Source organism: Pandoraea commovens, from assembly GCF_024704525.1.
Classification (GTDB): Bacteria; Pseudomonadota; Gammaproteobacteria; order Burkholderiales; family Burkholderiaceae; genus Pandoraea; species Pandoraea commovens.
The window spans coordinates 4,598,649-4,656,319 of the sequence record NZ_CP102780.1 but is presented as its reverse complement, the minus strand read 5'-3'; the positions used below and the strand labels follow the sequence as shown (position 1 = coordinate 4,656,319).

42 protein-coding genes, 1 pseudogene and 1 riboswitch (2 of these 44 cut by a window edge) are annotated in these 57,671 nt (G+C 62.6%); of the genes and pseudogenes, 21 read left to right on the top strand and 22 right to left on the bottom strand.

Annotated features, from left to right (window positions below):
* Positions 1–228: the 5' portion of a polyphosphate kinase 2 gene (ppk2, locus tag NTU39_RS20890; RefSeq protein WP_257958467.1), read on the bottom strand. It extends 693 nt beyond the left edge of the window; only the first 228 of its 921 coding nucleotides appear in the window; it begins with the start codon at positions 226–228; the stop codon falls past the left edge of the window.
* On the opposite strand from ppk2, the gene NTU39_RS20885 reads away from it, so the two are divergent.
* Together NTU39_RS20885 and NTU39_RS20880 are read left to right on the top strand one after the other, a co-directional pair.
* The gene (locus NTU39_RS20885) at positions 227–373 is read left to right on the top strand and encodes a hypothetical protein (RefSeq protein WP_174984635.1); all 147 of its coding nucleotides are present in this window, start codon (positions 227–229) and stop codon (positions 371–373) included. The genes ppk2 and NTU39_RS20885 overlap by 2 nt on opposite strands.
* A gap of 173 nt (positions 374–546) precedes the next feature.
* Complete coding sequence (locus NTU39_RS20880) at positions 547–1,563, top strand: transporter (protein ID WP_150664335.1); 1,017 nt, start codon at positions 547–549, stop codon at positions 1,561–1,563.
* A 60-nt stretch (positions 1,564–1,623) separates the two neighbouring features.
* On the opposite strand, the gene NTU39_RS20875 is transcribed toward NTU39_RS20880, so the two are convergent.
* The 3 genes from NTU39_RS20875 to leuC form a co-directional block, all read right to left on the bottom strand.
* On the bottom strand, positions 1,624–2,946 hold the full coding sequence (locus NTU39_RS20875) for a 2-hydroxycarboxylate transporter family protein (protein ID WP_257958466.1): 1,323 nt from the start codon (positions 2,944–2,946) through the stop codon (positions 1,624–1,626).
* Positions 2,947–3,026: 80 nt separating this feature from the next.
* The gene (leuD, locus tag NTU39_RS20870; protein ID WP_150664333.1) at positions 3,027–3,665 is read right to left on the bottom strand and encodes a 3-isopropylmalate dehydratase small subunit; all 639 of its coding nucleotides are present in this window, start codon (positions 3,663–3,665) and stop codon (positions 3,027–3,029) included.
* Positions 3,658–5,070 carry a 3-isopropylmalate dehydratase large subunit gene (gene leuC, locus NTU39_RS20865; protein WP_150664332.1) on the bottom strand — a complete coding sequence of 471 codons (1,413 nt, stop codon included), beginning with the start codon at positions 5,068–5,070 and terminating at the stop codon, positions 3,658–3,660. Before leuC ends, leuD begins: the two co-directional genes overlap by 8 nt.
* Positions 5,071–5,194: 124 nt before the next feature.
* On the opposite strand from leuC, the gene NTU39_RS20860 reads away from it, so the two are divergent.
* Both NTU39_RS20860 and NTU39_RS20855 read left to right on the top strand, forming a co-directional pair.
* Positions 5,195–6,112, top strand: a complete 918-nt coding sequence (locus tag NTU39_RS20860; protein WP_257958465.1) for a LysR family transcriptional regulator — start codon at positions 5,195–5,197, stop codon at positions 6,110–6,112.
* A gap of 465 nt (positions 6,113–6,577) precedes the next feature.
* Positions 6,578–8,770, top strand: coding sequence for a putative bifunctional diguanylate cyclase/phosphodiesterase (locus tag NTU39_RS20855; protein WP_150664330.1), 2,193 nt, complete (start codon positions 6,578–6,580; stop codon positions 8,768–8,770).
* Positions 8,771–8,859: 89 nt separating this feature from the next.
* Here NTU39_RS20855 and NTU39_RS20850 read toward each other — a convergent pair whose 3' ends face one another.
* Together NTU39_RS20850 and NTU39_RS20845 are read right to left on the bottom strand one after the other, a co-directional pair.
* The gene (locus tag NTU39_RS20850) at positions 8,860–9,276 is read right to left on the bottom strand and encodes a VOC family protein (RefSeq protein WP_039400783.1); all 417 of its coding nucleotides are present in this window, start codon (positions 9,274–9,276) and stop codon (positions 8,860–8,862) included.
* On the bottom strand, positions 9,273–9,749 hold the full coding sequence (locus NTU39_RS20845) for a helix-turn-helix transcriptional regulator (RefSeq protein WP_246184554.1): 477 nt from the start codon (positions 9,747–9,749) through the stop codon (positions 9,273–9,275). The genes NTU39_RS20850 and NTU39_RS20845 overlap by 4 nt, the downstream gene beginning before the upstream one ends.
* A 203-nt stretch (positions 9,750–9,952) precedes the next feature.
* Here NTU39_RS20845 and NTU39_RS20840 point away from each other — a divergent pair, with 203 nt between their 5' ends.
* Together NTU39_RS20840 and NTU39_RS20835 are read left to right on the top strand one after the other, a co-directional pair.
* On the top strand, positions 9,953–10,360 hold the full coding sequence (locus NTU39_RS20840) for a helix-turn-helix domain-containing protein (RefSeq protein WP_246184553.1): 408 nt from the start codon (positions 9,953–9,955) through the stop codon (positions 10,358–10,360).
* A 59-nt stretch (positions 10,361–10,419) separates the two neighbouring features.
* On the top strand, positions 10,420–11,748 hold the full coding sequence (locus NTU39_RS20835) for a type II toxin-antitoxin system HipA family toxin (protein WP_257958464.1): 1,329 nt from the start codon (positions 10,420–10,422) through the stop codon (positions 11,746–11,748).
* Positions 11,749–11,766: 18 nt separating this feature from the next.
* On the opposite strand, the gene NTU39_RS20830 is transcribed toward NTU39_RS20835, so the two are convergent.
* Entirely contained in the window at positions 11,767–13,086 is a 1,320-nt protein-coding gene (locus NTU39_RS20830; RefSeq protein WP_257958463.1) for an autotransporter strand-loop-strand O-heptosyltransferase, read from the bottom strand.
* A 124-nt stretch (positions 13,087–13,210) separates the two neighbouring features.
* On the bottom strand, positions 13,211–14,173 hold the full coding sequence (locus NTU39_RS20825; protein WP_150664578.1) for a LysR family transcriptional regulator: 963 nt from the start codon (positions 14,171–14,173) through the stop codon (positions 13,211–13,213).
* A 216-nt stretch (positions 14,174–14,389) separates the two neighbouring features.
* Between NTU39_RS20825 and NTU39_RS20820 the strand changes: the two genes are divergently transcribed.
* The gene (locus NTU39_RS20820; RefSeq protein ID WP_150664326.1) at positions 14,390–16,678 is read left to right on the top strand and encodes an NADP-dependent malic enzyme; all 2,289 of its coding nucleotides are present in this window, start codon (positions 14,390–14,392) and stop codon (positions 16,676–16,678) included.
* A gap of 222 nt (positions 16,679–16,900) precedes the next feature.
* Here the strand turns inward: NTU39_RS20820 and NTU39_RS20815 are convergent.
* From NTU39_RS20815 to NTU39_RS20795, 5 genes and pseudogenes are all read right to left on the bottom strand, one after another.
* Positions 16,901–17,537, bottom strand: a pseudogene (locus tag NTU39_RS20815) (amino acid ABC transporter permease); the annotation flags it as partial.
* 58 nt (positions 17,538–17,595) lie between these two features.
* Complete coding sequence (locus NTU39_RS20810; protein WP_257958462.1) at positions 17,596–18,318, bottom strand: amino acid ABC transporter permease; 723 nt, start codon at positions 18,316–18,318, stop codon at positions 17,596–17,598.
* The gene (locus tag NTU39_RS20805) at positions 18,315–19,160 is read right to left on the bottom strand and encodes an ABC transporter substrate-binding protein (RefSeq protein WP_257958461.1); all 846 of its coding nucleotides are present in this window, start codon (positions 19,158–19,160) and stop codon (positions 18,315–18,317) included. Before NTU39_RS20805 ends, NTU39_RS20810 begins: the two co-directional genes overlap by 4 nt.
* A gap of 162 nt (positions 19,161–19,322) precedes the next feature.
* On the bottom strand, positions 19,323–19,718 hold the full coding sequence (locus tag NTU39_RS20800) for a YXWGXW repeat-containing protein (protein WP_150664322.1): 396 nt from the start codon (positions 19,716–19,718) through the stop codon (positions 19,323–19,325).
* A gap of 177 nt (positions 19,719–19,895) precedes the next feature.
* Positions 19,896–20,297, bottom strand: a complete 402-nt coding sequence (locus NTU39_RS20795; RefSeq protein ID WP_150576296.1) for a tautomerase family protein — start codon at positions 20,295–20,297, stop codon at positions 19,896–19,898.
* Between the two features lie 122 nt (positions 20,298–20,419).
* On the opposite strand from NTU39_RS20795, the gene NTU39_RS20790 reads away from it, so the two are divergent.
* A complete protein-coding gene (locus tag NTU39_RS20790; protein ID WP_150664321.1) occupies positions 20,420–21,343 on the top strand; it encodes a LysR family transcriptional regulator in 924 nt (307 codons plus the stop codon).
* Here NTU39_RS20790 and NTU39_RS20785 read toward each other — a convergent pair.
* Complete coding sequence (locus NTU39_RS20785; RefSeq protein WP_257958460.1) at positions 21,330–22,199, bottom strand: MBL fold metallo-hydrolase; 870 nt, start codon at positions 22,197–22,199, stop codon at positions 21,330–21,332. The genes NTU39_RS20790 and NTU39_RS20785 overlap by 14 nt on opposite strands.
* Before the next feature lie 131 nt (positions 22,200–22,330).
* Here NTU39_RS20785 and NTU39_RS20780 point away from each other — a divergent pair, with 131 nt between their 5' ends.
* Genes NTU39_RS20780 through NTU39_RS20770 form a run of 3 tightly spaced genes read left to right on the top strand, consistent with a single transcriptional unit; the run spans position 22,331 to position 23,617 of the window.
* Complete coding sequence (locus NTU39_RS20780) at positions 22,331–22,702, top strand: ArsR/SmtB family transcription factor (protein ID WP_150664319.1); 372 nt, start codon at positions 22,331–22,333, stop codon at positions 22,700–22,702.
* Between the two features lie 22 nt (positions 22,703–22,724).
* Entirely contained in the window at positions 22,725–23,171 is a 447-nt protein-coding gene (locus NTU39_RS20775) for a YeeE/YedE family protein (RefSeq protein WP_257958459.1), read from the top strand.
* Entirely contained in the window at positions 23,168–23,617 is a 450-nt protein-coding gene (locus NTU39_RS20770; protein ID WP_257958458.1) for a DUF6691 family protein, read from the top strand. The genes NTU39_RS20775 and NTU39_RS20770 overlap by 4 nt, the downstream gene beginning before the upstream one ends.
* Before the next feature lie 12 nt (positions 23,618–23,629).
* Here the strand turns inward: NTU39_RS20770 and NTU39_RS20765 are convergent, their stop codons facing one another.
* Positions 23,630–24,964: an MFS transporter gene (locus NTU39_RS20765; RefSeq protein ID WP_257960119.1), complete on the bottom strand. Its 1,335-nt coding sequence runs from the start codon at positions 24,962–24,964 to the stop codon at positions 23,630–23,632.
* Between the two features lie 104 nt (positions 24,965–25,068).
* Positions 25,069–25,707: a GNAT family N-acetyltransferase gene (locus NTU39_RS20760; protein ID WP_150664315.1), complete on the bottom strand. Its 639-nt coding sequence runs from the start codon at positions 25,705–25,707 to the stop codon at positions 25,069–25,071.
* 823 nt (positions 25,708–26,530) lie between these two features.
* Between NTU39_RS20760 and NTU39_RS20755 the strand changes: the two genes are divergently transcribed.
* Positions 26,531–26,824 carry an H-NS histone family protein gene (locus NTU39_RS20755; RefSeq protein ID WP_039400758.1) on the top strand — a complete coding sequence of 98 codons (294 nt, stop codon included), beginning with the start codon at positions 26,531–26,533 and terminating at the stop codon, positions 26,822–26,824.
* A gap of 274 nt (positions 26,825–27,098) precedes the next feature.
* Here NTU39_RS20755 and NTU39_RS20750 read toward each other — a convergent pair whose 3' ends face one another.
* The gene (locus tag NTU39_RS20750; RefSeq protein ID WP_150664314.1) at positions 27,099–28,376 is read right to left on the bottom strand and encodes an ATP-binding protein; all 1,278 of its coding nucleotides are present in this window, start codon (positions 28,374–28,376) and stop codon (positions 27,099–27,101) included.
* Positions 28,373–29,092 carry a response regulator gene (locus tag NTU39_RS20745; protein ID WP_039400753.1) on the bottom strand — a complete coding sequence of 240 codons (720 nt, stop codon included), beginning with the start codon at positions 29,090–29,092 and terminating at the stop codon, positions 28,373–28,375. Before NTU39_RS20745 ends, NTU39_RS20750 begins: the two co-directional genes overlap by 4 nt.
* 627 nt (positions 29,093–29,719) lie before the next feature.
* Between NTU39_RS20745 and NTU39_RS20740 the strand changes: the two genes are divergently transcribed.
* The 5 genes from NTU39_RS20740 to NTU39_RS20720 all read left to right on the top strand — a co-directional run bounded on the left by NTU39_RS20740 (position 29,720) and on the right by NTU39_RS20720 (position 40,251).
* Positions 29,720–31,084, top strand: a complete 1,365-nt coding sequence (locus tag NTU39_RS20740; RefSeq protein WP_257958456.1) for an MdtA/MuxA family multidrug efflux RND transporter periplasmic adaptor subunit — start codon at positions 29,720–29,722, stop codon at positions 31,082–31,084.
* Between the two features lie 35 nt (positions 31,085–31,119).
* Positions 31,120–34,296 (top strand): MdtB/MuxB family multidrug efflux RND transporter permease subunit, encoded by a 3,177-nt coding sequence (locus NTU39_RS20735; protein WP_257958455.1) that lies wholly within the window; start codon positions 31,120–31,122, stop codon positions 34,294–34,296.
* Entirely contained in the window at positions 34,293–37,457 is a 3,165-nt protein-coding gene (locus tag NTU39_RS20730; RefSeq protein WP_150664312.1) for a multidrug efflux RND transporter permease subunit, read from the top strand. Before NTU39_RS20735 ends, NTU39_RS20730 begins: the two co-directional genes overlap by 4 nt.
* Before the next feature lie 223 nt (positions 37,458–37,680).
* Entirely contained in the window at positions 37,681–39,195 is a 1,515-nt protein-coding gene (locus NTU39_RS20725; protein ID WP_150664576.1) for an efflux transporter outer membrane subunit, read from the top strand.
* Between the two features lie 417 nt (positions 39,196–39,612).
* A complete protein-coding gene (locus NTU39_RS20720) occupies positions 39,613–40,251 on the top strand; it encodes a response regulator (RefSeq protein ID WP_150664311.1) in 639 nt (212 codons plus the stop codon).
* Positions 40,252–40,289: 38 nt separating this feature from the next.
* Here the strand turns inward: NTU39_RS20720 and NTU39_RS20715 are convergent, their stop codons facing one another.
* On the bottom strand, positions 40,290–42,512 hold the full coding sequence (locus tag NTU39_RS20715; protein WP_150664310.1) for an FUSC family protein: 2,223 nt from the start codon (positions 42,510–42,512) through the stop codon (positions 40,290–40,292).
* 268 nt (positions 42,513–42,780) lie between these two features.
* Here NTU39_RS20715 and recC point away from each other — a divergent pair, with 268 nt between their 5' ends.
* From recC to recD, 3 genes are read left to right on the top strand one after another with little or no spacing between them, the layout of a single operon-like run.
* The gene (gene recC, locus NTU39_RS20710; RefSeq protein WP_257958454.1) at positions 42,781–46,215 is read left to right on the top strand and encodes an exodeoxyribonuclease V subunit gamma; all 3,435 of its coding nucleotides are present in this window, start codon (positions 42,781–42,783) and stop codon (positions 46,213–46,215) included.
* Complete coding sequence (recB, locus tag NTU39_RS20705) at positions 46,212–50,090, top strand: exodeoxyribonuclease V subunit beta (RefSeq protein WP_257958453.1); 3,879 nt, start codon at positions 46,212–46,214, stop codon at positions 50,088–50,090. The genes recC and recB overlap by 4 nt, the downstream gene beginning before the upstream one ends.
* Complete coding sequence (gene recD, locus NTU39_RS20700; protein ID WP_257958452.1) at positions 50,087–52,279, top strand: exodeoxyribonuclease V subunit alpha; 2,193 nt, start codon at positions 50,087–50,089, stop codon at positions 52,277–52,279. Before recB ends, recD begins: the two co-directional genes overlap by 4 nt.
* On the opposite strand, the gene paeA is transcribed toward recD, so the two are convergent.
* The gene (paeA, locus tag NTU39_RS20695; RefSeq protein WP_257958451.1) at positions 52,227–53,588 is read right to left on the bottom strand and encodes a polyamine export protein PaeA; all 1,362 of its coding nucleotides are present in this window, start codon (positions 53,586–53,588) and stop codon (positions 52,227–52,229) included. The two genes, recD and paeA, sit on opposite strands and share 53 nt — an antisense overlap.
* A gap of 468 nt (positions 53,589–54,056) precedes the next feature.
* Between paeA and NTU39_RS20690 the strand changes: the two genes are divergently transcribed.
* Positions 54,057–55,175, top strand: coding sequence for a hypothetical protein (locus tag NTU39_RS20690; protein ID WP_257958450.1), 1,119 nt, complete (start codon positions 54,057–54,059; stop codon positions 55,173–55,175).
* A gap of 171 nt (positions 55,176–55,346) precedes the next feature.
* On the opposite strand, the gene thiC is transcribed toward NTU39_RS20690, so the two are convergent.
* Both thiC and NTU39_RS20680 read right to left on the bottom strand, forming a co-directional pair.
* Positions 55,347–57,263 carry a phosphomethylpyrimidine synthase ThiC gene (gene thiC, locus NTU39_RS20685; protein ID WP_039400731.1) on the bottom strand — a complete coding sequence of 639 codons (1,917 nt, stop codon included), beginning with the start codon at positions 57,261–57,263 and terminating at the stop codon, positions 55,347–55,349.
* 73 nt (positions 57,264–57,336) lie between these two features.
* Positions 57,337–57,435, bottom strand: a riboswitch (TPP riboswitch).
* Positions 57,436–57,534: 99 nt separating this feature from the next.
* A protein-coding gene (locus NTU39_RS20680) for a hypothetical protein (protein ID WP_257958449.1) crosses the window boundary here: on the bottom strand, positions 57,535–57,671 show its 3' portion. Its footprint extends 1,519 nt past the window's final position; 137 of the gene's 1,656 nt are visible here — the last part of the coding sequence; its start codon lies off the right edge, out of view — the gene reads right to left on this strand; it ends in the stop codon at positions 57,535–57,537.

Sequence of the window (57,671 nt, the reverse complement as noted above, 5' to 3'; positions counted from 1 at the left end):
GCGAATCACCCAGTCCTGCAACTTCACCAACTCGCCCTGAAGGCGGAACAGCTCGCGAAAATAGTGCAGACGGTCGTCGCGCGCCTCGGCGCTCAGATCGTTCAGACCGGGCAGACGAAGATCGTCGATTTCCATCTCGATCTCTTCGTCGTAACTGTCGATCAGGTCATCTTGGAGACGACGCGCAAGCATCGCGTCGTGGTCGGCGTCGGAATCGAATTTAGTCATGGCGACGATCTCTTACGGCCAGCAAACACAAAAGGCACCCCGTACTGCCCGGGTGACGGCGGACGGACAAAATGCGCGCCCGATGATGCGTTTCAGTATGCGACGATTTTATGACACCAGCATGGCGTTGACGAATGCCGTGTGACGTAGTTCCCGCGCACGCCCCGCCCGGCGGTGCCGCCACCGCATTTCTTGGGATTCGCGAGCATGCCTAAATTGTCACAAAAATGAAATATGACATTGTCATGATGGCAAGTCCCACCGTGCTGCGGTGCGGTTCACGTCCTTTCCCCACGCCTCGCCACCGATACCGCGCGCATGTTCGCCGAATTAGCTCACAACGCATATGGCTGTGATCAGGCTGGCCTGATCTACGGCTATCGTTTCACTGACGGCGCGCCCCCGCAACCGGTCGATTCGACCGAGGCGCTGGCGTGGCTGGCGAAAGGCGAGCGCGCCGACGGCTTCCTCTGGCTGCATTTCAACTTCGCGCACGCCGCGTGCGAGAAGTGGCTCAAGCAGCAGATGCACCTGCCCGAAGAGTTCTACGAAAGCCTGAGCGAAGGGTCGCGCTCCACGCGCATCGAACATTCCGATGATTGGCTGCTGGCCGTCATCAATGACGTGATTTTCGCGTTCGACATCGCGCAGTCCGAGATTTCGACGCTGCGTGTGGCGGCCAACGCCCGCCTGCTCGTGACAGGGCGCGTAAAACCGCTGCGCTCCATCGACAAGCTGCGCGCGTCCGTCAAACGTGGCGACGCCTTCCGCTCGCCGCTCGCCTTGCTCGTGCATCTGCTGCGCGATCAGGCGGACGTGCTTGAGCGCATCGTGCGCGAGACGAGCCGCCGTGTGGACACCGTTGAAGACCGCCTGTTGCAGCAGCGCATCGAGAGCAACCGAGCCGACCTCGGGTCGTTGCGCCGGGTGCTTGTGCGCCTGCAACGTCTGCTCGCACCGGAGCCGGCGGCGCTCTTTCGTCTGCTGAGTCGCCCGCCGATATGGGGTCATGCCGACGACGTTCAGGAATTCCGTCAGGCAACCGAAGAATTCGCCGTCGTCCTGAACGACTTGTCGGCGTTGCTGGAGCGCATCAAGTTGCTTCAGGAAGAAATTGCGGCGATGGTCAGCGAGCGCACCGACCGCACCATTTACACGCTGACGGTCGTCACCGTACTCGCGCTGCCCATCAACATCGTGGCGGGCTTTTTCGGGATGAACGTCGGCGGCATTCCGCTCGCCGATCATCCGCATGGCTTCTGGGTGCTCGTGTTTATCGTCGCGACAGGCACTGCGGCCGCTGGCTGGTGGGCGTTCCGGCGGCGGCCGGACTGAGGTCCAGACCGCCGTTGCCCGAGGGGATGGGGGACTTCGGGGACTAACTGCGCTGTCGCATCAATGCCAGAACTTCATCAACAGCGTTGCGATGACCACCATTCCGGCACCGCCGATGCGCGTGGAAATCTGCGCGAACGGCATCAGTCCCATGCGGTTCGACGACGACAGAATCGCCACGTCGCCCGTGCCGCCAAGACCGCTATGGCAGGCCGTGACGATGGCCGACTCGACCGGGAACATCTTCAGCCACATGCCGACGAAGAATCCCGAGACGACCATCGCTATCACCGTCGATGCGCAGATCACGAAATAGGCCGTCGAGAACGCGCCGACGAGTTTGTCCCACGACACGAACAGCGTCCCGAGTCCGACCAGAATCGCGAACGTCAGGTTCGTCGACATAAACTTGTACATCTGATACGCGCCGGTCTCCATGCTTTCCGGAATCAGCCGCGAGACCTTCAACACCGCTGCTGCGACGATCATCAGCACCGGCCCCGGAATGCCCGTCACCGGCGCAAGCAACGCGCCGAGAATGAACAGCGTGCAGGCGAGCAGCAAACCGTGTCCCATCAGACGCAGATCGAGCGCGTGTTCTACGTTCTGCCCTTCGAGCAGCGCGCGATCTTCACCACTGCGCACGAGCATGCCGTTGCCGTTGTAGTGCGGACGTTTTTCGCCGAAGCGCTTGAGTAGCCCCGCAGAGAGAATCGCCACGACGTTGCCGATGAGCGCGGCGGGGACCATCGTCGCAATCAGATGCCCCTGCGTCTCGCCCGTGATCTCCGAATAGCCGATCGACAACGGCAGAATGCCCTCGCCGATACCGCCGCCGAGAATCGGCATCACGATGAAGAAGAACGTGTGACGCGGGCTGAAGCCGAACAGCAATCCTGCGAGGCATCCGGCCGCAATGGCCGCGAGCGTGCCGATCAGCAACGGCACGAACATCTTCAGAAAGCCCTGAATCAGGATCTTCCGATTCATGCCGAGCATGCTGCCAGCCACCAGACACGCGATGTAGAGATATTGCAGATTGGCCGTCTTCATCGTGACGGTGATGGCCTTGAGGATCGCGTCGTCCATCAGCCCATTGCCGAGCAGCGCGGCCGGTACGAACAGACAGAGGATGGCGGGGCCGCCGATGTGCTTGAAGACAGGGATCGCGCCGCCGATCTCACCGAGCAACATGCCCGCAATCATCAGCACCGCGAAGCCGCCGATCATGTCGGCGGGCAGGCGTCCGGTGACAGCCGCAAGACCGGTAATGACGGCAATGGCGACGAACATCGGCAGCGGTGCGCCGCCGATGGTGAATTTCGACATCAGAGAGGGGGTGGCGAGCGGCGTCGCGCTCGCCTGAGCGGCCTGACTTTTCATGGTGTCTCCTGAAAGGATGGAATACCTGTCCGGGTGAGGGCGCTTGCGGCACTGACTCAATGCCGTGCGCCTCTTGTCACTCAGGCGGTACGTTGTTGTCTGGGCAGATCGATTTGCATCCAGGGGAAATCGGTGCGATGGCGGGCTTCGAATGCGGTGATGGCGTCGCTGTCCTTGAGCGTCATGCCGATCATGTCGAGACCTTCCACGAACATGCGCTTCTGACGCGGGGGCAGATCGAACGCGAACGACTCGCCGCTTGCCGTCACCACACACTGGCGCTCGACGTCGATGGTCAAAGCGTTCTGCGCGGGATCGCTCACGGTCTCGGTCAGCTTCGCGATGTCCTGCGGGGCGAGCACGATCAGCAGCAGACGGTTGTTCTGCGCGTTGAAGTAGAAGATCTCGCCGAAGCTCGGCGCGATGACCGCTTCAATGCCCGATTGCTGCAAACCCCACACCGCGTGCTCACGGCTCGATCCGCAACCGAAGTTGGCCCCGGCCACCAGAATGCGAGCGTCGCGATACGCGGGACGGTTCAGAACGAACGCGTCGTTGGGCGTGCCGTCGGCATTCGTGCGCAGGTCGTACAGCACACCGCGCGCGAGGCCGGACTTGTCGATGCCGAGCAGAAATTGCTTGGGCATGATCTGGTCCGTATCCAGATTGTTCAGCGGTAGCGGGGCGGCCGTACCGGCCACGATCGTGTGCTCAGCCATGAGCGGTCTCCTTGCGAATGTCGACGATGCGACCAGCGATGGCGGCGGCGGCGGCCATGACGGGGCTCATCAGATGCGTGCGTGCGCCGCGTCCCTGACGTCCCTCGAAATTGCGGTTGGTGGTCGACGCGCATCGCTGACCGGGCTTGAGAATGTCGTCGTTCATCGCGAGGCACATCGAGCAGCCCGGTTGACGCCACTCGAAACCCGCGTCTTTCAGCGCATCGGCAATGCCTTCGCGCTCGGCCTGATCGCGTACGCGACCCGAACCCGGCACGACCATCGCACGCACGCCGTCGGCCACCTTGTGACCTCGTACGATCTCGGCAATCGCGCGCAGGTCTTCGATACGCGCGTTGGTGCAGGACCCGATGAAGACATGATCGATGGGCAAGCCGTCGAGCGACTGACCGGCGTCCAGCCCCATGTAGCCCAGCGCCTTCGACGCGTTGTGCCGCTCCACCTCGTCTTCCGAGAGCGAGGGAATCCGCGCGTTGATCGCAATCGCCTGATCGGGGCTCGTGCCCCACGTCACGAAGGGCGCGACGTCGGTGGCATCGAAACAATGCGTGACGTCGAACGCTGCGTCCTCGTCGGAGCGCAGCGCGAGCCAGCGGCGCTTGGCGTCCTCCAACGCGTCGCCGGACAGATCGCGAATGTGATCGCCGACGTATTGCAGCGTGGTGGCGTCCGGCGCGATGAGCGCACCGCGCGCGCCCGCCTCGACGGTCATGTTGCACAACGTCATGCGGGCTTCGGCAGACAGCGCCTCGATGGCCGCGCCCGTGTACTCGACAACGAAGCCGCGCGCGCCTTGCGCACCGATACGGGCAATGATGTACAGCACGAGGTCTTTCGACGTGGTACCACTCGCCAGCGTACCGTCGACGTGGATTCGCATGTCGCGCGCCACGCGGTAAATGAGCGTTTGCGTCGCCAGCACATGCTCGACTTCCGACGTGCCGATGCCGAACCCCAGCGCCCCGAGAGCGCCGTAGGTGGTTGTGTGGCTGTCGCCGCAAAGCACCACCATGCCGGGACGGATCAGCCCCAGTTCGGGGGCCACCACGTGTTCGATCCCTTGCTCCGGGTCCGTCACGTCGAACAGGTGAATGCCGTGTTTCTGGCAGTTGCGGGTGAAGTTGGCGGCCTGATGGGCGGCGGCGTCGATCACGATGGTGCGTTTGTCGACCGGCACCGGGTGCGTGGGAATAACGTGATCCACGATCCCCATCTGCTTCTCCGGGCAACGCACCGGCAGGCCTTTCTCAGCGAGTCCCGCGAACGCTTGCGGGCTCGTGTACTCGTTCATGATGTGCAGGTCGGCATAGAGCGCGACGTGCTGCGCATCGACGTCGAAGGCCGTATGGCTTCGCACGATCTTTTGGTAAAGCGTTTGTCCCATGAGGTACTCCTTGATGCGGGCGGTCGTCGTTTTGCTATGTCTCGCAACCTTGCGTGCAGTCTAATTCGTTCATAGAATCGCAAAATGCATATTCGCTTAACCTATTTTTAAGTTGAAGTTAATAATGGACGCCATCGCCGATCTGGAATTCTTCGCCCGTCTGGTGACGTTGGGCAGCCTGTCGGCGCTGGCGCGCGACCTTGGCGTGACGCCGCCAGCGATCAGCGCACGGCTGAGTCAGCTGGAGCGACGACTGGGCGTCAAGCTGCTGAACCGCACCACCCGGCGACTGGCGATGACGCATGAGGGGGAGCTGTATCTCGGCACTGGCTCGAAGATCATCGAACAGGTGCAGGAGCTGGAGCGCATGGTGTCGAGCAGCCGCGATTTGCCGCGCGGTCTGCTGAAGGTGAATGCGACGTTCGGCTTCGGACGCCGCCATGTCGTGCCTGCGCTATCGGAATTTCGCGAGCAGTATCCCGAGGTCGAAGTGCAGCTCGATCTGACGGACCGTCCGATGAATCTGGCCGAGTTCGCGTTCGACGTTGGTATTCGCTTCGGCGAACTGCCCGACCAGCGCGTGGTGGGACGCCGCATCGCCGCGAACCGGCGACTGGTGTGCGCGTCCCCCAAATACCTCGCGCGCCACGGTGTGCCCAAGGTGCCCGACGATCTGCGCAATCACCTGTGCATCGTGCTGCGCGAGAACGACACGGCGTACGGCACGTGGCATTTCACCAAGGGCAAACGGCACGAACTGGTAAAGGTGCACGGGGCGATGAGCAGCAACGACGGCGAAGCGACGCTGCGCTGGGCGCTCGACGGGCATGGTGTGCTCGTGAGATCGGAATGGGATGTGCAATCCGCATTGGCTTCGAATGCACTGATGCAATTGCTGAGCGACTGGGCGTTACCGGCCGCCGACATCTACGCGATCTATCCGGAGCGGCTCAATCTCTCGGCCAAGGTACGGCTCTTTGTCGAGTTTATGGAGCGCTATCTGGCGCGTGAATTGAATCGGGATGTCGGCGGTATCGAGTAATGAATTAAAAGTATTCGCGTATATCGATTACGCAAATGGTGTGCGTCATGCTTTGCGATTTGCATGCAATTCCCCGGTTCAAATGAAAATTCCAAACGATCGTGTGAATGTTTGGCGAGGGTATGTGGGCGGCCCGGCGGCGTGGCTTGTCACCATTGGGTATAGCGCCTCAGATGTTAATGAACCGGTATCGGAATTCGTCGGCAATAAGTTTTGTATAACGAACAATCCGGAGGCATGAATTCCGGTCTTCCCCTTATAATCCGCTGAATCGGGCGTCGAATATCCGGGCGGTCGCGCGCAAACCTGCGAAGTCATCACGGGGTGCATGGCGTTGTGCGCATCAATCACCGGTTCATATGACGCGCAATGACACCGGGTTGAACTTGGTGCTCGTGTCTCGCGCGTCGTCACAACGGCATCCGAAGTTGTCCATCAAGCCGCTCACAGGCGAGGAGACCGACGATGAAGTGTCCCGCTGTATTACCCATGGAAACGCAGAGGCTGGCTGCACTGGCGGAGTACGGCCTGGGCAGTGAACGCCCGCTTCCGAGCCTCGATGCCGTTGTGCATATTGCCGCGCACATGTTTGGCGTGCCGGTGGCGGCCGTCAACATGGTGGGCAACGATCACGTATTTTTCGCGGCGGCCACAGGCTTTTCCTCCACCAACACCGATGTCGACATGAGCCGCGACGCGTCTTTCTGCGCGCACGCGATCAATGGTGACGGTGTGATGGTCGTGCCCGACGCCACGGCCGACGAGCGTTTTCACGACAACCCGCTCGTGACCGGCAACGCGCAGGTGCGCTTCTACGCGGGCGTGCCGCTCATGTCGGTGGACGGTCACGCACTCGGTGCGCTGTGCGTCATCGACAACAAGCCGAATCACACATTCTCCGACGTGGATCGCGCGCGTTTGCGCGAGCTGGGACGCATGGCGTCAGACCGTCTGGAATTGCGTCGTGTGGAGTTGTTCATCGAACGTGAACGGCGCACCTTTGCCGAGCCGGAGCGCTATTCGCCCACGGCGATGATCCGCTTCGATGCCTTCGGCGAAATCCTCGACTGGAACCATGCGGCAGTGACGATGTTCGGCTACGCGATGTCCGACGGACCGGGGCGTTCGCTGGAGACGCTACTCGCCGGGCGCAGCCGCTCGGCGCTTCGCGATCAGATCACGCAGGCGGTGAGCGCTGGCTCGGTCGATGGCATGACGATGCCCTCGGAGGTCTATGGCCTGCGTCGCGATGGACGTGAGTTTCCGATGAGTCTCTCGCTGTTCTGCTGGGTCGAGAACGATGTGCAGACGTTCAACGCACATGTGCATGACCTCAGCACGCTGCGCGAGGGCGGGGAAGTGTTGCGGCGGCTCGCGAGCACCGATGTGCTGACGGGCATCGCGAATCGCGCGAGCTTCTATCGCGACGCGGAGGTGGCGTCGGTCTGTCTGCGCGGCGCAGCCGTCGCGATATTCGATCTCGACGGTTTCAAGGACATCAACGATACGCTGGGCCACGCGGTCGGCGACGGCATTCTGTGCGAAGTAGCGCGCCGTTTGACGCGTCTCGTGCGCACGGTCGACACGGTCGCGCGCATCGGTGCGGATGAGTTCGCGCTGCTGCTGTGGGGCGTGACGGATGCGGTGGAGGCGCGTCGCCGCGCCGATGCGGTGCTGTTGGCGATTGCAGAACCGATGGTGATCGGCGGGTTCGATGTGCGCGTGAGCGCTTGCTGCGGCATCGCAGTCGTCCCGCAGCAGGCGGAGGAGGCGCTGAGCCTGATCAGCAATGCCGATCTGGCGCTGTCGCGGGCGAAACAGCATGGGGCCGGGCAGACGTTCGTCTTCATCGATGCACTGCGCATCGAAGCGGCGGCGCGGCGCGTCTATAACATCGAACTGCATCGTGCGGTGAACGACGGCGAGTTCGTGCTCTTCTATCAACCGCAGGTGGATTTCGCCGATGGGTCGCTGACAGGGGCCGAGGCGCTGATTCGCTGGCGGCATCCGCAACGTGGACTGCTGTCGCCTGCCGCGTTTCTACCGGCGCTCGAACGCGGGCCGCTGGCGGCGTCGGTGGGCGCGTGGGTGCTGGACGAGGCGTGCGCGCAGGCGGCGTATTGGCGACGCAACGGTGCGCCGTGTTTCCGGATCGGCGTCAACTTATTCGGATTGCAATTTCGCATCGGCAGCATCTTCGACGAGGTGGTCGCGGTGCTTAACCGGCACGGGCTGCCACCGCAGGCGCTGGAACTGGAGGTGACGGAGAGCATCGTGCTGGACGACGACGTCGTGCTCGAAGCGTTGCAGCGTCTGCATGCGTACGGTGTGAGTATTGCCTTCGACGACTTCGGCACCGGCTACGCGTCGATCAGCATGCTGCGACGCTATCCGTTAAGCCGTATCAAGATCGACCGGTCGTTCGTGCAGGGGATGATGGAGTCGGAGCGCGATGCGTCCGTAGTGCGTGCGTTGGTAGACATGACGCGCAGCTTCGACCTGCGCACCATTGCCGAGGGTGTGGAGACGGAGCAACAGCGCGACAACCTGCGTCGACTCGGTTGCGACGAGGGGCAGGGATACCTGTTCGGGGTGCCCATGCCTGCCGTCGAATTCGGGGAGATGTTCGACGTGGGACGTCAGTTGAATCAAGCCTGAGCGCGGCGTCTGTACGTCTCTCGCAACGATGCGCCGCTTACCCGACGGGTGTGGCGGCGCATGTATTTCACGTTGCCTGCGTCACTTCCTTACTTCGCTTCTTTCGGCGGCTGAATCATCTTCCAGCCGTTGCCCGCCGGATCCCGGAAACCGGCATCGACGCTGCCGTAACGGTCCACCGGTTCTTGCGTGAATTCCACGCCTTTCTCCTTCAGGCGCGCGTAGTGCGCGCGGCAGTCGGCCACGTAGAGCACGAGCGGCGGCATGGCGCCCTTGGCGACCATGGCGCGCAGCGTCTGCGCGGTGGCGTCGTCGTGAATCGGTGCGCCGGGCGCAAACAGGCCGAGCTGGAACGCGGGCTGATCGGGATGCTGCACCGTCAGCCAACGGTACGGGCCGTTGCGTACATCGGTGTGAACGCGAAAACCGAGCTTGTCGACATAGAACGCGAGTGCTTCGTCCTGATCGTCGACATACAGCCCCACCACGCCAATTCCTTCGTTCATAAGACCTCCTCGTTGGTTGATGGAGGGACTTTACCGTCGGCCATGCGGCGGCGCTTCTCCAAAACTGCGATGTTGAGATCAGGCCGCTGGGCCGCCTTCAGGACGCAGCCCGGAACCTGATCGAGTGGCGTGCCGTTGGCCTGCGCCTGCTCGCGAAATTCGCCAGGGCTCTGTCCGGTGATGTCGCGAAAGATCCGTCCGAAGGTGCCGATGCTTTCCCAGCCGGTCGCGAAGGCGATTTCCGTGATGTTGAAGTCGGTATCGCGCAGGAGCGTGCTGGCCTGTTCGATGCGCCGGGTCAGCAGATAGCGATGCGGGGGGAGTCCGAAGGCCTGTTTGAACGACCGGGAGAAGTGCGCCTCGGACGTGCCACTGACCTCTGCCAGCCGCTTGACGGGCCACGCCTCATGCGATGCGGCATCCATACGGTCCTTGGCGCGCAGTAAGCGGCGAAGCAGTGCGGGTGACTGCATAGGGATGGCCGCGGCAGGGGCTTGGGGTGTGTCAGAGGCTTGGCTGCGTGCTTTAGCGGGCATAAGGGCTGACGGCGCAGGGACGGTGTGGGTAGTGTAGGCCCAACGTATGGCGCATCGCACGCATTGCACCAAAACAGGCATGCGGATGATCGTAAAATCGATCTTTGAGTCGTTAATGTTCGATTTAACGAGCATTCACTTTGTTGATTTTTCCGGAATTGCTCGTAAAATCACTCTTTGAGTCTGTAAGGAGCGATTTTACGAACATGAAAACTTCTCAAAGCAGCTCGCTTACGTCGGCGCAACTTACCGAAGCCTCGAAACTCGGCCAGTTGCTTGCTCGCCTGCGCACCGCTCGTCGGGTAAAGCAGGTCGATGCGGCGATCCGTGCGGGCTTATCACGCAATACCGTATATCGAATGGAACACGGCGATCCAGGGATTGCCTTTGGTCAAATCCTGCGTTACCTCGACGCCATCGCGCCAGGCACGACGCTCGGCGATCTGTATGCTGAATCGGATCCTGCACTTGCAATGCTGCGCGTGCGGGAGCAGACGAAGCGTGTGCGCGACATGTCGTCTTCGGAGCTCGATGCCCTCGACTTCTGACGCCTGAGCAAAACCGCTAACGTCTTCAGCAACTTATCTCGAACGAAGGGGCGCGATGCATGGCAGAGGTGACCACACGGTTGATTGTTTTTTCGCATTTGGCGCAAGGGTGGGCACCGTGCGGTCAACTGGACCTGACCGAGTCCGGCGCAACATTGATGGCCTCGACGTTTGCGTATGGTCTGAAATATCTCAAACGAAAAGACGCCGTTGAGGTAGACCCGGTCAGCCTCGGCACAGGCGACTCCAACCTCGTCACTGGTAAGCGGCTGTTTCCCGTGAATCGCCTGACGTCATTTGGTGGTGTACGCGACGCAGCGCCTGACGCATGGGGGCGTAGAGTCATCGAGTCCAAACTCAAAGCGCCTGCGAACAGTCTTGCCGAGTCCGTGTATCTGCTGCACGCTGGCAGCGAGCGCGTTGGTGCACTGGATGTGCGTCGAGCGTTGAATGATCCGCCTACCGCTGGCGTGACGGGTGTGCAATCGCTGTCGCATCTGATCGAGGCGGCCGAACGAATAGAAGCGGGCGTACCGGTGCCAGCACATCTCGACGCCATTTTTGCAGACGGTTCTGCACTAGGCGGAGCACGACCGAAAGCTTCAGTTCGGGACGAAGAAGGCGCACTCTGGCTAGCGAAATTCCCTAGCCGTGGCGATTCCATCAATGTGCCAGCGCTTGAATGCGCAACGCTCAAGCTCGGCGCACACATCGGACTGTCTGTTCCGGACGTCGTCACTCGCAATATCGGAGACCGGCAGATCATGATGATTCGCCGCTTCAACCGTTTCTGGACGAATCCCGAGAGCGGTCTCGTCTCGGCGTCACCCGGTGAGGGACGAATCGAGCGGCGTATGCCGTTCGTCAGTGGGCTGACGCTGTTGGCGTGCGACGAGATGGAGTCACACGCCAAGTCTTATCCGGAAATTGCCGATGCCATTCGTCGCTATTGTCATCCGAGCGTTGTCCGGCAGAACAACACAGAGCTGTTCCAGCGCATGATCTTCAACATCTTCGTGAGTAACGACGACGATCATCTGCGCAATCACGGATTCCTAAGGGATGCACAGATCGGTGGTTGGCGATTAAGCCCCCTATATGACGTCATGCCACGAGCCAGCATGGCGGAAGAGAGACTCTTACATCTCGGTGTGGGTCCTCAGGGACGTCTTGCAACGCTTGATAATGCGCTGGAAGCCCACGAGCGCTTTACGCTGTCGCGACGCGATGCCTGTCGACTAATTGATCGGGTTTGGCGAGACGTCCGGGAGTGGCGAGTCCACTTCGAAGCCTTTGGTGTCGGTGCTGATGATATCGACCGTATTGCGCCCGCATTTCGACATATCGACGCCATTTCCAGCGCGGCCTTGCGCAAAGCGTTGGTCTGACTCGCTGATCTCTTTTAACTATCCCGTCAATCCCGGCATCCGATCCACCGCCGACAACACCGCTTCCGGTGTAATCGCCGTCGTGCATTCGAAGGCGCGTTCCGTGCCCTTGTGGCGCGGGCAGAAGTGGAAGTCGTCGTGGTTGTAGCGGATGGCGGGGTCGTGCCAGCAGCCGGTGCAGACGTCGGGGTTGATCACGCGGTACGGCGTCGCGAACTCGTTGTGCGGCAGGGTGAAGCCGGAGATCAGGACCGTCGGCGTGTTCATCGTCCACGCCAGCCACGACAGGCCGCTCGACAAGCCGATGAAGGCGCTCGCATGCATCAGCCAGCGCGCCCGTTCGGTCAGCGGCAGGTCGCCCGTCGCATCGATGGCCCCCTCGGGGATCGACTGCCAGAAATCGTTCTTGCCGTAGCGCGGCTTCTGATCGACGCACACGACCTGAAAGCCACGCTCGCGTAGGCCTGCAACGACGGCGTCCCATCCCCCGGGGTGGTTCCAGTATTTGCACTGCGCCGTACTTTGCACGGCGATGCACACATAGGGCTCGGTCATCGGACGCGACACGTCCGGCAACGCCGTCTTCGCGCGTGCTTGCGCGTCGTCGACGCCGAGAATGTGCGCGGCCGTACGGTGCAGTCCCGTCTCGCGAAAGTCGCGAGGTTGCTGGATGAACTCCTTATCGTCGAAGAACAGGCCGATGTTGTAGGTCGCGTAGTACTTGCGCCGCTCCACCTTGTCCTGTGCAACGAATTCGACGTCGGGATGCGCGTCGCGGAACAGCGCGGCCACCGCTGGCGTAACCACGCACGCCAGTCGACAGCCATGCACGTCCTTGAAGCGCAAGGCATACGGTATCCATCCCAACACATCGCCCAGGGCCGCCAGCGGAATCTGGATCAGCACGTCCTGATCGCGGAGGTCGAAGCGATGCTCGAAGACCACCACGTCGTTCAGCCAGATCGTGATGCCATACGGCACGTAGTACTTTGCCGGGCTGCGCACCACGCCCGACGACAGCGAGACTTCCGTGAGCGTGCTGTCGTCGCGCAAATCGCTGATGCGCACGCGCCACGGCAGCGGCTGACCGAAGTCGGGGATGACCACGCGCGCGCCGTCGTTGAAGTCGAAGCGCAGCCCCGCCGGGCCGACCTGCGTGGGCAGCAGCGCCGGGGCCAGAAAGATCTGTTGCGGAGACGCGGCGAACGGGGTGACGGGCGGCGTGATGGGCGGCGTGGTAGGCGGCGTGGTGGGCGGCGTGACAAGCGGCGTCCCCGCCGATGCGGGGTTGGCCGATGTCGCGGTGTTCTGAGGGGAGAGGGGGACGGCGTCGTTCATGGGTCACACGATACGACGGACACAAATCGGGCAATCGTGCGGGAAACGAGCCGAAAAGGCTTCATTTCCCGAAATTCGCCGGTTTTGACGGCAAAGGGACTTTCAATGCCTTTCCGGCACCGGCTCAGGCCGTCCCCGCCATCAACTGATACTGAGTGCGCAGCGCCTGCGTAAAGAGCCGGTGCGTCTCCCGCGGGTTCTCGCGGCGGGTGAACATGGCCACGGGCGGCAGTGTCCACGTGAGCGACCACGGCACGATGGCTACGCCCGCGATGCGAACCAGTTCCTCGGCGATATCGGCCGGTAGCAGCGACACGGCGCGCTCGCTGCTGGCCAGCAGTTCGCCCGTCAACCGGGACGAAAAGCTCTCCACCACAGGCACCGGCGGCACCACCCCGGCATGCAGGAACAGGTCGGAGAGTTGGTCGCGCATCGGCGTATTCGGCGCGCCCATCACCCAGTCGAGTTCTGCCAGTTGCGCCCACACCGGGGCGCTGCGCCCCAGCCGGGCCGCCAGACGACGGCTTGCCACCACGCGTGGGGCCTGATGGTGCAGCACTTCGAACTGCACTTGCGTGACGTCGACGTTCGCTGCCGCGCGGGCGATCACCACGTCTAGCGTGTGGTCGCGCAATTGCGCCATCAGCGACTCGCTCGTGCCTTCATGCAGCGTGACGGTCAGGCGTTGGGGAATCTGGGCCAGCGTCTGCTGGATGGCGGCGGAGAGGGTCTTGCCGGAGATGTACGGGATCACACCGACTTGAAGGCGGGCAGCATGCCCGGCCATGACGGCTTCGATATCGCGGGTCAGGTGGTCGAGATCGTGGACCATTGCCTGTGCGCGGGCCAGCACGACGTCGCCAAGCGGTGTCGGCGTCATGCCGCGCGGGGTGCGGTCGAAGAGCGGGCCGCCCAGCATGCTTTCCAGCTCGGCCAGCGCGCTGGTCACGGCGGGCTGGCTCGTCGCCATGTGCTCGGCCACGCGCGTGAGCGAGCCGTGCTGCTGAATCTGCAACAACAGCACGAGATGACGCATCTTGAGCCGGGTCGTCAGCCGCCGGACTACTTCCCCCGTATCGAAAGGCACCGCCACCATCTGTCCTGAATCCTCTGAAACCCCCGATGTTCGGGGCTTATATGGAAAATATGATGCCCCCATAGTAATTCAGAATCGCCCCCCGCTGGCGGCTCCCTAGAATGGGCTCACCTCTATGCGCTCAGGTCGACAGCCGTCATCAGAACGGTTCGCCGCGCAAAACAGAGTGAGACACAAGTTCAGAGAACCTACGAGGACGACATTGCCATGAGCAACAGCAACGATCACCAGGCCGCCCTGGAGTATCACCAGTTCCCGACACCGGGCAAGATCTCCGTGACGGCCAGCAAGCCGCTCGTCACCCAGCGCGATCTGGCGCTCGCCTACACCCCGGGCGTCGCTATCCCGTGTCAGGAAATCGCGGCCGACCCGTCGGCTTCGTTCAAGTACACCGGCCGTGGCAACCTCGTTGGCGTGATCACCAACGGCTCCGCCGTGCTCGGTCTGGGCAACATCGGCGCGCTCGCCTCCAAGCCGGTCATGGAAGGCAAGGCCGTCCTCTTCAAGAAATTCGCTGGCATCGATGTGTTCGACATCGAAGTGACCGAGAGCGACCCCGACAAGCTGGTCGACATCATCGCCAGCCTCGAAGCCACCTTCGGCGGCATCAACCTCGAAGACATCAAGGCACCGGAGTGCTTCACCGTCGAGCGCAAGCTGCGCGAGCGCATGAAGATCCCGGTCTTCCACGACGACCAGCACGGCACCGCCATCACCGTGAGCGCCGCGTTCATCAACGGCCTGAAGGTCGTGGGTAAGGACATCCGCGAAGTGAAGGTCGTGACGTCGGGCGCAGGTGCGGCGGCTCTCGCCTGCCTGGACCTCATGATCGACCTCGGACTGCCGCTCGAGAATATCTGGGCGACGGATATCGACGGCGTGGTGTTCGAAGGCCGCACGGTCGGCATGGACCCGGACAAGGCGCGTTTCGCTCAGAAGACCGACAAGCGCACGCTCGCGGAAGTGATCGACGGCGCCGATGTGTTCCTCGGCCTGTCCGCCGGTGGCGTGCTCAAGCCGGAAATGCTCAAGAACATGGCCGCACGTCCGCTGATTCTGGCGCTGGCCAACCCGACCCCGGAAATCTTCCCGGAAGACGCTCGCGCCGCCCGTGAAGACGTGGTGCTCGCGACCGGTCGTTCGGACTTCCCGAACCAGGTCAACAACGTGCTGTGCTTCCCGTACATCTTCCGCGGTGCGCTCGATGTGGGCGCCACCACCATCACGCGCAACATGGAAATCGCCGCTGTGCACGCGATTGCCGGTCTGGCGCAGGAAGAACTGAACGACTCCGTCGCCAATGCTTATGGCGCTTACGACCTGTCGTTCGGGCCGGAATACCTGATTCCGAAGCCTTTCGACTCGCGTTTGATCGTGCGTATTGCCCCGGCCGTGGCGCGCGCTGCAATGGAAGACGGCGTGGCCACGCGTCCGATCACCGACTTCGACGCTTACGCCGACCAGTTGCAGCAGTTCGTGTACCACTCGGGTGCGTTCATGAAGCCGATCTTCTCGGCCGCAAAGCAACTCGTGCGTGACGGCGGCAAGTCGCGCATCGTATTCGCCGAGGGCGAAGAAGAGCGCGTGCTGCGTGCCGTGCAGGTGATCGTCGACGAGAAGCTGGCGCGCCCGATTCTGGTCGGTCGTCCGGAAGTGCTGCTCGCCCGCATCGAAAAGTTCGGTCTGCGTCTGCGTCTGGGTGAAGACGTCGAAGTCACCAACCCGTACTACGACGAGCGCTTCCACCAGTATTGGACCAGCTACTGGGAACTGCGTTGCCGCGACGGCATCACCAAGGAAATGGCGCGTGTCGAGATGCGTCGTCGTCTCACGCTGATCGGCGCGATGATGGTGCGTCTGGGCGACGCCGACGGCATGATCTGCGGCACGGTGGGGGCCTATCACGACCACCTGCGCTTCGTCGATGAAGTCATCGGCAAGCAGCCGGGCGCGAACACCTACGCCGCGATGAACATCCTGCTGCTCGACAAGCGCACGGTGGCACTGGTCGACACGCACGTGAACGACGATCCGACGGCTGAGCAAATCACCGAGTTCACGTTGGCGGCTGCCAAGCAGATGACGCGTCTGAACCTGAACCCGAAGGTCGCGCTGCTCTCACGCTCGAACTTCGGCTCGGGTAGTGCGGCGTCGGGCACGAAGATGCGCCGTGTGCTGGAGATGGTGACGGCGCAAGCGCCGGATCTGGAGATCGACGGCGAAATGCACGGCGACTGCGCGCTCGACGAAGGTCTGCGCAGCCGTATCCTGCCGCAGTCGAAACTCAAAGGTGCTGCCAACCTGCTGGTGTGCCCGAACGTCGACTCCGGCAACATCGCCTACAACCTGCTGAAGACGGGCGCGGGCAGCAACGTCGCCGTCGGCCCGTTCCTGCTGGGCGTGGGCGCACCGGTCAACGTGCTGACGTCCAGCTCGACCGTGCGACGCATCATCAACATGACGGCCCTGACCGTCATCCAGGCCAATCGCGACTGAAGTCCACCCGGCGTCGATGCTCCGGCAGTTGTTCCGGGGCGCGCCGCCGGTCGCGATGCGCCAGACGGCTTAGCCGTCGAGTGACTCTTGCAAGCCCCGGCGGGGTCGGCAACCGTATCGATACGATGCGCTGCCAGCCCCGCCGGGGTTTTGCTTTTGCGTCGTCCGGATCGCTGGCTTGCGGTTGCAGAGGTTTGCCGAGCAGCGTCGTGCAAAGCCATTCGAGTGCGGTGCACATCACGAAGTAGATCAGCGCGACGAACGCGAACACTTCCGCCGGGTAGACCATCAACCGGCTGTTCACCTGAGTGGCGACGAACGACAACTCAGCCACGCCGACGATGTACGCGAGTGAGGTGTCCTTCACCAGCGAAATCCACTGATTGACGAACGACGGCGTCATGATGCGTAGCGCCTGCGGCAGCACGACGTGGTGCAACGTCTGCACGCGCGTGAGGCCGAGCGACATGCCTGCCTGCCATTGCGCCGTGCCCACGCCACGAATCCCCGCGTAGACCGTGTGCGAGAGATATGCGCCGCCGATCAGCGCGAGCGCGCACGCCACAGTGGCGAGCCCGGGCACGTCGACCCCGAAGAGGATCGGCAGCAGAAAGTACGTCCAGAAGATCAGCATCAGCACCGGAATGGCGCGAAAGAAGCCGATCACGAAAGTCAGCACCCAGCGCGCCGGGCCGCCGAGCATTGCGAGTGCGATGCCGCCCGCCAGACCCAGGACACCGGACGCCACGGCGCTCACCGTGGCGAGTACCAGCGTGAGCGCGGCACCGGAGAGCGGGCCGTCGGGGAAGTCGCCCCAAAGCAGGTAGGGCAGGTTGTCGAAGACGGCGGAGAAATTCATGAGGACGTCCGGGAGGTCGCTGGCGTCGGGTGCGGTGGGATCAGCGAAATCAGCGAAATCAGCGTGAAGGGGCGGTGGCGTGACGATGCGTCGTAACCATGCTCACGGCTTCGATCAGCGCAATCGCACCGACGTAAAGCAGCGTGGCAATGCCGAACGCCTGAAACGTCTTGAACGTTTCCGTCTCGACCTGACGCGAGGCATACGAGAGTTCCGCGAGGCCGATCGCCATCGTCAGCGAAGAGTTCTTCACCACGTTCATGTATTGCCCGAACAACGGCGGCATCGCAATGCGCACCGCCTGCGGCAGCACGACATGACGGAAGATCGCGAAGCGGTTCAGGCCGAGCGCGGCGGCCGCGTGCGTTTGTCCGGCAGGCACCCCGCGCAGACCCGCGCGAATCTCTTCGCCGATGAACGCCGTGGTGTAAAGCGTGAGGCCCACGAAGCCCGCGAGCGTTTCCAGCGTCGGCCAGCGAATGTCGAACAGCACGACATGCCAGACATGCGCCTGCGAGAGCCATTGCACGGCACTCGCAGGGAGCAGCGCTGCGACGCCGAAGTACCAGAAGAAGAGTTGGACGAGCAGCGGCGTGTTGCGCATCAGCGCAACGTACGCGGTCGCGGGGCGGGCGAACAACGCGCTATGCGAGTTGCGCGCCACGGCCAGCCCGAAGCCGAGCAGCGTCGCCGCCGCGCTGGCCGCGACAGCCAGTGCGACGGTGACGCCGAAGCCCGTGAACAGCCAGTCGAGATACTTCGGAGCGAGCCAGTCCGTCACGCCTTGTCGCCGATCTTGAACAGACGCGGCAACGGCTGGGCCGACTTCGGACCGAACCAGCGGTCGTAGATGTTGGCGGCGGTGCCGTCCTTTTCCAGATCGCGCAGCGTGTCGTTCACGAACGCGGTCAGCCGCGCCTCGCCCTTCGGTACACCCACGCCCATGTAGTCGTTCGAAATCGTGAAGGCAGGGATCTCGTAGTTCTGCTTGTCCGGCACATTGGCGAGCAGGCCGACGAGCTTCGGCCCGTCCTGCGTAATGGCTTGCACGGTGCCCGTACGCAACGCGGCGAAAGCGAACGGTGTGTCGTCGAACGCGACGATGGTCGCTTTCGGGAATTTCTCACGAAGCGTGATTTCGTTCGTCGTGCCCTTGTCGGCACCGATGCGCAGCGCGCTCAACTGATCAGGCGAGGACAGCGTGCCCTTCTTCGCGAGGAACTGCTGGCCCGAGGAAAAATAGGGAATGCTGAAGTCGACCTGCTTGGCGCGTTCGTCCGTGATCGTGAAGTTGGCCAGTACGAGATCGACCTTCTTCGACGTGAGGAACGGAATCCGGTTGGCCGGGTTCGTCGGTTGCAGTTCGAGCTTCACGCCGAGCTTGTCGGCCAGTGCCTTCGCGTAATCGACGTCGAGACCGACGATCTTGTGCGACTTCGCGTCGACGTAGCCGAACGGCGGATTGCTGTCGAACGTTGCGACGCGCAGCACGCCCGCCTTCTTGATGTCGTCGAGCTTGTCGGCGTGCGCGGCGAGCGGTGCGAGGGCTGCGATGCTCAGCAGAGCTGCGGCGATGGAGGAAACGGCGAGACGTGTGCGTGGCTGGCGAATCTTGTTTTGCATGGCCTGTTGGGCTCCGATTATCGTAGGTCGCGGCGGATAGCAGCGAGCGGATGTCTACGATAACGGTGCGCGTACTCGCGCCCAACCAACCGATTTTCCTTAGCAAAACGCCGGCGCTGATAAGCGCCGGCGTTTCGATGCCACGTTTTGAATCAGTAACGATTACCCGTGATAGCGGTCATGATCGTGGTCGTGATCGCCATGGTCGCCGTGGCCGCGATTGTCATGACGGTTCGGGCCGCCGGGGCCACCATGATCCCATCCGCCACGGTTCAGTTCCCAACCATGCGGGCCCTGATGCCAGGCCGGTGCACGGTAGGCGTAACCCGGGCGTGCACGTTCCCAGTGACCGGCGCGCCAGTCGTGACGGTGGCCGTCCCAATCCCAGAAGCCCGGGGCCCAGACGTAACCCGCGCGCGGCGGCGGGACCGGTTCATAACGCGGCGGCGGCGGTGCGCCGATGCTGATGGACACGCCCACCTGAGCGTGAGCCGGTGCTACGGCAAAGCCGCCGAGCGTGGCAGTAACGAGCGCGATGGTCAGAGTCAGTTTTTTCATTTTCGCCCCCTTGCAAGCGAAGTTTTGGTACGCCTTCATCGTACGAGGGGGCGCGTCGGTTACGAAGCTAATAGTCGTAAGAAAATGTTGAAATTGTTTCGTTTCATCCCGCGAAAAGCCGCGTGAACATTAGCTTCGGTGAGATTGACCGTCGGTCGGCTTTGCGCACATTTCCTCTTACAGTGAGGGCGCACGCTGATGCCGGTACTCCTGCGTGCGACCGCCGTAACCATACGCTGCGGCACGCGCGTCGATCACATGGATGTACGAGCACTCGTGCACGTTACCGAGCAGGCCGGACAGCGATTCGAACACCTGCGAAATGAACCGCGCCTTCTCGGCTTTCGTATTCGTTTCGTCCGTCACGCTGATATCCAGATGGAACGCGTTCTTGCCTTGCTCCGAGAGTGGCGCGCCGCCGATGAACCAGCGTTCGTGCGGAATGTAATCGACGGTCACGGCGATGACTTCCGGTGCCTTGTGCAAAGTGTCGACAGTCAGTTGCGAGACGATGCGAACGGCATTGCGCGAGAGCGTGTCGTCGGGCGTGCCGGAGAGTTGCAGGACGATGTGCGGCATGGTGAAGCTCCTTGAGAGTGAGAGTCGGTGCGGTGACAACGACTTCAGTCTAGGGAGATGTTTGACATCGGAAAAGCGGGAATATACGATTCCATCCATCGGTTTCTTTAATGGGTAGGATCATGGCCCCCGGATTCGATTTCGACCAGTTGCGTACTTTTGTGGCGGTCGCCGAGGCTGGCAGTCTGTCGGCAGCGGCACCGCGCGTGTTTCTGTCGCAGTCCTCTGTCAGCGAGCAGATGCGTAAGCTCGAAGAGCGTATCGGCGTGACGCTGTTCACGCGTGGCAAGCAGGGCGTGGCCACGACGCCCGCTGGCGAGCGGTTGCTCGGGCATGCGAGACATCTGCTCGCGCAGTCGGAAAGCGCCTGGCACGACGTGCGTGGCTTTTCGCTCTCGGGAGAGTTGCGGCTGGCGATCACCGACTACTTCCGTCCCGGCGATGTGGCGCGCATGCTCCGGCATCTCGGTGTCGCGTATCCGTCGTTGCGCATCCACGTGACGATTCTGAAAAGCGGCGTGATCGAAAGCGGTTACGACACGGGTGACTTCGACATCGGCTTGTCGATGCGCATTCTTGGCAAGTCGTTGGGGCGCGATGCCGTCGCGGGCACCCGTCCGCTCGGGCGCGAGTCGCTCGATTGGGTGGCGTCTTCGGATTTCGTGCTGGACGCGGATGCGCCGCTACCGCTGCTGGTGCTGCCCGACACGTGCGCGCTGCATCGTTTCACGACGCAATGGCTCGACGAGCAGCAGGTGCCGTACACGATCGCGCATGTGGCGTCGGGCGTCGCGGGCTTGCAACTGGCGTTGAGTGCGGGGTTGGGGGTGGCGTGTCTGAATACGTCGGCGGCGGGGCCGTCGCTTGCCCGCGTCGACAAGTTGATGCCGGGGCGGCGCTTGCCGCCGCTGCCCGAAGCCGAGTTTCATCTGCTTCCGGCGCGGCGTGGCGAGCCCGAGTGGGTGACGCAGGCCCGCGACGCGCTGGCCGAACATCTGACGACGTCTACGTCGCTGACGTCGGCCACGTCGGTTACAACGCGTTGAGCGGAATCTTCAGATAACGCGTGCCGTTCGCCTCCGGCGCAGGCATGTCGCCTGCGCGGATGTTCACCTGTACGGCGGGCAGGATCAGCGTCGGCATGTCGAGCGTGCGGTCGCGTGCTTCGCGCATGGCGACGAAGGCGTCTTCGTCGATGCCGTCATGCACATGGATGTTCGCGCGCCGCTGCTCGCCTACAGTCGTCTGCCAATGCGCCGTGCGCCCGGCGGGCGGATAGTCGTGACACATGTACAGACGCGTCGATTCGGGGAGGGTCAGCAGGCGACGGATCGAGCGGAACAACGTGTGTGCATTTCCGCCGGGGAAATCGCACCGCGCGGTGCCCACGTCGGGCATGAACAGAGTGTCGCCCACGAAGACGGCATCGCCCACCCGGTACGCCATGTCCGCTGGCGTGTGGCCCGGTACGAACATCGCCTCGGCCTGCAATGTGCCGATGGCAAACGTCTCTCCATCCTCGAAAAGATGGTCGAATTGCGAGCCGTCGGGCGGCACGTCCGCGCCCAGATGGAAGAGCTTCTTGAAGACGTGTTGCACGTCGCGGATGTGCGCCCCGATGGCAATGCGCCCGCCCACGCGTTCCTTGAGCCAGCGGGCCGACGACAGATGGTCGGCGTGCGCATGCGTCTCGAGAATCCAGTCGACGATGAGCTTCTGCGCGGCGACGAATTCGAGTACGCGCTCGGCCGAACCGGTGTGCGTGCGGCCCGCCTTGGGATCGTAATCGAGCACAGGGTCGATGATCGCCGCGCGACCGCCGGGCGCATCGAACACGACATAAGTCACCGTAGCGGTGGTCGTGTCGAAAAAGGCTTCGATGTGTGCTGGCGTGGCTGACATGACCGGCTCCTGCAAAAATTTATCAATTCATATATTATAAATCAGTAAAGTGTACGCGCTACGCGTGACATCTTGCGAAAGGGCGCGGCATCTCGTCGCGGTCCGGTTTCCTGATTTGCATCGATCCTGCCATGCCACGAGTCACTGCGCTATCCCCTGTTGCGCCTGTCGACCCTCCTGCGGCTGTCGTCCCGGCTGCTTCGCTCGACCTCGCGCGCTTGCGTGCCGCGGCGCATGACGCGACGGCGCTGCTACGCGCCCTCGCCAACGAGGACCGTCTGCTTATCCTGTGTCAGCTCACACAGGGCGAGCTATCGGTGGGCGAACTCGAAGCGCAGCTCGATATTCGGCAGCCGACGCTCTCTCAGCAACTCGCCGTCTTGCGCAGCGAAGCGTTGGTGACGACGCGGCGCGACGGCAAGCGCATCTACTACGCCGTGGCCGACGGCGCGGTGCTCGCGGTGCTGGCGTGTCTCTACGATCAGTTCTGTCCGAAATCCTGATTCCTCGAAGGAGGCACTCCTCATGACACTCGACACTCTTCATTTCACGCCGTGGGGATCACTCGCCGGTGGCGTGCTGATCGGCATTGCTGCCGTCTGGCTGATGTTGTCTGCCGGACGGATTGCAGGCATCTCCGGCATTGCGGGCGGGTTGTTGCGGCCTCGTGCGGGCGACGTGGCCTGGCGCGTCGCATTCATCGTTGGCCTGATGGCTGCGCCGTGGGTGTACCGCGCCGTGGCGATCGTGCCCGACGTGCAGGTGGAGGCGAGCACGGCGATGCTCGTCGCTGCGGGCCTGCTGGTCGGCTTTGGCACCCGGCTCGGCTCGGGCTGTACCAGCGGACACGGTGTGTGCGGGCTGTCGCGTCTGTCGTGGCGCTCGCTCGTCGCAACGCTGTGCTTTATGGCGACGGGATTCCTGACAGTCTACGTCGTACGTCATGTGCTTCACGTCGGAGGTGCCGCATGAAGAAGATTCTCTTCGCCCTTATCGGCGGTCTGGTGTTCGGGGTGGGACTGATCCTCGCGGGCATGGCAAATCCCGCAAAGGTGCTCGGGTTTCTGGACATCGCAGGCAAATGGGACCCGTCGCTCGCCTTCGTGATGGGCGGTGCGGTCGCGGTGGGACTCGTGGGGTTTCGGCTTGCACAGTCGCAGGCGCTGGCGTGGACCGGCGAGCCTCGTGTCTGGCCTGCCTTGAAGGGGCTCGACAAGCGGCTGGTGGGCGGCGCGTTGCTGTTCGGCGTCGGCTGGGGGATCGCCGGGATTTGCCCTGGTCCCGCGCTCGTGCTGCTTGGCGCGGGATCGGGCAAAGCGCTGGTGTTCGTCGTCGCGATGGTCGTCGGCATGGCGGTGCATGCCGTCGTCACCTCAGGCGATTCGGCCTCCTCCGCCAGCGGGAAAGCCGCGAAGTAACGTCCCCCGGGGTCAGTGCTTGCGTGCGAGTTCCGTACCGGCGTCCGCAGGCAGTTGCCGCGTGACGGGAATGGATAGCCAGGAGAACAGGCCGATCACGAGGAAGGCCGGGAGGAAGTCGCTGGCGACCAGTTCGGTGTGGCCAGCCAGTCGGCTGCTCGCCTGAAGCACCATCCCCGAAATCGTCACCCCAAGCCCCAGCGACAGTTGCTGAACGACGCTGGCGAGACTGGTGGCGCGACTCGCATCCTCGCTCGCGATGTCGGCGTAGACGATGGAGTTCAGGCAGGTGAATTGCAATGAGGGGAAGAAGCCACCGAACGCCACGACGCCTAGCATGACGATGACCGGCGTATTGTGTGTGAAGAGGCCGTATGAGGCGAGCGCCAGCCCGGCTAGCCCGGCGTTCACGATAAGCACCTGGCGGAAGCCGAATCGCGCCAGCACCCGCTGGGCAATCGCTTTCATGAAGATCGCGCCGAACGCCGAGGCGCAGGTGATCATGCCGGACTCGAACGGGTCCATGTGCAGACCTTCCTGCAACGCCAGCGGCAACAGGAATGGCACCGCACCCAGGCCAATGCGAAAGAGCGAACCGCCGACCACGCTCGCATGGAACGTGGGGATGCGCATGAGACGAAAGTCCAGCAGCGGCGCTTCGACACGATTAGCGTGTCGCCAGTAGGCGTAGACGAATACGCCGCCGAGCACGCACATAGTGATCACGAGCGTGTCGCTGACCTGATGCTCGCCGATCATTGCCAACCCCAGCATCAGCAGACCGCTGCCGAGCGCCGAGAGAATAAAGCCGATCGCGTCCAGCGGACCTGCATCGCCGCCGCGCTCGTTATCGATGTACTTCCCCGCGAGATAGATGCCGAGCAGACTCACGGGAATATTGACGAAGAAGATCCAGCGCCAGTGCAGATAGGCGGTGATAGCGCCTCCGAGCGGCGGGCCGATGACCGGGCCGAGCAGGGCGGGCATGGTCAGATACCCAATGGCTTTCACCAGATCGTGCTTGGGCACCGCCCGGAAGATCACGAGCCGGCCGACCGGCACCATCATCGCGCCGCCCACGCCTTGCAGGAAGCGGGCAAAGACGAACGTCGGCAGCGAAAACGACACCGCGCAGAGAATAGAGCCGACCATGAAGATGCCGATGGCAGTGCGGAACACATTGCGCGCGCCGAAGCGGTCGGAGACCCATCCGCAGATCGGAATGAAGATGCCCAGCCCGACCACGTATGCGGTGAGCGCCATCTTCAGTGAAATCGGATCCTGATGGAGGTCGCGTGCCATGGCTGGCAGCGAGGTAGTGATCACCGTGGCGTCGATGTTCTCCATGAACAAAGCGCAGGCGATGATGAGCGGGATGATGACGGCGCGCGACACGATGGGGGAACGGCTGGCGCAAAGACTCGGATTCTCCCACGATTTAAGCGTCCGCTTCAATCTCGCAAGCGACGTTCATCCCTTGTGTGCCGCCAATCGGCGGCGTCCAGCCGGTAAAGCACATGACGGCGCAGCCGGTGGCCAGGCGGAATCAGCGGGTGCAGAAAGTCTTCGTCGGGACAGTGGCGCATGCCGATGCGTTGCATTACGGCGCGTGAGCGAACGTTGGCAGGCACCGTGAAGGAAACGAGATCGTCCATGCCAAGCGTCTCGAAGGCGTAACGGGCAGCGGCGTTGGCAGCTTCCGTTGCATATCCCTCCGACCACCAGGCGCGCGCGAGCCGCCAGCCGATTTCGACGGCCGGAATGAAGGGCGCGTCGAACCCGACGCGCATCAGCCCGACGAATCCCGCGAACGGCGTGACGCCAGGGATCTCCAGCGCCCACGGGCCGTAGCCGTGGGTGTCCAGATGCTGGGCCAGACGGAGCGCGACGGCGTCGCTCTGTGCTCGATCGAGCGTCGTTGGAAAGTGGCGCATGACTTCTCGATCGGCGTTGAGCGCGGCGAATAGCGGCAGGTCGCTGGTGCGCCACTGTCGCAGGATCGTGCGGTCGGTCGTGATCGAGGGTGCCTCGGTGTCGAAAGGCGAGTGTGAATCCGTTGCCGTCGTCGATGTCGTCATGCGTTCCTTCATGCGTCCCAATCCGTAGGAGAGCGACGCCAATTCAATTCGGGAATTGGCGATTTCGGTTAATCAGCAAAAGCTTAATTTGACTGTCGGGGTTATGGCATTCCATCCGGATGGCCCGACAGCGCTGGCTTTGGCGGGCATCGGGATGTTGGCGTATTAGCTTATCTTACGAAAACTTCCAGGATCCGTGAAATCAGATTCCCGTATGGGTTTGACGTATACGTCAACAAAAAATGACAGTTTGCCTCACGTCGCAATTTATCCCTATGCCGACTTGTGGACGCTCTTCGCCTGAAATGCGGTCGATAGGTCGACGTATTTTGCTAAATCCTCAACTCAACTTATCCGTAAATTGCGGCAGTCGGTTGAGAATTGTCCGAATGATTACGGTGCTTCGGATAACAGAATGATCGGATTGCAGTTAAATATTTGTGATCGTATATTTTGATGCGTCGATTTATGTGAAAACGCGATCCGTCGGGCGACTCGAAGGGATAGACGGGGGAAAGCTTTCTAACCCTTGCAGCATGAAGCGTGAACCAATAGTGCCGTGTGGAGTCCTCATCACCGGCCAGTGGATTCACCGCATATTGCAAGGAAATTGACGGTGACCCCAACTTGATTTCGGAGGGGTTATGGGTGAAGGACTGTGACGGCAATCACGGATATATGCCCCGATTCTGTGCATTTTCTGAAGCGTCCCTCGGACAATTCAATGCAATTTCTGCCTCCACAGACTCATTTGATGGAAATGCGGTTTTCAAATTATTAAAACTCGTGCTATTTTAAGTGGCGATCCATTTTTAACAAGGTAAGGACACGCCAGATGGCAAGCTATAAGGAACTCGTCGCGCAACGCGACAAAATCGAAAAGCAGATCGAAGAGGCCCGCGCCCGTGAAGTGGCTCAGGTCATTGCCGCAGTCAAACAGAAGATCGAGGAATACGAGCTCACCGCGAAGGATCTCGGTCTCGCTACGACGGACGGCCGCCGCCGCCCGGCCCGTGCGCCCATCGCTCCGAAGTACCGCAACCCCGAGACCGGCGAAGTTTGGTCGGGCCGTGGTCGCGCGCCGAAGTGGATTGGCAAGAGCCGCGAGAAATTCCTGATTGCGAAGTAATTCGCCGGCGTTAGCCGGACTGGCATTGCCGGTCACATGCCAGGGAGGTTGGGGAGTCAATGTCGCTGTGCCTCACTCGCACAGTCTTTGCCATCTCCATCGTGTCCCTGTGAGCAGTAAAGCGCAGCCCAGTAGTCGCATTGCCCCCCAACCCGGATCGCCTGGCTGTGGCTTGATGTGATGCAGTGCCGTAAAAGTCAAAACCCGCCGTTCGTTAATCGACGGCGGGTTTTTTCATTGGCTGGGAATCGGTGCGGGCGTGGGCGTGTTCGTCTTATCCCTCGGCGCTGGGATCGTCAGGCGGGAACATCAACGTGACTTGCAGACCGCCCGAGGCGCGGTTGGCGAAGGAGACGCGTCCGCCGAGTTGCTGCGTGAGCTTATCGACGATGGCGAGGCCGAGACCGCAATGGGCATTGCCGCCGCGCGCCGGATCAAGGCGCACGAACGGGCGCACGATGCGATTGATGTCTTCGTTGGGAATGCCCGGGCCGCTGTCCTCGATCACGAGACGCCAGCCGCTTGCGTCCTGTGACGTGCGGATCGTCAGCGGCGCGCGGCCGTACGTCACGGCGTTATCGAGCAGGTTATTCACGATGCGCTCCAGATACGTCTGGCGCAGCTTGAAGCCGGGTCCTGCCTGCAAGTCCAGGTCGATGGTGTATCCCTGATCGAGGAACGGCGCGATCAGCGACGGGATACGGGCTTCGACGGGCGAGGCGGCGCTGTCTAGTTCCACGCCACGCGCGAACAGCAGGAACTGGTCGACGATGCGTGTCATCGATTCAGCGTCGCGGGTGATGCCTTCACTCATTTGTACGTCGTCGAGCATCTCGGCGCGCAGACGCAACCGCGCGAGCGGCGTTTTCAGATCGTGCGCAATACCGGCGAGCATCGTATTGCGCTCACGATCCGTCTGCACGATGTCCTGACTCATGCGATTAAAACGCTCCGTCAATTGCCGCAGCTCCAGCGGGCCGCGCTCTTTGACCTGCGTTCGAACACGATGGGTCGCCAGTTGTTCGGCGGCGGCCGCCATGTCCCGCACCGGACGCTGCAATTGCCATGCGGCGAACAACGCGAAGATGACGGTAATCCCCAGCACGGCGGCCAGACCCGGCAGAATCGTCGCCGTCCCCGGCGGATTTCGTACGGACAATACGGGGGTCGCGATCCAGTAGTCACGACCCGGCAGACGCGCCCAGATCCGTGGCGGCGGCGTGCGCTCCACGCGCAATTGCGTGCCCGCGGGCAGACGGCGGGCGAGTTCGGTCGTCAGGCGCGCGCTCTTGCTGGCCGGTTCGAAAACATCGCCATGCGCGAACGAGACGGGCACGACCTGAACGAGATCAGGGAGCGTGAGCGTCGATTTACCTTCGTGGACTTCGGACGCCGCCTTGATGATGAACGCCATCTGTTCGGCGGCGTTCTGCACGCGCGTCTCGTCGTGATCGCTGCGAAGGATCGTGAGATACGAGAAGTGACTGATGACCAGCGCCGCGATGATTAGCACCGCGAGTCGGCCGAACAGCGTGTCAAAACGACCTTTCATGCGGTGGCCATGTCGGCGCGTTGGCCGTCGGGAACAAAGATATAGCCGCGCCCGCGCACGGTCTGAATAAAGCGTGGGCTTTGCGCGTCCTCATCGAGCAGACGGCGCAGGCGCCAGATCTGCACGTCGATGCCGCGATCGTTCACGTCGCTGTCGGCACCGTAAAGCAATTCGATAATGCGTTCGCGCGACAAGACCTGCATCGCGTGGTTCACCAGCAGCCGCAGCAGGCCGTATTCGCCATCCGAGAGCGTGAGCAGCTGCGAGTCGCGGGTCAGCGTGCGGCTGCGGAAGTCGAGCATGAACGGGCCGAACGCGTAATTCTCGCGCTGCTCCGGCACGGCGGCGTCGGGCGTCTTGCGACGGCGCAACACCGCGTTGATGCGCGCGAGCAGTTCGCGCGGGCTGAAGGGCTTGCCCAAATAGTCGTCGGCCCCGATTTCCAGCCCGACGATACGGTCGATCTCGTCGCTGCGTGCGGTGAGCAGAATCACCGGCACGTCGTCGTTGCGCGCGCGCAGGTCGCGCAGTGCGGTCAGGCCGTCCACCTTGGGCATCATCAGGTCGAGCACGATCAGGGCGGGGCGCTCGCGCTCAAGGCGTGCGGCCAGCCCTTCGCCGTCGTGCATGACTGCAACGGAGAAGCCGTGGCGGCTCAAATACTCGCGCAGCAGGTCACGCAGATCGGGATCGTCGTCGACAACAAGAATCTTCATATTCGCTCGGACAGGTTGTGTCGTCATGATAGTGGCCTCGCTGCGCGGCTTTGTACGTGTTTTGTTTCCGGAAATTACAGTCTTGGTCGCCTGTAACGATGCGTAATAATAGTGCGAGCCGCGATAACGCAGGAAACGCGCACGAATTTCATCGGCGTCGAGTAAGCTTCGGTCTCTTAATCAGACTGCCTGATTAGCCCTGACGGAATCGGTTTTGCCAGTGTTTCGTCGCGCGTCGTCCTTAACGGGCGGTCGGTCTGGCAGTAAATCGCACACCCAATCGCACGTCTCACCTCACGGGACGCTGCGCCAAGGCACTGCACAGCGATGCACGGCAAGGCGATGCAAGGCATCGGTGGACACGATCGGGGGGCAGGCGCGAACCATCGTTCGTCCGGCCGGTCATTTAGCAGCGTCGGACAATTCCGATCAACGGCACAGAGGAAACTCTTGTAACAAGCCATCCCATCGAGCTGTTACAACCGTCTGCTATGCTGGTCAGCCAATGAGGTGCATGCCGCTGTTTCGGGGCTTCCCGGGCAGTTTGCCGCGCCGCAGCAAACCAAAGAAAAGAACGTCGTCCGCATTGGACGAATCCGCCAACTACTCCGCTGTTACGAGGAAGTCATGACCGAGCACGGTCCCCACGGTTCCGAAAAACCGAACGGTTCTGAGCGTTCGCCTGCCCCGCAGGTGCCGCCGACACCCCCGGTTTCGCCGACATCCACCGAGCCGTCGCGCAAGCGTCGCTGGCTTGTGCCGGGCATTCTCGGAATGATCGTCGTGCTTATCGCCGGGGGTGTTTACTACCGTCTGCACTCGCAGAACGCGCAGGGACCGGCACAGACCGGTGGCCGCCGGGGCGGTCCGCCAGCAGGCATGGCAGGCGCGGGTGCACCGGCTACACCAGTCACGGCAGTCGCGGCGAAGACCGGCGATCTGCCGGTGTTCCTCAACGGGCTGGGCACCGTCACGCCGACACGCAGCGTCACTGTGCACTCGCGCGTGGACGGCCAGCTCATGAAGATCCACTTCAAGGAAGGCGATCTCGTCAAGGCGGGGCAGTTGCTCGCCGAGATCGATCCGCGTCCGTTCCAGGTGCAGGTCACCCAGATGGAAGGCCAACTGGCGCGCGATCAGGCGCTGCTCAAGAATGCGCAGCTTGACCTCGTACGATACGAAACGCTGCTCAAGCAAGATTCGATTGCCACGCAGACGGTCGACACGCAGCGCGCGCTCGTCAAGCAGTACGAAGGGACGGTCAAGTCCGATCAGGGCCAGCTCGACAATGCTCGCCTGCAACTGACCTATGCGAGCGTCACGGCACCGGTCTCCGGCCTCGCGGGTCTGCGTCAGGTCGATCCGGGCAACATCATCCACGCTTCGGATACCAACGGGATCGTCATCATCAACGAAGTCACGCCGATCACCGTGGTCTACACCATTCCCGAAGACAACCTGCCGAAGGTCGTCAAGCGCTCGCGCGGCGGCGAGACGCTGCCCGTCGAGGCGTTCGACCGGGCAGGCAAGACCAAGCTGGCCGACGGCAAGCTCGCCTCCATCGACAACCAGATCGATACGACGACGGGCACGGTCAAGCTCAAGGCCGAGTTCGCCAACGCCGACGGCATGCTGTTCCCAAATCAGTTCGTCAACGTGAAGATGCTGGTGGACACGCTCAAGGGTGTGACGCTCATCCCGAGCGCGGCAGTGCAGCGCGGCACGCAGGGCAGCTTTGTCTACACCGTTCAGCCGGATCAGACGGTCAAGCTCAAGACGGTGAAGCTCGGCCCGACCGACGGCACGAACATGGCGGTGGAGTCCGGGATCGATCCGGGCGAGAAGCTCGTGATCGACGGCATGGACAAACTGCGCGATGGCGCGAAGGTCGAAGTGATCACGGCAGAGAGCCGAGCCGCAGCGGTTGCGCCGCGTGCCCCGGGCGATAAGCGTAACGGTAACGGCGGTGCGCATCGCCGTCAGGCGCAGTGAGTCACACCCCGCAGTGAGCTAGATTAACGTCGCTAATGAATCCGTCACGTCAGTTTATTCTCCGACCGGTCGCCACATCGTTGCTGATGCTGGCGATTCTGCTCGCCGGTTTCGTCGCTTACCGGCTGTTGCCGCTCTCGGCACTGCCGGAAGTCGACTATCCGACCATTCAGGTCGTCACGCTGTATCCGGGCGCGAGCCCCGATGTGATGACCTCATCGGTGACCGCGCCGTTGGAGCGTCAGTTCGGGCAGATGCCGGGGCTGAACCAGATGTCGTCGACCAGCTCGGGCGGGGCGTCGGTGATTACGCTTCAGTTCTCGCTCGACCTCGGCCTCGACGTGGCCGAGCAGGAGGTGCAGGCCGCGATCAACAGCGCCAGCAACCTGCTGCCGAGCGATCTGCCGATGCCGCCGATTTACAACAAGGTCAATCCGGCGGACACCCCGATCCTGACGTTGGCGATCATGTCGAAGACCATGCCGCTGCCGAAGCTGCAGGATCTTGTCGACACGCGCGTGGCGCAGAAGATTTCACAGTTGCCGGGCATCGGTCTGGTGAGTATTTCCGGCGGGCAACGCCCGGCCGTGCGCATTCAGGTCAACCCGCGTGCCATCACCTCCTATGGGCTGAACATCGAAGACGTTCGTACTTCGATTGCGGCTGCCAACGTCAATCAGGCGAAGGGGAGTTTCGACGGTCCGCTGCGCGCTTCGACCATCGACGCCAACGACCAGTTGGCGTCGGCAGACGAATACCGCAATCTCGTCATCGCCTATAAGAATGGCGGGCCGATTCGTCTGTCCGACATTGCCGATGTGATCGACGGCGCAGAAAACACCAAGCTCGCCGCGTGGGCCGACACCACCCCGGCCATCGTGCTGAACGTACAACGCCAGCCGGGTGCGAACGTGATCGAGACCGTCAATAAGGTCAAGGCGTTGCTTCCGCAATTGCAGGCGGCGCTGCCGGGCAGCATCGACGTGCAACTGCTGACCGATCGCACCACGACGATCCGTGCGTCGGTTTCGGACGTTCAGTTCGAACTGATTCTTGCCGTCGCTCTGGTGGTGATGGTGATTTTCGTCTTCCTGCGCAACGTATCGGCCACCATTATTCCGAGTGTCGCGGTGCCGCTCTCGCTGATCGGCACCTTCGGCGTGATGTATCTCGCTGGCTTCTCGATCAATAACCTGACGCTGATGGCGCTGACGATTGCGACCGGTTTCGTGGTCGATGACGCCATCGTAATGATCGAGAACATCGCCCGGTATATGGAGCAGGGTGAGAAGCCGTTGCAGGCGGCGCTCAAGGGGGCCGAGCAGATCGGCTTCACCATCATTTCGCTCACGTTCTCGCTGATTGCCGTGCTGATTCCGCTGCTGTTCATGGGCGACGTGGTGGGGCGGCTGTTTCGCGAGTTCGCGGTGACGTTGGCGGTATCGATTCTGATTTCGGCCGTGGTGTCGCTGACGCTGACGCCGATGATGTGCGCCAAGTTGCTGCGTCACGTGCCTGATGAGAAGCAGGGCAAGTTCTATCGCAAGACCGGCGAGTTGTTCGATCGCATTATTGCGAAGTACGGCGAATGGCTCACGTGGGTACTCGATCGTCAGCCGGCCACTTTGCTCGTCGCGCTCGGCACGCTGGTGCTGACGGTGCTGCTCTATATGTGGGTGCCCAAGGGCTTCTTCCCGGTCCAGGACACCGGCGTGATCCAGGGCATTTCCGAAGCGCCGCAGTCCATTTCGTTTGCGGCGATGGGCGAGCGTCAGCAGGCGCTGGTCGCCGAGGTGCTCAAGGATCCCGCAGTCGAGTCGGTGTCGTCGTTCATCGGTGTGGATGGTGTGAACGCAACGCTCAACAGCGGGCGTCTGCTCATCAACCTAAAAGACAAGGCGACGCGCGGGATCGACGCCTCCGAGGTGATTCGCCGCATTCAGCCTGAAGTCGCGAAGGTCCCGGGCATCGCGCTCTATATGCAGCCGGTGCAGGATCTGACGATTGAAGACCGCATCAGCCGCACGCAGTATCAGTTCACGTTGCAGGATCCGAGTCTGGATACGCTGGGCGTCTGGGTGCCGAAGCTCGTCGACAAGCTGCAACACGTGCCGCAACTGGCCGACGTGACAAGCGACTTGCAGGTCAACGGCTTGCAGGCGTATGTGGAGATCGACCGCGATACGGCGAGTCGTCTGGGCGTGACGCCTGCGGCTGTCGATCAGACGCTATATAGCGCCTTCGGTCAGCGTCTGATTTCCACGATCTATACGCAGGCGTCGCAGTATCGCGTGGTCCTGGAAGTGGCTAACGACTTCCAGCGCGGGCCGGATGCGCTCAAGGGCATTTACGTCGCGTCGACGACTGGCGTGCAGGTGCCGCTCACGTCGTTCGCGAAGATTATCGAGAAACCCACACCGTTGGCGATCAACCATCAGGCGCAGTTCCCGGCGGCGACGATCTCGTTCAATCTGGCCAAGGGTGCATCGCTTGGCGAAGCGGTGAAGGCGATTACCGAAGCGGAACAGTCCATCGGCTTGCCGGTGAGCACGCAGACGACTTTCCAGGGCGCTGCGCAGGCGTTCCAGGCGTCGCTCTCGAATACGCTGTGGCTGATTCTCGCGGCGGTCGTCACGATGTACATCGTGCTGGGCGTGCTCTACGAGAGCTACATCCATCCGATTACCATTTTGTCGACGCTGCCGTCTGCCGGCGTCGGCGCGCTGCTTGCGCTCATGGTCTCGGGCAACGACATCAGCATCATCGCGATCATCGGCATCATTCTGCTGATCGGTATCGTGAAGAAGAACGCCATCATGATGATCGACTTCGCGCTCGAAGCGGAGCGCGAACACGGCATGGCACCGCGCGAGGCGATTTATCAGGCGTGTCTGCTGCGTTTCAGGCCGATTCTGATGACGACGATGGCTGCCGTGCTGGGCGCACTGCCGCTGATGCTCGGCTCCGGTGTCGGCTCCGAGTTGCGTCAGCCGCTCGGTATCACGATGGTCGGTGGTCTCATGGTCAGTCAGGTGCTCACGCTCTTCACCACGCCGGTGATCTACTTGTGGTTCGACCGTTTGGCGCTGCGGGCGCGGGCGTGGCGCGAGCGCCGTTTCGGACCGTCGGATAGCGAAGGCCACGACGATCATGGCGGCCCGGGGGGGACTGGTCCCGCTGGTGCGGTGACCACGGACGGTCCGGCACGATGAACCTGTCTGCTGTCTTCATCAAGCGCTCGGTCGCGACCGTTCTGCTCACCATCGGGGTGACGCTGGCGGGCATCGTTGCCTTCGGGCTGTTGCCTGTCTCGCCATTGCCGCAGGTGGACTTTCCGACGATCTCGGTCTCGGCGTCGCTGCCCGGCGCGAGTCCGGAAACGATGGCGGCCAGCGTGGCCACGCCGCTGGAGCGTTCGCTCGGGCGCATCGCCGGTGTGACGGAAATGACGTCGAACAGTTCGCTCGGCTCAACCCGCATCACACTGCAATTCGACCTTTCGCGCGATATCAACGGCGCGGCACGCGACGTGCAGGCGGCCATCAACGCGGCACGCAGCTTGCTGCCGACGGGATTGCCGAGCAATCCGACCTACCGCAAGGTGAACCCGGCGAGTGCACCGGTGATGATCATTGCGCTGACGTCCGAGAGCATGACGCGCGGCCAGATGTACGACGCGGCATCGACCATCCTCGCGCAGAAGATCTCGCAACTCGAAGGGGTGGGCGATGTGACGGTGGGCGGCAGCTCGCTTCCGGCGGTGCGCGTCGAACTCAATCCCACGGCGCTCAACAAGTATCAGATTCCGCTGGAGACGGTGCGTACGGCCATTCAGGCCGTGAATGCGAACCGACCGAAGGGCGCGCTTGAAGACGGCGACCGCCGCTGGCAGATTCTTGCCAACGATCAGGCGAAGACGGCCAAGGAATACCTGCCGGTCATCGTTGCCTATCAGGACGGGCGTCCGGTGCGACTCTCCGATATCGCCGACGTGGTCGATTCGGTGCAGGACGTGCGCAACGCCGGTTCCGCCAACGGCAAGCCCTCGGTGCTGCTCATCATTACGACGCAGCCCGGCGCGAACATCATCCAGACGGTCGACGGCATCAACAAGATCCTGCCGAACCTGCGCGCTTCGATTCCGGCGGCGATCAATCTCGACGTGGTGATGGACCGCACGCCGACGATCCGTGCGTCGCTCAAGGAGGTCGAGCGCACGCTGCTGATCTCGATTGCGCTTGTGATCATGGTCGTGTTCCTGTTCCTGCGGAACTGGCGCGCCACACTGATTCCGAGCGTGGCCGTGCCGGTCTCGCTTATCGGCACGTTCGGGATCATGTATCTGTGCGGTTTCAGTCTCGATAACCTGTCGCTCATGGCGCTTACGATTGCGACCGGCTTTGTCGTCGACGACGCCATCGTGGTGCTGGAGAACATCTCCCGGCATATCGAAGAGGGCTTAAGTCCGTTCGCGGCGGCGCTCAAAGGGACGCGTGAAGTCGGCTTTACCGTGCTCTCGATGAGCATTTCGCTGGTGGCGGTGTTCATCCCGCTGCTGCTCATGGGCGGCATCGTCGGCCGCCTGTTCCGCGAGTTTGCGGTCACGCTGTCGGCGGCGATCATGGTCTCGCTGGTCGTTTCGCTGACGACCACGCCAATGATGTGCGCGAGGCTGCTCAAAGGGCGGGCCGCACCGGGTGTGCCCGCTGGCACCGCGCCGCTTGTGCCTGAACCGCCCAAACCACCTTCCATCTGGATGCGTATGGGCAACTGGACTGAGCGCATGTTCGACGCGATGCTGCGCGAGTACGAGCGTTCGCTCGCGTGGGCGCTGCGCCACGGCCCGCTCATGCTGCTGATTCTGCTGGCGACGATCTGTCTGAACGTCTGGCTCTACATGGTAGTGCCGAAAGGTTTCTTCCCGCAGCAGGACACCGGGCGCATGATCGGCTTCATTCAGGCCGATCAGGCGATCTCGTTCCAGGCGATGGAGAAGAAGCTCTCGGACTTCATCAAGATCGTGCAGGCCGATCCCGATGTGGCAACGGTCACGGGCTTCACCGGCGGGTCGAATCGCAATGGCGGTTCGATGTTCGTCACGCTCAAGCCGTTGGGCGAGCGAAAGCTTACGGCCGATCAGGTGATTGCGCGTCTGCGGGGCAAACTGGCCAAGGAGCCGGGTGCGATGCTGTACCTGCAATCCGTGCAGGACATTCGCGTGGGTGGGCGTTCGAGCAACGCGCAGTATCAATACACCCTGCAGGCGGACGACCTCCAGCAGTTGCGGGAGTGGGAACCGAAGGTGCGCAACGCGATTTCGCGTCTGCCGAATCTCACCGACGTGAACACCGATCAGCAGGACAAGGGCCTGCAGACCACGCTCGACGTCGATCGCGATCAGGCGTCGCGGCTCGGTCTGACGATGAGCCAGATCGACAACGTGCTCAACGACGCGTTTGGTCAGCGTCAGGTCTCGACCATCTACAACCCGCTCAATCAGTACAAGGTCGTGATGGAAGTGGCCCCGCAATGGTGGCAGAGTCCGGAGTCGCTCAAGGACATTTACGTGGTGACGTCGGCGGGAGCTCAGGTGCCGCTTTCGGCCTTCGCACGTTATCGTCCGACGAATACGGCATTGGGCGTCTCGCATCAGGGGCAGTTCGCCGCGAGTACGATTTCGTTCAACCTGCCGGCGGGCGTCTCGCTCTCGCAGGCGCAGGCGTCGATCAACGATGCGGTGGGGCGTCTTGGCATGCCGACGTCGGTGCAGGGCAGCTTCCAGGGCACGGCACAGGCGTTCCAGTCGGCATTGTCCTCGCAGCCCATCCTGATTCTGACGGCGCTGCTGACGGTGTATATCGTGCTGGGCGTGCTCTATGAGAGTTACATCCACCCGCTCACGATTCTGTCGACGTTGCCGTCGGCGGGCGTTGGCGCTTTGCTGGCGCTACTGCTGTTCAATACCGAGTTCAGCATCATCGCGCTCATCGGCGTGATTCTGCTGATCGGCATCGTGAAGAAGAACGCGATCATGATGATCGACTTTGCGCTCGATGCGGAGCGGCGTCAGAACCTGCCGCCGCGTGAGGCGATCTTCAAGGCGTGCGTGCTGCGCTTTCGTCCGATCATGATGACGACGATGGCTGCCATGCTAGGCGCGATTCCGCTGGCGCTGGGTACCGGCGACGGCGCGGAACTGCGCCAGCCGCTCGGTATTTCCATCGTGGGCGGCCTGTTGGTGAGCCAAGTACTGACGCTCTATACGACGCCGGTTGTGTATCTGTATCTCGACCGTGTGCGGCTGCGCTGGATGCGCTGGCGTGCACGTGGCCAGACTGGCCACAGCGATGTTGGGGAGGTTGGCCATGGCTGATGCAATGCGCGATGCGCGCTCGTCGATGGCTGCCCTGACTCCCTTGACTTCCGGGGCCTCTTCACCGATTGAAGCCTCTGCTGTCCCAGTTCATTCAGTGACCTCTGTTGCGGCCGAAGGGCCGATGTCTGCCATGCCTCGTATCGTGAACCGTCAAGTTTCCAACGTTCGTTTCCACGCCGCTGCCGTGAGCGTTGCGAACGGACAAGGGCGTGGCCTGAGAATGTCGCCGCGTGTGCGTCGTTCGGCAACGTTCCTCGCGGCGAGCGCGGTCCTGTGGCTTGCAGGCTGCGCGCTGGGACCCGACTATGTTCGCCCGGAGATCGACACACCGGCGGCGTTCAAGGAAACCGGCGACTGGAAGCTGGCCGAGCCGAACGACGCGGCCGACAAGGGCGATTGGTGGGCCATTTATCAGGATCCGGTGCTTGCCGATCTGATGTCCCAGGTCGACATCAACAACCAGAACATCAAGCTGGCCGAGGCGAACTATCGTCAGGCGCTGGCAGTGGCGGGGCAGGCCCGCGCGGCGTTCTTCCCGACGATTGGTGCTAATGCCGGTGTGACGCGCAGCAGTTCGCGCGTGAGCAATACGGCCGTCAGCGGTTCGGGCGTGGGGGGGATTTCCAACAGCTACAGCTTGTCGGGGACGGCAAGCTGGGAGCTCGATATCTGGGGCAGCGTGCGTCGGTCGGTGGAAGCCGGTAATGCGAGCGCCGAGGCAAGTGCGGCGGATCTGGCGAACGCACGTCTGTCGGCGCAGGCGTTGCTCGCCCAGAACTACTTCGACCTGCGCGTGACGGATGCCCAGAAGGCGCTGCTTGGGCGCACCGTCGCGGCCTACGAGCAGACGCTGAAACTCACGCAGAACCAATATGCCGTGGGCGTCGCGCAACGCTCGGACGTTATTCAGGCGCAGACACAACTGCAACAGGCTCAGGCGTCCGCGCTCGATATCGAAGTGACGCGCGCTCAACTGGAGCACGCCATCGCGTTGCTCGTCGGCAAGGCCCCGGCCGTGTTCTCTCTGACGCCTGCGCCATTGCGCGCCGCCTTGCCGCCTGTGCCGGTCAGCTTGCCGTCGAAGCTGTTGGAGCGTCGTCCCGACATTGCGTCTGCGGAACGTTCCGTGGTCGCCGCGAACGCGAAGATCGGGGTGGCGAAGGCCGCATTCTTCCCGACGCTTTCCCTCTCGGCAACGGGGGGCTTCCAGAGCAACAGCTTTGCCGATTGGCTGACATTGCCGAGCCGTTTCTGGTCGGTCGGTCCGGCGCTGGCGGCCACATTGTTCGATGGCGGCCTGCGACGCGCACAGACCGACGCGGCGATTGCCGCCTACGACGCGCAAGTCGCGACGTACCGCCAGACCGTGCTCACAGCATTCCAGTCGGTGGAGGACAATCTGGCGGCGCTTAACTATCTGGGGCGCGAGGCAGCCGTACAGAATCAGGCGGTGCAGTCGGCGCAGGAAGCGGCGCAACTGATCCTCAACCAGTACAAGGCAGGGACCGTAGGATTCCAGAATGTGCTGACGGCGCAAGCGACTGCGTACACCACGGAGCGTACAGCCCTGACCATTCTCGGCAGACAGTTCACGGCGAACGTGTTGCTCGTGACCGCACTCGGCGGTGGATGGCATGGATTGCCGCATGACGGCGCGGGAGCAAGCGGCGCGGCCAGCAGTGGGACCGATGCGCCGAACGGCGGCAACGCGTCGGGGCCTTCCGCGAAGGAATAACTACGCATCTCGGGAGGCGTGCAACGCGCCGACCATTAAATCCAGCGCAGGTGTTTAAGGTAATTCCGACTTTCGCAATCGGAATGCCGGAAACCCGCGCTGTGAATCTTTCGAATGCCGGTGACGCGAGTAGCACAAACTCCCGCAGTATGTGGCTGTGCAATTTCACGTCCGTGCAAGCCACTTCAAGTAGTTAGCGTGCAGTACCCGCTCTATCGGGCAGCATACGGGCCTCTCGTGGATGGACCACACCGCGTGGCACGCCGCTGTGTCCGATATGACTATGTGACGTTTCCCATCCGGTCGCCCTGTTCTCTTTTTGCCAGAATGGACCCGCTTCGTTGTGACGGCCGACGCGAAGCACCGCGTGCGTCGCGCGGTCACCACGGTCTGCCAAACGAAGCGAGGGGGGACACAATGACGATCAATGTCGTGGTCGCTGACGATCATCCGATTGTGCGATTTGGAATACGACGTCTGCTCGAAGAGCGGGACATGATCCACATGGTCGGGGAGGCGGGAAATTCGTCGGAGCTGGTCAATCTGCTGGCCAAAGCGCCGTGCGACATCCTTGTTACCGATTTCTCCATGCCCGGCGGCAACTTCAAGGACGGGCTCTTTCTCATCGGTTATGTGCGCCGCTACTTCCCCAACATCAAGATCATTGTCGTCACGATGCTGGAGAATCTCGCCATTCTGCGGGGCATGCTCAAGCTTGGCGTGCACTCGATTCTCTCGAAGCTCGATGAGCAGAGTTCGATTGCAGACATTGTGTGCGTGGTGGCCGATGGCAGCCGTTACATTCCCGCTGGCCTGGCAACGCGCTTGCACGACTCGGTGATCGACGATCTCGAAATCGATGCGTCGAAGCTCTCGGGGCGCGAAGTCGAAGTGGTGCGCTTGTTCGTCTCCGGGCTGACCATCAGCGAGATCGCGTTCCAGCTGAGTCGCAGCGTCAAGACCGTGAGCTCTCAGAAGACCAACGCCATGCGCAAATTGGGATTGGACCGGGACGTCGATCTCTATCACTACGCGACGCGCACGGGCATCACCTGAAGCACAAGCGAACCGGTCCGGCGCGCGCTATCACGGGTTCAAGCGGGCAGACGAATCGCCCGCATGTCGCGCAGAATCAGCTCACCCGCGCGCAACATCTGTTTGAGCTGATGCACGACCTGCTTGATCTCCTGCACGTGCGCGTCGACAGCGTCCGGTTGCTGCTCCTGCGCGACGACCAGGGCATCGAGACGCTTCGTGTAATCGCGCATCGCTTCGGTGGCGGCTTGCGTGTCTGTCGGCACGGACGCCGCCGGTGCGGCGACCGCTTGCGAAAGCAGGTCGCTGATCGCGGCAACCACCTGCCCCAACTCCCCGCTCTTGTCTGCCGCGATCTGTCGCGGCAGCACATCCGACAGGCCCGTGATGTACGACGCCATCACGTGGTTCTGCACCAGCAAATCGTTCAGCTCGGCAACCGCGACCTGCTTGGACTTCGGTTCCAGCATCATCCGCTTGAAGGCGGCACCGAAATTCCCGAAGGCAATGTGCATGTCCTTGCGCGCCATGCGATAGGCGAAGTCGTCGCGTTTTCCGTCTAGTGCGGCGCTCGACTCGAGATAGGTGCGCGTGGACTGCACCGCATTGCGGATCAGCGGCCCCATCAACCGGTATTCCCAATACGGGAACAGATACGAACACACCAGCGCGATGGCCGATCCGATCAGCGTATCGATGGCGCGCTCGCCGATCACCGAGAGCGAGCCCGGCAACAGGAAGTGGAACAGCAGCAGCACGTACGACGACATAAAGACAACCGAGAGGCCGTAGTTGAACAACGACAGGCTGTTGCCCATGACCATGCAGAAGAACATGAGGGCGAGCAGGATCCAGGCCTTGTGAACGAAGGAGAGAATTACCAGCACGCTCACGCAGCCGATCAGCGTGCCGGTCAGACGCTGCGCGTTCTTCTGCTTCGTCAGGCTGAAACCCGGCTTCAAAATCACGATGATCGTGAGCAGTACCCAGTAGCTGTGATCCTGCCCGGCGAGCAACGACCAGTTTTCGCAGATGAGCAGCCCGGCGGCGATGGCGATCGTCACTCGCAACGCGTGACGGAAACTCGGCGACGAAAAAGTCAGATTTTTCCAGAGAAGTTTCGGAGAAAAGCTCTGTCGCGACGTAAAGCGTTGCAGGGCCTGATCGATCTGCACTTCGGTCGCGCTGCCGGCCGTGCTCACATCGGTGTTGCGGTGCATCCGCTCGACGATACGCGTGGTGCTCCACACACGACGGAACGTGCTGGTGAGCGCCTGATAGGCTTCCGGGGACTTCTGTTGCAGCGACTGCTTGCGCATCAGTTCGATTTCGTACTCGATGGCCCGGAATTCTGCGCGCCAGCTGCGTTGTGCCCGCGAGGGCTCGTTGGTCGCAATGGCGTAGCCAATCGCGTCCACTTCGATGGCGATCTTGCGGATCATGTCGCGGAAGAACAGCAGCACGTCGTTGTCGGCGAACTCGCGGCGCAGCATCGGATAGTCGGTATGCACCGACACCACCGTCTCATGCAGATCGACGATGTTGATGAACAGATTGAACAGCATGGTGCGGCGTGGTTCCAGCGCACCGATGCGCAGCCGGGGCAGGTTGCGCAGAATGATCTCGCGCGCCGCCTGCTGTTTTTCCACCACATTGACTTGTGCCGCGATCAGACGGCGGTAGCAATCGTCGATATCGGTCGACGTATCGTAGAAGGCCGCTTTAGCTTCCAGATACTCGGACGTGACAAAGAAGCACTCCGCGAGCGTTTGCTGCTCGATGCGAAACCACCAGATGCGACAGACGAACAGGCTGAAATAGGTGTACCAAAGCCCCCCGGCCAGCACGGCTCCGGCATCGAGCACCGCCTGATGGCGCGTGAGGTCCGCTTCGACGTTGAGGACCATCATCATGAGACAGGCGAAACTGACGAGCGACGCGCGCAACCCATAGACCACAAGCATCGACAGACCGAACGTCAGAATCAACGAGGTGATCCAGAGTTGCCATGGCTGTGCGGCCGTCGCCATACCGGTGATCAGGACCGTCAGCGCGCCGAGGAGTGTGCAGCTCAGCAGTTCGGTGTGCTTGTGACGCAGCGGCCCGTTGATGTCGACCACGCTCGCGCAGAGCGCGCCGGAGGCGACCTCGATGCCGAGCAGGTGCTGATCCATCCCCCAGAACAGGACGAGCGCAGGCAGGATGACGCCGACTGCCTGCCGGGTGCCGCTGAAAAAGTAGTGGCTATAGAGAAACTTCTTGATATCGGTCTGGTAGTCCATGCGTCGGGTGCGAGGGTTCCGCTGCAAAGCCGACCGCGCGATGGGGTAGGGCGCGGCGCAGTGAGAGTCTAGCCGATGCCCGGCGTGCCGCGAAGTGGGGATACCGCCGGTTACACGCGGGCCGCCGATGGAGGCCGGTCGTGCACGCCGCGCGTGGCGTTGGGTCGCCGTCACCCATGACGGGGTGAGCTTTCGGATCTGTCCGATAGGCTTTGGCACAGGGCATTTGTTATGCTTGCGAACAGACTCGCTAAGCCGCCACGCCCGCATGCTCCATCTATTCTTCTCCAACCGGTTCACCACGCTCGAAGCCGCCCTGTTGCGCGACATCGCACAGGCACCTGACGCGTCGTCGGGGGCGGGGAATCCCTTTGAGACGGAAACCATCGTGGTGCCCAGCGTGGCTGTGCGCCGCCGGCTCGAACTGGACTATGCGGACGTCTTCGGCGTGTGTGCAAACGTCCGCCTGACGTATCTGGCGCAATGGCTCTGGGACATGGCAGGCAAACTGCTCACCGTGCCGGAAAGTTCGCCGTTCGCGCCCGACCGGCTGGTCTGGCCGCTGTATCAGTGTCTCGCGCAGCCGTGGGTGGAGGCGTCGCCGCGGCTGGCCGGTTATCTGGCCGGAGCAGACGACGTCATGCGGTTCGAGTTGGCCGACCGACTTGCCCACATTTACGATCAATACCTGACTTACCGGCCGGACTGGCTGGAACGGTGGCAATCCGGCGAAGTTATTTCGCCGGGGGCGTCGACGACCTGGGGCGACGTCCAGCGTGCCGACGAGGCTTGGCAAAGCGCTTTGTGGCGGCAGGTGCTGGCGCATCTGGAGATTCGCGAGCGCCATCCGACGCTGCGGGCCATCGACCGGATCGAACAGCTCACGCCGGAGGCGGTTCCGGTCGGCTGGCCGTCCCGGGTTTGCGTGTTCGCGCTGTCGTCGATGCCGCCGCTTTCGATGGCATTGCTCAAGGCCATGTCCCGCCTGATCGACGTGCATCTTTATGTCCTCAATCCCTGCGAGAGCTACTGGTTCGACATCGTGCCGCCGTCTCGGCTGTCGTATCTGACCCAACGTGACGGCAAAGCCCACCGCGAGGTGGGGCACCCGTTGCTGGCGGAATGGGGACGGCAGACGCAGTCGCACATCGATGCGTTATACGCGGATCTTGCGCCGCAGGCGGTGGAGGACCGGGCGTTGTTTCAGCCGAATCCAGCGCCCACGCTGCTGGCTGCCTTGCAGAACGGCATTCTTTCCCTGGACGATGGTCGTCATGGCGCACCCGACGGTGTCGCGGCCGATGGCTCGGTGCAGGTGCATGTCTGCCATAGCCTTGCGCGTCAGATCGAGGTTCTGCACGACCGCCTGCTGGCGTGCTTCGACGAAATTCCCGATCTGCGTCCCGACGATGTGCTGATTACCGTGCCGGACCTTGGCCGTGCGGCACCGCTCATCGACGCGGTGTTCGGCACCGCAACGCCCCGCATTCCTTATCTGGTAACCGGCCTGCCGCCGACGCGGACCAACCCTGTCGCACGTGCCTTCGCGTCGATTCTGGCATTGCCGCAGCAGCGGGTGGCGGCGTCGAGCCTTGTCGAACTCGCACGCACAGAGGCAGTAGCGCAGCGTTACGACCTGGGCGGCAATGTGCTCGACGCCATTCAGAACTGGCTGCACAGTGCCGGCGCACGCCGGGGCTGGCGCGGAGACGCCTTGTTGCGGCTTGACGGTGCCGGACAGACGTCACGTGATGGCGCGGTGGCCGGAGCCGGTGCTGGCGTACCTCCTGCCTTGGAGCGCCATACGCTGGGCGACGCCATGATGCGCCTGTTCCTCGGCTATGCCTTGCCGGACGACGCCATGCCAGTTGACGACTGGCTGCCTGTCGGCGGAATCGAAGGCGGCAGGGCCGAGTTGCTGGGGCAACTGGCGCGGCTGATCGACGATCTCGATATGACGGCGGTGTCGCTCCAGACCGAGCGGACCGGCCTCGCGTGGCGCGATCAGTTGCTGGCAATGTTGGAACAGTTCTTCTCGGATGAGCCACGTTTTGCCGATGACGTCGCCGAAGTGCGTATGGCGATCGAACAAATCGGCACGGCCATTGCCGACGGTGCGCCTGAGGTGCGCGTGCCGGTGGAAGTGGTAGCGCGCGTGCTGGCCGACGCGCTCGACGATCCGACACGCGGCGGGGTACCGTCGGGACGCGTCACGTTCGCCGCGATTCCGAGCTTGCGTCTGTTGCCATACCGCGTGGTCTGCATGATCGGCATGGACGATGGCGTGTTGCCCGGGCGCTTGCGCGCCGACGAGTTCGATCTCATGCGTGCGCTGCCACAACGTGGCGACCGTCAGCGCCGCGATGACGAGCGCAATCTGTTCCTCGATTTGATGCTGAGTGCGCAGGACCGCTTTCTCATCACCTATACGGGGCGAAGCGTTCGCGATAACGCGCCGTTGCCACCGTCCACCGCCGTGGACGAATTGCTGGATTTCACGGGACAGTTGCTCGCGCCGGTATCGCAGGGATTCGACCTCGACGAGCAACGCAAAGCTCGTGAGACGCTTGTTGTCCTGCATCCGCTTCAACCGTTCTCACCCGCGTACTTCGATGGACGTGAGCCGTCGTTGTACAGCTATGACGTTGCTAACGGCGAGGCTGCTCAGCAACTGGTGGGTCAGTTGGCATCCCCTGCACCGGACGCAGCCGCAACGCCGTTCGTCAATGAGCCATTGCCCGCCATCGTGCAAACGCATCTTACGCTGGACGACCTGCTGCGCTTCTGGCGTCACCCGGGGCGGGCGTGGGCGCGCGACCGGCTAGGCCTGTCGCTCGGCGAAATGCTCACCGAAGTCGAAGACGAAGAGCCGTTCGTACTCGACTGGTCGGGGCGCGACGCGCTCGCCGCGCGGCTGCTGCCGCGACTGTTGCGCGATGACGCTCAGGATTCGCGAGCTCAGGCGGCGGCGATCGAGCGCATCGCGAACGTCAGTCATGAGCTGCCAGGCGGTGCGACGGGGGCGGTATGGCGTCGACGTGAACTCGGCGGGTTACGCGCACTGGCTACGCAAGTGAGAGAAGCGCAGGCGGAGGGCACACAGGAATTGCTCGTGACGTTGTCGCTCAAGCCCTCGCTCCCACCGTCGTGGACGGCTTCGACGGATGCGATCTGGCACGGCGATGCGACGCTGTGCGCAGACTGCTTGCTGCAAGGGCGTCTGGCCCCGGTGTCGCGCCACGGACTCGTCATGTATCGCTATGGCAGCATGCGTCCGAGCGATCTGCTTGCCGCCTGGCTCGCCCACCTCGCGCTATGTGCACATTTGCAGCAACCGGAACATGCGGGGCTTGAGGTCGCACCACGAACGCTCTGGTATGGAGAGGACGAGACATTTGCGCTGCGACCCGTGGACGATGCGGCGGCACTGCTCGCGCAATGGGTGGCGTTGTATCGCCTTGGCCAGACCCGGCCGTTGCCGTTCTTTGTGCGGAGCGCGTGGAAACTGGCGAGTACCGGAAAAATGACAGATGCCGAAAGCGCGTGGTCCGGCTCTGCATTCGCTCGCGGCGATGCCGACGATCCCTATACCAAGCTGATCTGGCGGGGTGTGGAAGACCCGCTGACGTCGCCGTTCGACTTGCTGGCGAACACGATGTTCGGGCCGATGGTGCACCACCTTGAAATCGTGGAGGGCGCATGACGCAGCTCATCGACCTCGACGTCTTCGGTTGCGATCTCGATGGTGTCTGCCTGATCGAAGCCTCTGCCGGTACGGGCAAGACGTGGAACATCTGCGCGCTCTATGTACGGTTGTTGCTTGAGAAGCAACTGACCGTCGAGCAGATTTTAGTCGTGACGTTCACGAATGCCGCAACGGCAGAATTGCGTGAACGGATTCGTGGACGTCTCGCCGGACTGGTCGCAGCGATGGCCCCGGTCTTCGATGAGGACGAGGACGGAGGCGAGGGCGGCGACGAGGACGAAGACGACTTCCCCGACTTCGATCCGGACGCCAGCGACGATCCCTTGTTCAACGTGATGATCGCCGGGCTGATCGAGCGTGGAGAGATGTCGCCGAAGGCCATTCGCGAATGCCTCCAGCGTGCGTTGCGCGGTTTCGATCAGGCGTCGATTCACACCATCCACGGTTTCTGCCAGCGAGCACTCGCCGAAGTGCCGTTTGCTGCCGGGCTGCCATTTGCTTATGAGTTGGTGCCGGACGACAACGGCGTGCGTCACGATCTGGCCGTGGAGTTCTGGCGTCGCGTCGTTGAGCCGATGGCGGGACAGGATGACAACTTCGCCGCATGGCTGGTGGACCGCAAGCGTTCGCCGGGCACGCTTACGGATCAATTGGCGCGTCGTCTGAAGAAGCCGATGTCCGAGTTGCGTTGGCCGGAGGCCGTGCAAAGCGATGCGCAAGCGTCGCCCGATTCGGCGTTGCTGGCGACATATTTGGCAGCGTGCGAGTGCTGGGAAGCTGAGGCATCGGTGATTGCCGACCTGATGCGCGCAGTACTGCCTTCCTACAAGAAGAATATCTACAACGAGACGTCGCTCCCGCAGGCCGTCTCGGCATGGCAGCGATATCTTGGCGCGCGAGACGCCGGTGCATTGCTGGGGCCGAAGGCCGAGTTGCTGACGACAACGCGACTCGCCAAGGACATCAGGAAGGGGGAGACGCCTCCCGACCATCGCTTCTTTGAAATGGCGGACGTACTCGTTCGGGCGCGCGCGGATGCCGACGAGCGCTACGCGATGCAGTGGCTGCGAATCCTGCGTGAGTGGCTGATGCAGGCGCCGGAACAGTTGGCGCTGCGCAAGCGCGAACTGCGCGTGGTGTCGTTCGACGACCTGCTTGGCAATATCGCGCGCGCGCTGAATCAGCATCCCGATCTGGCGGACGCGTTGCGCGAGCGCTATCCGTGCGCACTGATCGACGAATTCCAGGATACCGATCCGCTGCAATTCGCCATTTTTAGTGCCGTGTACGGACATCGGGCAGCGGCATCGGAGGGCGCCTCGGGCGAAGCAACGGAACAAATGCTGTCGGCCAGTGGGCGCGGCCCGATGTTCATGGTCGGCGATCCCAAGCAGGCCATTTACAGTTTCCGTGCGGCGGATCTGCACACTTATCTGGCCGCGCGCGAGAACGCCGACGCGGCGTACACGCTTGCCGTCAATCAGCGCTCGACGCCTGCCATCATCGAAGCCGGTAACCGCTTGTTCGGTGCCAATGATCGTGCGTTCGTACTTGACGGGCTGGCGTACCCACCGGTGCGTTCGGGCACGCGTCGTCGTCCTCCCTTGACGGACGTGCGGGACGTCGCCGACTTTACGGTCTGGTGGCTGCCCGACGCCGACGAGCCGCTACCCAAGGACGAGGCGCAGCAAGCGTGCGCCCGCGCAACGGCGGCCGAAGTGGCGCGCTTGCTGGCGGGGGCGTCGCGCGGCGAGGTACTGGTCGGCGATGAGCCGCTCGCACCTGGCGATATTGCCGTGATCGTGCAGACGCACCGTCAGGGCGCGCTGATGAAATCGATGCTCGCCGAACACGCGGTAGGGAGCGTGGAGTTGACGCAGGACTCGGTATTCGCGAGCGAAGAGGCGGAAACCTTGCTGCGTGTGCTTCGTGCGGTGGAGGCGCCGGGCGATGTTCGAGCCCTTCGCGCAGCACTCGCGACAGAGTTGTTCGGACTCGATGCCACGGCGCTTTACCGCATGCAGACAAGCGATGCTTCCGATGCGGAGGCGATCGCGTGGATCGAGCGCCTGCAACGGTATCGTCAGTTGTGGACGGATCGTGGGTTCTCCGCGATGTGGCGCACGCTCATGCGCGAGCTTGGACTTGCGGCACGGTTGGTTGCGCAGCCCGGTGGAGAGCGTCGTCTGACCAACTTCATGCATCTGGCTGAGCTTGCACAAGCGCGATGGGCAGAGCAGCCGGGCATGCCCGCGCTGCTGCGCTGGCTGGCGTCGCAGCGCAATGCCAGCGGAGGCGAGGAGGCTCAGTTGCGCCTGGAGTCGGATCAGAATCTGGTCCAGATCGTGACCGTCCACAAATCGAAGGGGCTTGAGTATGGTGTCGTGTTCTGCCCGTTCCTTTGGGACGGTTCAGTGCGCGACGGCGGAGGTCTCGAAGGTCTGGAGTACCACGATGGTGCTACGGCCGTCATTGACTTTACCGACGCGGCAGGCAAGGGATCACCTGCCGCTGCCGCGTTGCGGCAGGAGCAATCGGCAGAGCAGGCACGCCTGCTGTACGTCGCGCTGACGCGCGCGGTGTACCGCTGCTATCTCGCAGCGGGCATCTATTCGTCGCGTCGTAGCGTGAAGGAGGCGTGCGGCGGCATGCTCAACTGGCTTGCGGCCGGGCAAGGGACGGCGTTCGACGCTTGGATCGCTTCGACCATCGATGCCGATGAGCGCGTCGAGGCGATTCGCCTGGCATGGAAGGCGCTCGTTGGCGGGCCATTTGACGTCGTGCCATTGCCAGTGGGCGATGCGCTCGACGGCGACACGCGTATCGTGCACGACGCCGCGCCGGAACTGACCACGCGCGCGAGTACGCGAGCCTTGCGCGAAGCATGGCGCATCGGCAGCTTTTCTGGGTTGCTTGCAGGTATGCACACCGGACCGCAACTCAGTGGTGGCCAGTTGAGTGCACCGGAACGCACGCGTCCCGATTACGACGCGCAAGCCAATGCGGGACCGACGTTTGCGTTGCCGCCGGAAGGCGATGACGCGTGGCCGCCCGCGGACGACATTCTTCGCTTTCCGCGTGGCCCGGCTGCCGGGGAGAGCTTGCACCGAGTGTTCGAACTGGCGGACTTTCAGTCGCGTGCCCAGTGGCCGCATGCGGTGTCGCGGGCGCTGCGCGAACGTCCACCGGGACGTGGCGCGGAGCAAAACGACACGTGGCGCGCCATGATGACGAACATGTTGAGCGACACGCTCGCCACGCCGTTGCGCCCCGGCATGCAACTGGCGGATGTCTCGCTGGCCGAGCGTCTTACCGAGATGGAGTTCACGTACCCGGCGGATGCGGTCTCGCTCGACGCACTGCGTGGCCTGTTGCGCCAGTTCGGCTATCCCGATCTACCGCTGGACGCGACGGTCCTGCGAGGCTATCTCAAAGGCTTCATCGATCTGGTGTTCCGTCACGGCGGTCAATGGTGGATTCTCGACTGGAAGTCAAACTACCTCGGCACCGCCCCCGAGAACTACGGCGGCGACGGCTTGCGCGAGGCCATGGCCGAACACGGCTATCACCTGCAGTACTTGCTTTACACGCTGGCGCTGCATCGTTTTTTGCGGCGTCGCTTACCTGATTACGATTACGACCGCGATATGGGCGGCAGCCTCTATTTGTTTGTGCGCGGCGTGCGCCCGGATTGGGCCAGCGCGCACCTCGCCGGAGATGAAGTCCCGGGGGTTTTCTTCGACAAGCCTTCGCGGGAAATGGTCGACGCACTCGATGGACTGTTCGCCGCGGGTGAAAACGCGGCGCTGGCTCAGGCGCTCTCGCTGGACACGCAAGGCGCATCGGCCGGGACCGACGAGGAGGACGCATGAGCGATAGACGCCATATGGGCGATGCGTCCGGGGCACCACTGGCGGACAGCGGCGTGGTGCGACTTGCACAAGGTTTCGCGCGTCGCATGGGATTGCTCGCGCGAGGGAACGGGGCCGACGAGGTTACGTGCCGCTACGTTCGGCGGGCGGCGCTCGAAGTGAGCCTCGCGACGTCGGAAGGCCACGTTTGCGTGCCACTCGACAACCTGCTCGACGAACAGGCCAGCGGCGAGCTGTTTCCCGGTGACGCGCCTGCGTTGTCGGTCTGGCGAGATGCGCTCTTCGCAAGCGGCTTGTGTGCGCCGGCCAGCCTCGCACATGTACTCACGGGCGATGTGCAGGCAGACGCCTATCCGCTCTTGCTCGACGATCAGGACCGTCTGTATCTGGCTCGCTACTATCACTACGAAGCGCGCCTTGCCCTCGCGCTGGGACGAAAACTGACCCTGAGCGGCGAAGCGATGTCAGCATCGACTGCATCGACTTCGGCGATCACGGAGGAAGACCACAAGCGCTTGCAGCGCTACTTCAGCGACGGCGTGTTGCTTTCGCCGGAAGGCCAGCGCGAGCCGAATTGGCAAATGGCGGCGGCGGCCCTCGCATTGCAACGCTCGCTGGTCGTGCTCAGCGGCGGCCCGGGAACGGGGAAGACCACCACGGTCGTCGGTCTGATTGCCTGTCTGCTCGAGCGCGATGCCAACCTGCGCGTTGCGCTGGCGGCACCCACCGGTAAAGCGGCGCAGCGTATGCAGGAAGCTTTGACGGCACGTCAGGACTTGCCGGAAACCGTGCGACTCGCGCTCCCCGAAGCAGCGGTGACGTTGCATCGACTGCTCGGTGTATTGCCGGAGTCGGCGGAGCAGGTCGGGCGACGCTTTCGTCATCACGCAGGCAACCCGTTGCCCTATGACCTGATCGTGGTGGACGAAGCGTCCATGATCGATTTGTCGATGGCGACGCAACTGCTGGAAGCGGTGCCGGAGGGGGCGCGTCTGGTATTGCTGGGCGACAAGGATCAGTTGGCGGCCGTCGAGGCGGGAGCGGTGTTCGGTGAACTGAGCGCCCAACGAGGGTTTTCGCCATCGATGCGCATGCAGTTGCTGTCGGCGCTCGGCTGGCCGTCAAACGACTTACCTACCTCGGGCCCGCTGGCCGTGAGCGGCGCCAGCGTGTCGAAATCGAGCGCTGTGCCGACGGCGCAAGGTCAGGCGCGACGCGGTTTGGAGGACGCCGTCGTCTGGCTGGAGCGCACCTATCGCTTTGGCGCGAACTCGGCGATTGGCCGTCTGGCCACGGCCATCAAGACAGGGAAGGTCATCGATGCCCGTAAGGAGTTCACTGTTGCCGAGAGCGTGTCCGGCCGCACGAATACCGGACGAGGAGCGAGTGCCGCACACGCCGAAGCCGACTCGGTGGACCGCGTGCTGCTAAGCGAAGATGGCGGAATTCAGTTGTCGCCAGCCACACTCAACGCGCTGGCCGATGGCTACGGCGAATACCTTGATGCGCTCGCTCAGGCTTTTTCGACGATTGAACAGTTAGGCGATCCCGCTGCGGCCACGACGGCAGACATTGCGATGGTCGCTCAGCCTGTCTTTGCTGCTTTTGGGAAGTTTCGCGTGCTGTGCGCGACGCGGGGCGGCCGACGGGGCGTCGAGTTTCTCGGCGCACAACTGACGGCGCTGCTGGCGCGTCGTGCGGGCGTGGCGTTGGGTGCGGGGGGCGGCGCGTGGTTTGCGGGGCGTCCGGTGCTTGTGACGCAGAACGAATACGCGCTGAACCTCTTCAACGGCGATATCGGCATTGCGTTGCCTCTAGGTCCTTCCGGCACGTTGCGTGTGACGTTCGCCACGCCGGACGGTGGCTATCGCCTTTACTCGCCTGCAAGTTTGCCCGCGCACGAAACGGCGTTCGCGATGACGATTCACAAGTCGCAGGGATCGGAATTCGAGCGTGTGGCGATTGTGCTGCCGGAGCAGGCGAGCCGGGTGCTATCGCGAGAACTGATCTATACGGGAGTCACGCGTGCGCGCCGGGAGGCGTGGCTGTATGCGCCGTGGCCGGTGATCGCCTCGGCCATCGCGCGCCCGACGCAGCGCGATGGCGGTCTGACCGACCGTCTGACGGAGGTGCTGGCTACGATGTCTGATTCTCCGACGGATTCGCGTTCAGCTTTGCCGCTGCGATAGCAGCCTCGGCGACGGCACCGATGCGGGTGACGAGCAACTGGTCGATCTTGTAGTTGTCGATGTCGACCACTTCGAACTTGTAGCCCGCCGCTTCGGTGGCTTCCGACTTCTTCGGAATGCGCTTGAGCTGATAGATCATGAACCCGGCGATGGTCTCGAACTCGCCCTCACCGGGGAGTTCGTCGATATCGAGCGCCTTTTTCACGTCCTCGACGGACGTGACACCATCGACAAGCCATGAGTGCTCGTCACGTTGCACGATCTGGTCTTCGTCGGCCGGGTGGACGACATCGCCCATGAGGGCGCCAACGATGTCGTTAAGCGTCACCACACCGACCACCAGACCGTACTCGTTGATGATGACGGCGAAGCCTTCGCGGGTTTCCTTAAAGCGTGCCAGCGCTTCGGACAGATTGAGCGTGTCCGGAATCACCAGCAGTTTCTTGGCGTAGAGACGATCCAGATTGCGGATCACGCTGGAGAGGTCTTCGCTCGCAATGCGCTGGAGCAGGTCCTTCGAGTCGACGTAACCGAGCACGTTGTCGATTTCGTCGCGACACACGAGATACTTCGAATGCGGACTTTCCGTGATTTTCTGACGGATGCTGCGCTCGTCTTCGGCGATGGTGAAGTACACCACGTCGTCGCGGAAGGTCATGACCGAGCCAACGGTGCGTGACTCCAGTTCGAACACGTTCTCGATCAGATGCAGTTCCTGCTTGCGCAGCACGCCAGCCTGCGCACCGGCACCGACCATGGCTGCGATGTCTTCCGACGTGATGTTGTCGATCGCATGGGTCGGCAGTTTGAACATGCGCAAAAACAGGTTCGCTACGCCGTTGAAGACGTAGACCAAAGGACGCAGGATTTTCAGGCAAAGCAGCATCGGATCGATGATGGCCATCGCGACGCGCTCAGGATTGACCATGGCGAGACGCTTCGGAATCAGATCGGCGAACTGGATGAAGGCGATCGTGATGAACAGGAACGATCCGATACCGGCCAGTCGCAGGGCGAGTGCTTCGTCGGTGAATGGCGAGAGCCAATTGAACAGGTAGCTGGTGAGGAAGCTTTCGCCGAGCACACCGCCGAGCACGGCGACGGCATTCACGCCGATCTGAACGACGGTGAAGAAATTGCCCGGCTGTTCCTTGAGCGCGAGCACTTTGACGGCTTGCTCGTCGCCCTTCTCCATGAGCACCTGAAGTTTGGTGCGCTTGGCCGCAGTGAGCGAGATTTCGGCAGCGGAAAAGAAGGCGCTTGCCAGCACCAGCAAAAGAATACTGAAAAGAAAACCGTAACCACTCATATTGTTGTCCCTGTAAGTGCGAGTGCGGAAACATAGCCGCGACGCAGGCCGGACCGGTTCGCACGGGAGTGGGTCCGGGAGCAGGGAGACATTTCAAAACAAGGCCGGCGGGCCATCATTTTGAGATGCCTTCGGGCTAGAGCGCGGGAGCAGCGTACCCGCTGGGCGGGACGCGTCAGCCGCGTCGGCTGTACCGCTGTCCGATAGCATGCCATAAGTTCGGGGCACTCCGACAGCGCGACCCCTGCGTACCCGACGCGCACCGGGCGCACTCCGGACGCTCTCAGGCGGCGCGGCTGTCCACTCCGAGGCGGTCGCTTGCACGAGCTGCGAGAGTCAGCGTGCAGAACCGAAAATTCGCGAACGACCGTTCGGGCATCGTGGACGCTGTCTTGACCACGCCTCCCGGCGACGTCGAGACAGTGGTGCACACCACGCTTCTCCCTTCCCCTATTTGAGGACTTATCGATGACTTTCGGTATGCAGTTCGCGAATCACGCCCCCGTCATGGGCGGCCTTGCCCCGATGCCCGTCACACTTCATCCCGGCGGAATCAATAACGTCGTGGATATGCCACTTACGGGCATCGAAAATATACGAAGCGCTCGCCTGGACCATCCCGGGACCCCGCATGCGTTGCAGGCGACCGCCGTTGCGCAATCGTCGAGTTACGCGGCTCGCGAGATGGGTCGTCTTCAGTTCGAAGCCGATTTCGCGAGCGTTTCGTCGCAAGAAAACCGGTCGGGCGAGACATCTTCAGGGGGGCTCGAGGATGTCGACAGTGTGGATGTCCTTGAGGCACCCATGACCGGCGAATCCCTGGCGTCCCTTCTCGCACCACGTGTCGCGCAACCGGTCCTCCCGCTCGCGGCGGTGGCCACGTTGCACGTCTGTGCCAGTTCGCATCAGGTCAGCACCCGTGCCGCATCGCTTGACGGGCGCAATCACCCGGTCGTCATGCCGGACGGACGCAGCGAACGCGCGCAAGTCTGTCGCGACATCGTCAACGGTTCATTGCTCGGCACGGACGGTCGCAACGGTACGGTGCCGTTCGAGCCGACGCGTGCCGACGTGACGAAGACGGTGGCGGACACGGCGCGTCGATGGACTGGCAAGCCCGCACTGGCAGGCAAGAAGGAGTGGTCGACGGCATGTCTGGTGCGCGAGACGCCGGACAAATTCATCGGCAAGCTGAACGCGCGCCTGCAAGCCGGCACGCGGCCCATGCCCGCGAGCGAAAGCACCGAGTGGATGCTTCGTGTGGGGTTTGCTGCCGGTCTGCCGATGCATCAGGCGATTGTGCGCGGCGATCTGCCCGAGTCCATCGGGTTGGGCACGGACGAGTGGGCGAAGCTCGCTCTAGGCGTCGAACAACTGGGGGAGCGTCACTGGGAGATGCGCCACACCGAAGTGATGGACGCCGCAGCCATGCCTGCGACGAACACGGAGGCATTCACCGCGCTGGCAACGTCGATGTCTTCGGTCGCCAAGCACATCGCGACAGAGCGGCTGCGCAACTACCTCACGCAGCGTGGCGTGCCCACGGTGCCGGCCGCCGTTACCAGCGAGTCGCCTTCCGTCGTATAACGACGGTGTCAAACCTGTCAGCGATATCGTCCGCCTGACTGGGGCAAGAGCAGTCGGCAACGCCATCGCAATAAAAAACGCGCCCGGTATTACCCGGGCGCGTTCTGCTTGCTAGACGATGATTTGCCGCACGCGACAGCGGCGTCGATGCCACCGTCGCTCACGGGCTAATCAGGTGCGACGATAGATTTCGGCGCCGCTCTTCACGAACTCGACCGCCTTGACCTCCATCCCTTGCTTGAGGGCAGCTTCGTCGGTAAGTCCTTGCTTGGCGGCGTAATCGCGCACGTCCTGCGTGATCTTCATCGAGCAGAAGTGCGGTCCGCACATCGAGCAGAAGTGAGCGACCTTGGCGGAATCCTTCGGCAGCGTCTCGTCGTGGAATTCACGCGCCTTGTCCGGGTCGAGACCGAGGTTGAACTGGTCTTCCCAGCGGAATTCGAAGCGTGCCTTCGACAGCGCATTGTCACGAATCTGCGAACCCGGGTGACCCTTGGCGAGGTCGGCCGCGTGGGCTGCGAGCTTGTACGTGATGATGCCTTCCTTGACGTCGTCCTTGTTCGGCAAGCCAAGGTGTTCCTTCGGCGTGACGTAGCACAGCATGGCCGTGCCGTACCAGCCGATGGTGGCCGCGCCGATACCCGACGTGATGTGGTCGTAACCCGGGGCGATGTCCGTGGTCAGCGGTCCGAGCGTGTAGAACGGGGCTTCGTCGCAGTACTCGAGCTGGAGATCCATGTTCTCCTTGATGAGCTGCATCGGCACGTGGCCCGGGCCTTCGATCATGACCTGCACGTCGTGCTTCCACGCGATTTGCGTGAGTTCGCCCAGCGTCTTGAGTTCGGAGAGTTGCGCTTCGTCGTTGGCGTCGTAGATCGAGCCGGGACGCAGACCGTCGCCCAGCGAGAACGCGACGTCATAGGCCTTCATGATTTCGCAGATCTCTTCGAAGTGCGTGTACAGGAAGCTTTCCTTGTGGTGTGCGAGGCACCACTTGGCCATGATCGAGCCGCCGCGGCTGACGATACCCGTCATGCGGTTGGCCGTCATCGGCACATACGCGAGACGCACGCCAGCGTGGATCGTGAAGTAGTCGACGCCTTGCTCGGCTTGCTCGATGAGCGTGTCGCGGAACATTTCCCACGTCAGGTCTTCGGCCTTGCCGTTGACCTTTTCGAGCGCCTGATAGATCGGCACCGTGCCGATCGGCACCGGGCTGTTACGCAGAATCCATTCGCGCGTTTCGTGAATGTGCTTGCCGGTCGACAGATCCATGACCGTGTCGCCGCCCCAGCGGATCGCCCACGTCATCTTGTCCACTTCCTCGCCGATCGACGACGTCACGGCCGAGTTGCCGATGTTCGCGTTGATCTTCACGAGGAAGTTGCGGCCGATGATCATCGGCTCGGATTCCGGGTGGTTGATGTTGTTCGGGATGATGGCGCGCCCGCGCGCGATCTCTTCGCGCACGAATTCCGGCGTGATTTCGGCGGGAATGCTGGCGCCGAAATGCTGGCCCGGGTGCTGACGCGTGAGCAGCTTCGCCAGGCGCTCGCCCTGCGGACCGGCGGCGCGCACGCTTTCGATGTATTCCTGACGGCGCAGGTTTTCACGAATCGCGATGTATTCCATCTCGGGCGTGATGATGCCCTGACGCGCGTAGTGCATCTGCGTCACGTTCTTGCCGGCCTTGGCGCGGCGCGGGGTGCGATGCAGGCCCGGGAAGCGCAGGTCAGCGGTGGCGCTGTCGTTAGCGCGCTCAAGGCCGTAGGCGGAGCTCAGGCCCGGCAGCGCTTCGGTGTCGCCGCGCTCTTCGATCCACTTCGCGCGCAGCGCTGGCAGGCCGGAGCGGATGTCGATGGTCGCGTTCGGATCGGTGTACGGGCCCGAGCAGTCGTAGACGTAGATCGGCGGATTCTTCTCGCCGCCGAAGCTCGTGGGCGTGTCGGCTTGCGAGATTTCGCGCATCGGGACCTGAATGTCCGGGCGCGAGCCTTCGACGTAGATCTTGCGGGAATTGGGCAGCGGTGCGATCGCAGCTTCGTCCACGCGCGCGTTGGCTGAGAGGAACTTCGGATTGGCGTTCATGCAATGTCTCCTGGCGGGGCACGTGTTGACGCCGACAATTTCGGCGCAAAGCGGCTCAGGAGCATGAACGGGGGCGAGGAATTTCTACGCTCCCTGCGCTGGCATTATCCAGATCAGGTTCTAAGGGTATTTCTCACCCACAACTCACGTTGCAGGACCCCTGCGCTTAGCTTTGCGGCAACGATACACCGACACGCCGGGCAAAACAAGCACGATGTGTCCCGAAAAACGTGAACTGAAAATGGTGCGGTGCGACATGCCGACGGGCGCTTCAACCGTCCTGCGCGACCCGCACCTCGCGTTGAAAGTCGCGCGGCATCAGGCGTAGTGCATCGCGGAAAAAGCGCCGGTCGGGCGGCGGCAGCATCGGCAGTACACGACCGAGCGATTGCGCGGCGTGGAATGCCT

Bases quoted from the DNA above. Each gene is read 5' to 3' on its own strand.
- thiC (WP_039400731.1), bottom strand. From the start codon at position 57,263: ATGAACGCCAATCCGAAGTTCCTCTCAGCCAACGCGCGCGTGGACGAA.
- recC (WP_257958454.1), top strand. From the start codon at position 42,781: ATGCTCCATCTATTCTTCTCCAACCGGTTCACCACGCTCGAAGCCGCC.
- leuD (WP_150664333.1), bottom strand. From the start codon at position 3,665: ATGGCTGAGCACACGATCGTGGCCGGTACGGCCGCCCCGCTACCGCTG.
- NTU39_RS20735 (WP_257958455.1), top strand. From the start codon at position 31,120: ATGAATCCGTCACGTCAGTTTATTCTCCGACCGGTCGCCACATCGTTG.
- NTU39_RS20760 (WP_150664315.1), bottom strand. From the start codon at position 25,707: ATGAAGGAACGCATGACGACATCGACGACGGCAACGGATTCACACTCG.
- NTU39_RS20875 (WP_257958466.1), bottom strand. From the start codon at position 2,946: ATGAAAAGTCAGGCCGCTCAGGCGAGCGCGACGCCGCTCGCCACCCCC.
- NTU39_RS20720 (WP_150664311.1), top strand. From the start codon at position 39,613: ATGACGATCAATGTCGTGGTCGCTGACGATCATCCGATTGTGCGATTT.
- NTU39_RS20860 (WP_257958465.1), top strand. From the start codon at position 5,195: ATGGACGCCATCGCCGATCTGGAATTCTTCGCCCGTCTGGTGACGTTG.
- NTU39_RS20885 (WP_174984635.1), top strand. From the start codon at position 227: ATGGCGACGATCTCTTACGGCCAGCAAACACAAAAGGCACCCCGTACT.
- NTU39_RS20740 (WP_257958456.1), top strand. From the start codon at position 29,720: ATGACCGAGCACGGTCCCCACGGTTCCGAAAAACCGAACGGTTCTGAG.
- NTU39_RS20785 (WP_257958460.1), bottom strand. From the start codon at position 22,199: ATGTCAGCCACGCCAGCACACATCGAAGCCTTTTTCGACACGACCACC.
- NTU39_RS20835 (WP_257958464.1), top strand. From the start codon at position 10,420: ATGGCAGAGGTGACCACACGGTTGATTGTTTTTTCGCATTTGGCGCAA.
- NTU39_RS20855 (WP_150664330.1), top strand. From the start codon at position 6,578: ATGAAGTGTCCCGCTGTATTACCCATGGAAACGCAGAGGCTGGCTGCA.
- NTU39_RS20750 (WP_150664314.1), bottom strand. From the start codon at position 28,376: ATGAAAGGTCGTTTTGACACGCTGTTCGGCCGACTCGCGGTGCTAATC.
- NTU39_RS20780 (WP_150664319.1), top strand. From the start codon at position 22,331: ATGCCACGAGTCACTGCGCTATCCCCTGTTGCGCCTGTCGACCCTCCT.
- NTU39_RS20725 (WP_150664576.1), top strand. From the start codon at position 37,681: ATGTCGCCGCGTGTGCGTCGTTCGGCAACGTTCCTCGCGGCGAGCGCG.
- NTU39_RS20790 (WP_150664321.1), top strand. From the start codon at position 20,420: ATGGCCCCCGGATTCGATTTCGACCAGTTGCGTACTTTTGTGGCGGTC.
- NTU39_RS20690 (WP_257958450.1), top strand. From the start codon at position 54,057: ATGACTTTCGGTATGCAGTTCGCGAATCACGCCCCCGTCATGGGCGGC.
- NTU39_RS20775 (WP_257958459.1), top strand. From the start codon at position 22,725: ATGACACTCGACACTCTTCATTTCACGCCGTGGGGATCACTCGCCGGT.
- paeA (WP_257958451.1), bottom strand. From the start codon at position 53,588: ATGAGTGGTTACGGTTTTCTTTTCAGTATTCTTTTGCTGGTGCTGGCA.
- NTU39_RS20805 (WP_257958461.1), bottom strand. From the start codon at position 19,160: ATGCAAAACAAGATTCGCCAGCCACGCACACGTCTCGCCGTTTCCTCC.
- NTU39_RS20850 (WP_039400783.1), bottom strand. From the start codon at position 9,276: ATGAACGAAGGAATTGGCGTGGTGGGGCTGTATGTCGACGATCAGGAC.
- NTU39_RS20800 (WP_150664322.1), bottom strand. From the start codon at position 19,718: ATGAAAAAACTGACTCTGACCATCGCGCTCGTTACTGCCACGCTCGGC.
- NTU39_RS20715 (WP_150664310.1), bottom strand. From the start codon at position 42,512: ATGGACTACCAGACCGATATCAAGAAGTTTCTCTATAGCCACTACTTT.
- recB (WP_257958453.1), top strand. From the start codon at position 46,212: ATGACGCAGCTCATCGACCTCGACGTCTTCGGTTGCGATCTCGATGGT.
- NTU39_RS20880 (WP_150664335.1), top strand. From the start codon at position 547: ATGTTCGCCGAATTAGCTCACAACGCATATGGCTGTGATCAGGCTGGC.
- NTU39_RS20820 (WP_150664326.1), top strand. From the start codon at position 14,390: ATGAGCAACAGCAACGATCACCAGGCCGCCCTGGAGTATCACCAGTTC.
- recD (WP_257958452.1), top strand. From the start codon at position 50,087: ATGAGCGATAGACGCCATATGGGCGATGCGTCCGGGGCACCACTGGCG.
- NTU39_RS20745 (WP_039400753.1), bottom strand. From the start codon at position 29,092: ATGAAGATTCTTGTTGTCGACGACGATCCCGATCTGCGTGACCTGCTG.
- NTU39_RS20755 (WP_039400758.1), top strand. From the start codon at position 26,531: ATGGCAAGCTATAAGGAACTCGTCGCGCAACGCGACAAAATCGAAAAG.
- NTU39_RS20830 (WP_257958463.1), bottom strand. From the start codon at position 13,086: ATGAACGACGCCGTCCCCCTCTCCCCTCAGAACACCGCGACATCGGCC.
- NTU39_RS20845 (WP_246184554.1), bottom strand. From the start codon at position 9,749: ATGCAGTCACCCGCACTGCTTCGCCGCTTACTGCGCGCCAAGGACCGT.
- NTU39_RS20795 (WP_150576296.1), bottom strand. From the start codon at position 20,297: ATGCCGCACATCGTCCTGCAACTCTCCGGCACGCCCGACGACACGCTC.
- NTU39_RS20730 (WP_150664312.1), top strand. From the start codon at position 34,293: ATGAACCTGTCTGCTGTCTTCATCAAGCGCTCGGTCGCGACCGTTCTG.
- NTU39_RS20770 (WP_257958458.1), top strand. From the start codon at position 23,168: ATGAAGAAGATTCTCTTCGCCCTTATCGGCGGTCTGGTGTTCGGGGTG.
- NTU39_RS20765 (WP_257960119.1), bottom strand. From the start codon at position 24,964: ATGGAGAACATCGACGCCACGGTGATCACTACCTCGCTGCCAGCCATG.
- leuC (WP_150664332.1), bottom strand. From the start codon at position 5,070: ATGGGACAAACGCTTTACCAAAAGATCGTGCGAAGCCATACGGCCTTC.